58 protein-coding genes and 1 riboswitch (1 of these 59 only partly in view) are annotated in these 55,052 nt (G+C 73.8%); of the genes, 36 read left to right on the top strand and 22 right to left on the bottom strand.

All coding sequences use genetic code 11. From position 1 onward, the window contains the following. Positions 1–97 precede the first annotated feature (97 nt). The 5 genes from dnaG to K304_RS28505 all read right to left on the bottom strand — a co-directional run bounded on the left by dnaG (position 98) and on the right by K304_RS28505 (position 6,305). A complete protein-coding gene (dnaG, locus tag K304_RS0111255) occupies positions 98–2,017 on the bottom strand; it encodes a DNA primase (protein ID WP_027763829.1) in 1,920 nt (639 codons plus the stop codon). A 47-nt stretch (positions 2,018–2,064) separates the two neighbouring features. Then, a complete protein-coding gene (locus tag K304_RS0111250; RefSeq protein WP_037790004.1) occupies positions 2,065–2,544 on the bottom strand; it encodes a GNAT family N-acetyltransferase in 480 nt (159 codons plus the stop codon). 80 nt (positions 2,545–2,624) lie between these two features. After that, on the bottom strand, positions 2,625–3,902 hold the full coding sequence (locus tag K304_RS0111245; RefSeq protein ID WP_027763827.1) for an FAD-dependent oxidoreductase: 1,278 nt from the start codon (positions 3,900–3,902) through the stop codon (positions 2,625–2,627). 166 nt (positions 3,903–4,068) lie between these two features. After that, a complete protein-coding gene (locus K304_RS0111240; RefSeq protein ID WP_027763826.1) occupies positions 4,069–5,454 on the bottom strand; it encodes a deoxyguanosinetriphosphate triphosphohydrolase in 1,386 nt (461 codons plus the stop codon). Positions 5,455–5,507: 53 nt separating this feature from the next. After that, entirely contained in the window at positions 5,508–6,305 is a 798-nt protein-coding gene (locus tag K304_RS28505; protein ID WP_051308287.1) for a CbiX/SirB N-terminal domain-containing protein, read from the bottom strand. A 218-nt stretch (positions 6,306–6,523) separates the two neighbouring features. Between K304_RS28505 and K304_RS0111230 the strand changes: the two genes are divergently transcribed. Continuing rightward, entirely contained in the window at positions 6,524–8,671 is a 2,148-nt protein-coding gene (locus K304_RS0111230) for a molybdopterin oxidoreductase family protein (RefSeq protein ID WP_027763825.1), read from the top strand. On the opposite strand, the gene K304_RS0111225 is transcribed toward K304_RS0111230, so the two are convergent. Then, complete coding sequence (locus K304_RS0111225) at positions 8,619–9,758, bottom strand: sensor histidine kinase (RefSeq protein WP_027763824.1); 1,140 nt, start codon at positions 9,756–9,758, stop codon at positions 8,619–8,621. The two genes, K304_RS0111230 and K304_RS0111225, sit on opposite strands and share 53 nt — an antisense overlap. Further along, complete coding sequence (locus K304_RS0111220) at positions 9,751–10,524, bottom strand: response regulator transcription factor (RefSeq protein ID WP_027763823.1); 774 nt, start codon at positions 10,522–10,524, stop codon at positions 9,751–9,753. Before K304_RS0111220 ends, K304_RS0111225 begins: the two co-directional genes overlap by 8 nt. Positions 10,525–10,649: 125 nt before the next feature. On the opposite strand from K304_RS0111220, the gene K304_RS0111215 reads away from it, so the two are divergent. From K304_RS0111215 to K304_RS28500, 3 genes are read left to right on the top strand one after another with little or no spacing between them, the layout of a single operon-like run. Next, positions 10,650–11,327 (top strand): glycosyltransferase family 2 protein, encoded by a 678-nt coding sequence (locus tag K304_RS0111215; RefSeq protein WP_037790001.1) that lies wholly within the window; start codon positions 10,650–10,652, stop codon positions 11,325–11,327. Next, a complete protein-coding gene (locus tag K304_RS0111210; protein WP_027763821.1) occupies positions 11,324–11,992 on the top strand; it encodes a TIGR04282 family arsenosugar biosynthesis glycosyltransferase in 669 nt (222 codons plus the stop codon). The genes K304_RS0111215 and K304_RS0111210 overlap by 4 nt, the downstream gene beginning before the upstream one ends. Further along, positions 11,989–12,672 (top strand): class I SAM-dependent methyltransferase, encoded by a 684-nt coding sequence (locus K304_RS28500; RefSeq protein WP_051308285.1) that lies wholly within the window; start codon positions 11,989–11,991, stop codon positions 12,670–12,672. The genes K304_RS0111210 and K304_RS28500 overlap by 4 nt, the downstream gene beginning before the upstream one ends. 62 nt (positions 12,673–12,734) lie before the next feature. Here the strand turns inward: K304_RS28500 and K304_RS0111200 are convergent, their stop codons facing one another. After that, positions 12,735–14,147, bottom strand: coding sequence for a hypothetical protein (locus tag K304_RS0111200; RefSeq protein WP_078528920.1), 1,413 nt, complete (start codon positions 14,145–14,147; stop codon positions 12,735–12,737). A 666-nt stretch (positions 14,148–14,813) separates the two neighbouring features. Here K304_RS0111200 and K304_RS28495 point away from each other — a divergent pair. Together K304_RS28495 and K304_RS0111190 are read left to right on the top strand one after the other, a co-directional pair. After that, positions 14,814–16,130, top strand: coding sequence for a molybdopterin-dependent oxidoreductase (locus K304_RS28495; protein ID WP_051308310.1), 1,317 nt, complete (start codon positions 14,814–14,816; stop codon positions 16,128–16,130). Next, complete coding sequence (locus K304_RS0111190; protein WP_027763819.1) at positions 16,127–16,606, top strand: hypothetical protein; 480 nt, start codon at positions 16,127–16,129, stop codon at positions 16,604–16,606. Before K304_RS28495 ends, K304_RS0111190 begins: the two co-directional genes overlap by 4 nt. Before the next feature lie 8 nt (positions 16,607–16,614). Here K304_RS0111190 and K304_RS0111185 read toward each other — a convergent pair whose 3' ends face one another. Together K304_RS0111185 and cutA are read right to left on the bottom strand one after the other, a co-directional pair. Next, positions 16,615–17,646 carry an NAD-dependent epimerase/dehydratase family protein gene (locus tag K304_RS0111185; RefSeq protein ID WP_027763818.1) on the bottom strand — a complete coding sequence of 344 codons (1,032 nt, stop codon included), beginning with the start codon at positions 17,644–17,646 and terminating at the stop codon, positions 16,615–16,617. Between the two features lie 108 nt (positions 17,647–17,754). Next, a complete protein-coding gene (gene cutA, locus K304_RS0111180; RefSeq protein ID WP_037789999.1) occupies positions 17,755–18,108 on the bottom strand; it encodes a divalent-cation tolerance protein CutA in 354 nt (117 codons plus the stop codon). A gap of 87 nt (positions 18,109–18,195) precedes the next feature. Here cutA and K304_RS0111175 point away from each other — a divergent pair, with 87 nt between their 5' ends. Beyond that, complete coding sequence (locus K304_RS0111175) at positions 18,196–18,615, top strand: VOC family protein (RefSeq protein ID WP_027763816.1); 420 nt, start codon at positions 18,196–18,198, stop codon at positions 18,613–18,615. Here K304_RS0111175 and K304_RS0111170 read toward each other — a convergent pair. Beyond that, the gene (locus tag K304_RS0111170) at positions 18,590–19,270 is read right to left on the bottom strand and encodes a helix-turn-helix transcriptional regulator (RefSeq protein WP_027763815.1); all 681 of its coding nucleotides are present in this window, start codon (positions 19,268–19,270) and stop codon (positions 18,590–18,592) included. The genes K304_RS0111175 and K304_RS0111170 overlap by 26 nt on opposite strands. 162 nt (positions 19,271–19,432) lie before the next feature. On the opposite strand from K304_RS0111170, the gene K304_RS0111165 reads away from it, so the two are divergent. The 6 genes from K304_RS0111165 to K304_RS0111140 all read left to right on the top strand — a co-directional run bounded on the left by K304_RS0111165 (position 19,433) and on the right by K304_RS0111140 (position 27,575). Next, positions 19,433–20,782 (top strand): FAD-dependent oxidoreductase, encoded by a 1,350-nt coding sequence (locus tag K304_RS0111165; protein ID WP_027763814.1) that lies wholly within the window; start codon positions 19,433–19,435, stop codon positions 20,780–20,782. A gap of 3 nt (positions 20,783–20,785) precedes the next feature. After that, positions 20,786–23,428, top strand: a complete 2,643-nt coding sequence (nirB, locus tag K304_RS28490) for a nitrite reductase large subunit NirB (protein WP_037789997.1) — start codon at positions 20,786–20,788, stop codon at positions 23,426–23,428. Then, complete coding sequence (gene nirD / locus K304_RS28485; protein WP_078528916.1) at positions 23,425–23,871, top strand: nitrite reductase small subunit NirD; 447 nt, start codon at positions 23,425–23,427, stop codon at positions 23,869–23,871. Before nirB ends, nirD begins: the two co-directional genes overlap by 4 nt. A gap of 162 nt (positions 23,872–24,033) precedes the next feature. Next, positions 24,034–24,948, top strand: a complete 915-nt coding sequence (locus K304_RS0111150) for an oxidoreductase (protein ID WP_027763813.1) — start codon at positions 24,034–24,036, stop codon at positions 24,946–24,948. After that, positions 24,945–25,754: a response regulator gene (locus K304_RS0111145; RefSeq protein ID WP_051308284.1), complete on the top strand. Its 810-nt coding sequence runs from the start codon at positions 24,945–24,947 to the stop codon at positions 25,752–25,754. Before K304_RS0111150 ends, K304_RS0111145 begins: the two co-directional genes overlap by 4 nt. 387 nt (positions 25,755–26,141) lie before the next feature. Further along, positions 26,142–26,328: riboswitch (cyclic di-AMP (ydaO/yuaA leader) on the top strand. Positions 26,329–26,333: 5 nt separating this feature from the next. After that, on the top strand, positions 26,334–27,575 hold the full coding sequence (locus K304_RS0111140; protein WP_027763811.1) for a peptidoglycan DD-metalloendopeptidase family protein: 1,242 nt from the start codon (positions 26,334–26,336) through the stop codon (positions 27,573–27,575). 100 nt (positions 27,576–27,675) lie between these two features. Here K304_RS0111140 and K304_RS32865 read toward each other — a convergent pair whose 3' ends face one another. After that, entirely contained in the window at positions 27,676–28,533 is an 858-nt protein-coding gene (locus tag K304_RS32865) for a hypothetical protein (protein WP_027763810.1), read from the bottom strand. Between the two features lie 220 nt (positions 28,534–28,753). On the opposite strand from K304_RS32865, the gene K304_RS28480 reads away from it, so the two are divergent. Both K304_RS28480 and K304_RS28475 read left to right on the top strand, forming a co-directional pair. After that, entirely contained in the window at positions 28,754–30,478 is a 1,725-nt protein-coding gene (locus tag K304_RS28480; RefSeq protein WP_486591634.1) for an SPFH domain-containing protein, read from the top strand. Next, on the top strand, positions 30,475–31,809 hold the full coding sequence (locus K304_RS28475; protein WP_037789995.1) for an SPFH domain-containing protein: 1,335 nt from the start codon (positions 30,475–30,477) through the stop codon (positions 31,807–31,809). The genes K304_RS28480 and K304_RS28475 overlap by 4 nt, the downstream gene beginning before the upstream one ends. A 91-nt stretch (positions 31,810–31,900) precedes the next feature. Here K304_RS28475 and K304_RS0111120 read toward each other — a convergent pair whose 3' ends face one another. Both K304_RS0111120 and K304_RS33995 read right to left on the bottom strand, forming a co-directional pair. Continuing rightward, entirely contained in the window at positions 31,901–32,164 is a 264-nt protein-coding gene (locus tag K304_RS0111120) for a chaplin (RefSeq protein WP_027763809.1), read from the bottom strand. 259 nt (positions 32,165–32,423) lie between these two features. Then, positions 32,424–32,945: a hypothetical protein gene (locus K304_RS33995; RefSeq protein ID WP_486591633.1), complete on the bottom strand. Its 522-nt coding sequence runs from the start codon at positions 32,943–32,945 to the stop codon at positions 32,424–32,426. A gap of 155 nt (positions 32,946–33,100) precedes the next feature. On the opposite strand from K304_RS33995, the gene pnuC reads away from it, so the two are divergent. The 10 genes from pnuC (at position 33,101) to K304_RS0111065 (ending at position 41,302) form a co-directional block, all read left to right on the top strand. After that, positions 33,101–33,772: a nicotinamide riboside transporter PnuC gene (gene pnuC / locus K304_RS0111110; protein WP_027763807.1), complete on the top strand. Its 672-nt coding sequence runs from the start codon at positions 33,101–33,103 to the stop codon at positions 33,770–33,772. Further along, positions 33,769–34,869, top strand: coding sequence for an AAA family ATPase (locus tag K304_RS0111105; RefSeq protein WP_027763806.1), 1,101 nt, complete (start codon positions 33,769–33,771; stop codon positions 34,867–34,869). Before pnuC ends, K304_RS0111105 begins: the two co-directional genes overlap by 4 nt. 61 nt (positions 34,870–34,930) lie before the next feature. After that, on the top strand, positions 34,931–35,692 hold the full coding sequence (locus K304_RS0111100) for an alpha/beta hydrolase (RefSeq protein WP_027763805.1): 762 nt from the start codon (positions 34,931–34,933) through the stop codon (positions 35,690–35,692). A gap of 163 nt (positions 35,693–35,855) precedes the next feature. Continuing rightward, on the top strand, positions 35,856–36,866 hold the full coding sequence (locus tag K304_RS0111095; protein WP_027763804.1) for a LacI family DNA-binding transcriptional regulator: 1,011 nt from the start codon (positions 35,856–35,858) through the stop codon (positions 36,864–36,866). Then, complete coding sequence (locus tag K304_RS28470) at positions 36,866–37,819, top strand: PfkB family carbohydrate kinase (RefSeq protein WP_037789993.1); 954 nt, start codon at positions 36,866–36,868, stop codon at positions 37,817–37,819. Before K304_RS0111095 ends, K304_RS28470 begins: the two co-directional genes overlap by 1 nt. Further along, positions 37,820–38,326 carry an RpiB/LacA/LacB family sugar-phosphate isomerase gene (locus K304_RS28465; protein ID WP_051308276.1) on the top strand — a complete coding sequence of 169 codons (507 nt, stop codon included), beginning with the start codon at positions 37,820–37,822 and terminating at the stop codon, positions 38,324–38,326. It abuts the gene before it with no gap. Beyond that, positions 38,326–39,777, top strand: coding sequence for an Nramp family divalent metal transporter (locus K304_RS28460; RefSeq protein ID WP_051308274.1), 1,452 nt, complete (start codon positions 38,326–38,328; stop codon positions 39,775–39,777). The genes K304_RS28465 and K304_RS28460 overlap by 1 nt, the downstream gene beginning before the upstream one ends. 11 nt (positions 39,778–39,788) lie before the next feature. Continuing rightward, positions 39,789–40,178, top strand: coding sequence for a hypothetical protein (locus tag K304_RS0111075; RefSeq protein WP_027763803.1), 390 nt, complete (start codon positions 39,789–39,791; stop codon positions 40,176–40,178). Between the two features lies 1 nt (position 40,179). Further along, positions 40,180–41,025, top strand: coding sequence for an NAD(P)-dependent oxidoreductase (locus K304_RS0111070; protein WP_027763802.1), 846 nt, complete (start codon positions 40,180–40,182; stop codon positions 41,023–41,025). A gap of 55 nt (positions 41,026–41,080) precedes the next feature. After that, complete coding sequence (locus K304_RS0111065; protein ID WP_027763801.1) at positions 41,081–41,302, top strand: hypothetical protein; 222 nt, start codon at positions 41,081–41,083, stop codon at positions 41,300–41,302. Here the strand turns inward: K304_RS0111065 and K304_RS0111060 are convergent. Next, positions 41,271–41,741 carry a GNAT family N-acetyltransferase gene (locus K304_RS0111060; RefSeq protein ID WP_027763800.1) on the bottom strand — a complete coding sequence of 157 codons (471 nt, stop codon included), beginning with the start codon at positions 41,739–41,741 and terminating at the stop codon, positions 41,271–41,273. The two genes, K304_RS0111065 and K304_RS0111060, sit on opposite strands and share 32 nt — an antisense overlap. Positions 41,742–41,881: 140 nt before the next feature. Here K304_RS0111060 and K304_RS0111055 point away from each other — a divergent pair, with 140 nt between their 5' ends. From K304_RS0111055 to K304_RS0111045, 3 genes are read left to right on the top strand one after another with little or no spacing between them, the layout of a single operon-like run. After that, entirely contained in the window at positions 41,882–42,178 is a 297-nt protein-coding gene (locus K304_RS0111055; protein WP_037789990.1) for a hypothetical protein, read from the top strand. Continuing rightward, on the top strand, positions 42,175–42,579 hold the full coding sequence (locus K304_RS0111050; protein WP_486591632.1) for a hypothetical protein: 405 nt from the start codon (positions 42,175–42,177) through the stop codon (positions 42,577–42,579). Before K304_RS0111055 ends, K304_RS0111050 begins: the two co-directional genes overlap by 4 nt. A gap of 56 nt (positions 42,580–42,635) precedes the next feature. Beyond that, positions 42,636–42,845 carry a DUF397 domain-containing protein gene (locus K304_RS0111045; RefSeq protein WP_106965572.1) on the top strand — a complete coding sequence of 70 codons (210 nt, stop codon included), beginning with the start codon at positions 42,636–42,638 and terminating at the stop codon, positions 42,843–42,845. Between the two features lie 18 nt (positions 42,846–42,863). On the opposite strand, the gene K304_RS0111040 is transcribed toward K304_RS0111045, so the two are convergent. Then, positions 42,864–43,310 carry a PIN domain-containing protein gene (locus tag K304_RS0111040; protein WP_027763796.1) on the bottom strand — a complete coding sequence of 149 codons (447 nt, stop codon included), beginning with the start codon at positions 43,308–43,310 and terminating at the stop codon, positions 42,864–42,866. After that, complete coding sequence (locus K304_RS0111035; RefSeq protein WP_027763795.1) at positions 43,307–43,549, bottom strand: type II toxin-antitoxin system Phd/YefM family antitoxin; 243 nt, start codon at positions 43,547–43,549, stop codon at positions 43,307–43,309. Before K304_RS0111035 ends, K304_RS0111040 begins: the two co-directional genes overlap by 4 nt. Positions 43,550–43,757: 208 nt before the next feature. On the opposite strand from K304_RS0111035, the gene K304_RS0111030 reads away from it, so the two are divergent. Then, on the top strand, positions 43,758–47,135 hold the full coding sequence (locus tag K304_RS0111030) for a pyruvate carboxylase (protein WP_027763794.1): 3,378 nt from the start codon (positions 43,758–43,760) through the stop codon (positions 47,133–47,135). Positions 47,136–47,202: 67 nt separating this feature from the next. On the opposite strand, the gene K304_RS0111025 is transcribed toward K304_RS0111030, so the two are convergent. Together K304_RS0111025 and dacB are read right to left on the bottom strand one after the other, a co-directional pair. Beyond that, entirely contained in the window at positions 47,203–47,457 is a 255-nt protein-coding gene (locus K304_RS0111025; RefSeq protein ID WP_027763793.1) for a hypothetical protein, read from the bottom strand. 118 nt (positions 47,458–47,575) lie between these two features. Further along, positions 47,576–49,171 (bottom strand): D-alanyl-D-alanine carboxypeptidase/D-alanyl-D-alanine endopeptidase, encoded by a 1,596-nt coding sequence (dacB, locus tag K304_RS0111020; RefSeq protein WP_027763792.1) that lies wholly within the window; start codon positions 49,169–49,171, stop codon positions 47,576–47,578. Positions 49,172–49,398: 227 nt separating this feature from the next. On the opposite strand from dacB, the gene K304_RS28455 reads away from it, so the two are divergent. The 3 genes from K304_RS28455 (at position 49,399) to K304_RS0111005 (ending at position 51,614) form a co-directional block, all read left to right on the top strand. Continuing rightward, positions 49,399–50,199, top strand: a complete 801-nt coding sequence (locus K304_RS28455; RefSeq protein ID WP_051308272.1) for a hypothetical protein — start codon at positions 49,399–49,401, stop codon at positions 50,197–50,199. Between the two features lie 121 nt (positions 50,200–50,320). After that, a complete protein-coding gene (locus K304_RS0111010; protein WP_158687330.1) occupies positions 50,321–51,037 on the top strand; it encodes a hypothetical protein in 717 nt (238 codons plus the stop codon). Positions 51,038–51,209: 172 nt separating this feature from the next. After that, positions 51,210–51,614 carry a hypothetical protein gene (locus K304_RS0111005; RefSeq protein WP_158687329.1) on the top strand — a complete coding sequence of 135 codons (405 nt, stop codon included), beginning with the start codon at positions 51,210–51,212 and terminating at the stop codon, positions 51,612–51,614. Between the two features lie 182 nt (positions 51,615–51,796). Here the strand turns inward: K304_RS0111005 and K304_RS0111000 are convergent, their stop codons facing one another. Continuing rightward, a complete protein-coding gene (locus K304_RS0111000) occupies positions 51,797–52,192 on the bottom strand; it encodes an ATP-binding protein (protein ID WP_078528908.1) in 396 nt (131 codons plus the stop codon). A gap of 195 nt (positions 52,193–52,387) precedes the next feature. Between K304_RS0111000 and K304_RS0110995 the strand changes: the two genes are divergently transcribed. Together K304_RS0110995 and K304_RS0110990 are read left to right on the top strand one after the other, a co-directional pair. Next, the gene (locus K304_RS0110995) at positions 52,388–53,236 is read left to right on the top strand and encodes a Scr1 family TA system antitoxin-like transcriptional regulator (protein ID WP_037790034.1); all 849 of its coding nucleotides are present in this window, start codon (positions 52,388–52,390) and stop codon (positions 53,234–53,236) included. Further along, positions 53,233–53,451 carry a DUF397 domain-containing protein gene (locus K304_RS0110990; RefSeq protein WP_027763787.1) on the top strand — a complete coding sequence of 73 codons (219 nt, stop codon included), beginning with the start codon at positions 53,233–53,235 and terminating at the stop codon, positions 53,449–53,451. The genes K304_RS0110995 and K304_RS0110990 overlap by 4 nt, the downstream gene beginning before the upstream one ends. 15 nt (positions 53,452–53,466) lie before the next feature. On the opposite strand, the gene K304_RS0110985 is transcribed toward K304_RS0110990, so the two are convergent. After that, complete coding sequence (locus tag K304_RS0110985) at positions 53,467–53,907, bottom strand: VOC family protein (RefSeq protein WP_078528930.1); 441 nt, start codon at positions 53,905–53,907, stop codon at positions 53,467–53,469. 202 nt (positions 53,908–54,109) lie between these two features. On the opposite strand from K304_RS0110985, the gene K304_RS28450 reads away from it, so the two are divergent. Both K304_RS28450 and K304_RS28445 read left to right on the top strand, forming a co-directional pair. Next, complete coding sequence (locus K304_RS28450) at positions 54,110–54,397, top strand: hypothetical protein (protein ID WP_037789985.1); 288 nt, start codon at positions 54,110–54,112, stop codon at positions 54,395–54,397. 85 nt (positions 54,398–54,482) lie between these two features. Further along, positions 54,483–54,812, top strand: a complete 330-nt coding sequence (locus K304_RS28445; RefSeq protein ID WP_037789984.1) for a hypothetical protein — start codon at positions 54,483–54,485, stop codon at positions 54,810–54,812. A gap of 63 nt (positions 54,813–54,875) precedes the next feature. Here the strand turns inward: K304_RS28445 and K304_RS0110970 are convergent, their stop codons facing one another. Further along, a protein-coding gene (locus K304_RS0110970) for a restriction system modified-DNA reader domain-containing protein (RefSeq protein ID WP_158687328.1) crosses the window boundary here: on the bottom strand, positions 54,876–55,052 show its end. Its footprint extends 510 nt past the window's final position; 177 of the gene's 687 nt are visible here — the last part of the coding sequence; its start codon lies off the right edge, out of view — the gene reads right to left on this strand; the stop codon is at positions 54,876–54,878.

Here is a 55,052-nt window from a genome sequence, read left to right as displayed (position 1 = left end):
TCTTTGCCCGTCGGTAACCTCGGCACTCTTGACAACCCGCCGGGGCACGCCCCGACATGCCGACGGGCCGCGCGACGGCGGCGGGCCCGGTGGGGCGTCAGAGCGCGCCGGCGCCCCGGTCGCGGAGGGCGCGGGCGTACTGCTGGAGCACCCAGAGCTGTTCGCGCACCGGCGCCGCCGACTCGTGGTCGTGCTGCGCCTCCAGGCGCCGCGCGGAGCCCTCGAGTTCGGCGATCCGCGCGTGCACGGCGGCCAGCCGTACGGCGACCAGCTGCATCCCCGCGTAGATCTCGTCCGGCTCCCGGCCGCGCGCGGCGCGCAACGGTTCCACCGCGAGCTCGGTGACCAGGCTGCGCACCGTGTCGTCGGGGGCGGCGTCCCGTACGCGGGCGACGAACTCGCCGTCGGCGCCGCCGACTCCGCCTGCCGCCTCGACGGCCTTCCGCACCACCGCGTACGGCGGCGCGGTGAACTCGTCGGCGCCGTACGCGTCGAACGCGGGGGCGACCAGCTCGGGCCGCTGCAGCGCGAGCTTCAGCAGCTCGCGTTCGACCCGGTGGGCGGGGCTGCGCAGGTTCAGGGCCGGGCCTGCGGCCTGCGGCCGTGCGGGCGGCTCCCCCAGGGGCCCGCCGTGCTCCGGCTGCCGCGGACGGTGGTCGCCGCCGGGCCGCGCGGCGGACCGCTCCCGCGCCCACTTCGCGAGCTGCCCCACCCGTCGCACCACGAACTGCGTGTCGAGGATGCCCAGCAGACCGGCCAGCCGCACGGCGTACTCGTGCTGGATGGCGGCGTCCTTGATCCGGGCGACGATCGGCGCGGCCTCCTCCAGCGCCGCCGACCGCCCCTCCGCGGTGTCCAGGTTGTGCGCGGTGACGGCGGAGCGGAGGGCGAACTCGAAGAGCGGCGTGCGGCTCTCGACGAGGGTCTGCACCGCCGGGTCGCCCTCGGCGAGCCGGAGTTCGCAGGGGTCCATGCCGCCGGGGGTGATGGCGATCGAGGTGCGGGCGGCGAACTTCTGGTCGTCCTCGAAGGCGCGCAGCGCGGCCTTCTGCCCGGCGGCGTCGCCGTCGAAGGTGAAGACCACCTCGGAACGGGAGTTGTCCATCAGCACCCGTCGCAGGATCTTGACGTGGTCGCCGCCGAAGGCGGTGCCGCAGGTGGCGATGGCGTTGGTGACCCCGGCGAGGTGGCAGGCCATCACGTCGGTGTAGCCCTCGACGACGACGGCGCGGCCCGCCTTGCCGATCTCGCGCTTCGCCAGGTCGATGCCGTACAGCACGTGCGACTTGCGGTACAGCGCCGTTTCGGGGGTGTTGAGGTACTTGGGGCCGTTGTCGTCGTCGCGGAGCCGGCGCGCGCCGAAGCCGACGACCTCGCCGGTGATGTCGCGGATGGGCCACAGCAGCCGGCCGCGGAAGCGGTCGATGGGGCGGCCGGAGCGGCTGTCCTGGGCGAGGCCGGCGAGGGTCATCTCCTTGTCGGAGAAGCCCTTGCCGCGCAGGTGGCGCACCAGGTGGTCCCAGCCGGCCGGGGCGTAGCCGATGCCGAACCGCTCGGCGGCGTCCTTGTCGAAGCCGCGCTCGTCGAGGAAGCGCCGCCCGATCTCGGCCTCCGGCCCGTCGAGTTGCTCGCGGTAGTAGGCGGCGGCCGCGCGGTGGGCCTCGGCGAGCCGGGTGCGCTCGCCCGCCTGGCTGCCGCGGCCGTAGCCGCCCTCCTCGTAGCGGAGGGTGATGCCGGCCTGGGAGGCGAGCCGTTCCACGGCCTCGGAGAAGGACAGGTGGTCGACCTTCATCACGAAGTCGAGGGTGTCCCCGCCCTCCTGGCAGCCGAAGCAGTGGTAGAAGCCCTTGCTCGGGCTGACGTGGAAGGAGGGGGACTTCTCGTCGTGGAACGGGCAGAGACCCTTGAGCTGGCCGCCGCCGGCGTTGCGGAGCTGGAGATACTCGGAGACGACGGCGTCGATCGGAACCGCGTTCCGTACCGCCTTCACGTCGTCGTCGTTGATCCTTCCGGCCACGGGGAGAGTCTACGGCGCGCCGCCGACCGTGCCGTGCGGGAGGCGGGTCACGGGAGCGTGCGGACGAAGACGTGGTGCGGTCCGACGCCCTCGATGACGAACTCCTCGCCGGCCGCCTCGTAGCCGTGCCGCTCGTAGAAGCCGCGGGCCTCGGTGCGGCCGTTGCACCACATCAGCCGGGCGCCGCGGGCGGCGGCCGCGTCCTCGCCCGCGCGGAGGACGGCGGTGCCGTAGCCCCGGCCGCGGGCGGCCGGGGCGCTGGCCATGCCGCGGATGCGGTACGCGGCAGGGCCGGCTCCCCCTCCGCCCTCGCGCTCCTCGCCCGGGGCGCCGGGGTACGGCTCCGGGTAGAAGCTGCCGCAGCCGAGGACGGCGGCGCCCTCGCCGTCGTAGGCGGCGACGTGGAAGGCGCCGTCCAGGCCGTCCTCGGCGAAGACCGCCGACTCGCGCGGCAGCCCGGGCCGCAGCACCTCCCAGCGCAGCGGGAAGATCTCCGACACGGGCACGACTGCGGTACGGATCGCCATGGACGTCACCCTACGGCGGCCGCGGCACCCGTTCGGAGGACGGCGACGTCCCCGGCCCGGGCCGGCGCGCCGCCCGCCGCTCACCCCTCCCCGGTCTCCTCGGGGGCCAGCGACTCCAGCGGCGTGCCGGGGTCGGCGAGGGCCTGGCGGTCGACGGGCCGGCCGGAACGGATGAGCCGTTGGATCGGCCCGGTGACGTCCCACACGTTGGCGTTCATCCCCGCCAGCACCCGGCCCTCGCGCAGCCAGAAGGCGATGAACTCGCGTTTGCCCAGGTCACCGCGGACGAGCACCTCGTCGAAGGCGCCGGGCGGCGCCCAGCCCGAGTACTCCATGCCGAGGTCGTACTGGTCGGAGAAGAAGTACGGCACCCGGTCGTACGTCACCTCCTGCCCGAGCATGGCGCGGGCGGCGGCCGGGCCGGAGTTGAGGGCGTTGGCCCAGTGCTCGACGCGGAGCCGGGAGCCGAGGAGCGGGTGCTGCTCGGCGGCGACGTCGCCCGCGGCGTAGATGTGCGGGTCGGAGGTGCGCAGCGAGGCGTCGACGGCGACTCCTGCGACGGGCCGCTCCGCGAGGTCCAGCCCGGCGGCGCGGGCGAGGCCGACGCGGGGGGCGGCACCGATGGCGGCGAGCACCTCGTGCGCGGGGTGTTCCTCCCCGTCGTCGGTCTCCACGGCCTGCACCATGCCGTCCTGCCCGACGATCCGCGTCAGCCGGGCCCCGAAGTGGAAGCGGACGCCGTGGTCGCGGTGCAGGTCGGTGAAGAAGGAACCCATCTGGGGGCCGAGCACGGTGTGCAGCGGCGTCGGTTCGGGCTCGATGACCGTGACCTCCATGCCGTAGCCGCGGGCCGCGGCCGCGACCTCCAGGCCGATCCATCCGGCGCCGGCGATGACGAGGTGGCCGTTCTCCCTGCCGCGCGCGGCGAGAACGCCCCGCAGGCGTTCCGCGTGCGCCAGGCGGCGCAGGTGGTGGACGCCCGCCAGGTCGGTGCCGGGCACCTCGAGGCGGCGCGGCTCGGCGCCGGTGGCGAGGAGCAGGCGGTCGTAGTGGACCCGGGCGCCGTCGCCGAGGGTGACGGCCCGGGCCTCGGGGTCGATGCGGACGGCGGGCTGGCCGAGGTGCAGTTCCACCTCGGCCCCGGCGTACCAGGAGGGGGCGTGCACGAAGACGCTGTCGCGTTCGGCGTCGCCGGTCAGGTAGCCCTTGGACAGCGGGGGCCGTTCGTAGGGGTGGTCGCGTTCGTCGCCGATCAGGATGACGCGTCCGGTGAAACCCTCGTCTCTCAGGGTTTCCGCCGCTTTCGCGCCGGCCAGGCCACCGCCGATGATGACGAAGGTCTGATGTGCGTCGACCACGTGATGCCTCCTCGCTGAGACGATCCCCCCGGCCTGTGCGTCCCCTGGGCGGGAACTGCTCCCCGCACAGGATTCCCCGTTTTCGCGGGGTTTCCTCCACCGAGCGTCCCGTATCAGTCTCCGTGCGGGAAGGCGGCGGGGCGACCGGGTGAGGACCCGGGGCACACTACGCCCGTAGACCTCGTCCGGCGGTGAGGCGGGCGTGCAGCGAACGGGCGGAGGCGTCGGTGAGCGCGGCGATCTGGTCGACGACCACGCGCAGCCGGGCGGCGTCGTCCGGGGCCTCGGAGTACAGCGACCGGTACTGCGGGTCCATGCCCTCGGGCGCGCGGGCGACCAGCGCGTCGGCGAGTTCGCCGAGCACGACGCGCTGGTCGGCGCGGAGGCGCTCCTGGTCCTCGCGCTGCATGACGTAGCGGTCGGCGACGGCCTTGAGGACGGCGCATTCGAGCCGCGCTTCACGGGGCACGACCAGCTCCGCCGCGTACCGGGTGAGCCGTCCGGAGCCGTAGCGGTTGCGGGTGGCGCCTTCGGCGGCGAGGCAGAACCGTCCGATGAGCTGACTGGTGGCGTCCTTGAGCCGGGCCTGCGCGAGAGCCGTGCCGTCGTAGCCGTGCGGCCACCACTCCTGGTCCAGCAGCCGGTCGAGCGCCTCCGCCAGCTCCTCGGCGTCGGCGCCCGGTGCGTAGCGGCGGGCGGCGAGGGCGAAGACGTCCCGGCGTTCGGGCTCGGCGAGGAGGAGGTTGGGGTCGACGTGGCCGGCGTGCAGGCCGTCCTCGACGTCGTGCACGGAGTAGGCGACGTCGTCGGCCCAGTCCATGACCTGCGCCTCGAAGCAGCGGCGCCGGTCGGGGGCGCCCTCCCGGAACCAGGCGAACACGGGCAGGTCGTCCTCGTACACGCCGAATTTCGCCGAGGCGGGGTTTTCGGGGTGGGCGCCGCGGGGCCACGGGTACTTGGTGGCGGCGTCCAGCGCGGCGCGGGTGAGGTTCAGGCCTACGCTGATCTGGCCGCCCTCCGCGTCGTCGCGGGCCACGAAGCGCTTGGGCTCCAGCCGCGCCAGCAGCCGCAGCGACTGGGCGTTGCCCTCGAAGCCGCCGCAGGGTTCGGCGATGCCGCTCAGGACGCTTTCACCGTTGTGGCCGAACGGCGGATGCCCCAGGTCGTGCGCCAGGCAGGCGACCTCGACCAGGTCGGGGTCGCACCCGAGTGCGGCGCCGAGTTCGCGGCCGACCTGCGCGCACTCCAGGGAGTGCGTGAGCCGGGTGCGCGGGCTGGCGTCCCACACCCCGCCGGACGCCCCTGCGGCGGGGGCGTCGTCCGGCCCGCCGCCCCACACCGCGGCCGGGACCGCCGGCACCACCTGCGTCTTCCCCGCCAGCCGGCGCAGCGCCGCCGAATGCAGCACCCGGCCCCGGTCGCGCTGGAAGGCGGTACGGCCGGGGCGCTTGTCCGGTTCCGGGGCCCAGCGCTCGGTGTCGCAGGGGCGGTAGGGGCCGCCGGGCTGATTGCCGTCACCTGCGCGGGGGCCGGTGACGTGGGTGCCGTCCATGCGCCGACCGTACGTGCTGCGGGAGGCGCGCGGCCGGTGGGGGCACGCTTCGCTCAGGCCGCGAGGGGGTGCGGGTGCGGAGCCGCCCGCGGCACGGGCGTGCGGGCAGCGCGTACGGACGCCTCCTGGCCGGACGTCTCCCGGACACGCACGGCCTCGTCGTACCGCCGCAGCACCAGGCGGGCCAGCGCGGGGTGCGCGCCCAGCGGCGCTGCGGCCACGCAGCCGGCGCCGCCCGCGCGGTGCGCCGCCGCGGCGCACCGCGCGGCGAAGAGGCCCGGCGCGGTGAAGCAGGAGGCCAGCGCGAGGTGCCGGTACCCGTCCGCGCGCAGACCGGTCACGGCGTCCTCGACGGCGGGCGCGGCGGCGGGTACGACGGGTGTTCCGCCGAGGCGGTGGCTGAGCAGGCCGGCGGTGTGGGCGGTGTCGTGGGACGCGTCCGGGTCGCGGGAGCCGGCGGCGGCGAGCACCACGGCCCGGCGGGGGCCGGGGCGCCAGCCCGCCTCGCGCAGCCGGTCGGCGAGCGCCTCGGCGAGCAGTGGATGGGGGCCGAGCGGGGCGGCGACCGCCGTGGCGAGGTGCGTGGCTTCCGCGGCGGCGGCCGGGAGGTCGTGCTTGACGTGGTGGCCGCGGGCGAGGAGTAGCGGCACCAGCACGACCCGGCCGCCGTACGGGAGCGTGCCGAGGGTCGCCGGGAGCAGCGGCGCGTTCAGTTCGACGTGCCCGAGTTCGACGCGCAGGCCCGGCCGCTGCGCCCGTACGCGGTCGAGCAGCGCGGTGACGGTGCGGAGGGCCGCGGGGGCGCGGGAGCCGTGTGCCACGGCGACCAGGGTGGAACGGTCGTCTGCCATCCTCCGAGGGTGCCGTCCTCTCGTTGCCCCCGCGTTGCGCACACCTCACGGCGACGTCCGCCGTGCGGCTGCCGGGGGGCCGTACGCCGTGGCGGCCACGAGGCTGGTGCTCACCGGCCGGGGCTCACGGGCCGGGGGCGGGCGGCGTGAGGCCGTCGTGCCGGAGGCGTAACGCGGCAGGCGGGACGCGCGTAACGGCGCGGGGGCACGCTGGCCGTATGCCGACGACGACCCCCACGCACTGCCCCTACTGCGCCCTCCAGTGCGGAATGGGGCTGCGGCGCACCGGACCGCCGGTTCCCGACGGGGCGGGCGCGCCCGTCGAGGTGGTGGAGCGCCCGGACTTCCCGGTGAACAGGGGTGCGCTGTGCGGGAAGGGCCGCACGGCCCCCGAGGTGCTGGCGCGCGGTGCGCGGCTCACCGGGCCGCTGGTGCGCGCTCGCCGCGGCGGGCCGCTGGAAGCGGCGTCCTGGGACGAGGCCCTGGACCGCGTCGCACTAGGGCTGTCGCGGGTCCGGACCGCGCACGGCCCGGACGCCGTGGGCGTCTTCGGCGGTGGCGGGCTCACCAACGAGAAGGCCTACGCGCTGGGGAAGTTCGCCCGCGTCGTGCTGGGCACCTCGCAGATCGACTACAACGGCCGGTTCTGCATGTCGTCCGCCGCCGCCGCGAGCAGCCACGCGTTCGGCCTGGACCGCGGGCTGCCGTTCCCGCTGGCGGACGTGCCGCGTACCGGCTGCGTGATCCTGGTCGGCGCCAACCCCGCGGAGACCATGCCGCCGGCCCTGCGCTACTTCACCGAACTCCGCGACAACGGCGGCACGTTGGTCGTCGTGGATCCGCGCCGCACCCGCACGGCCGAGCTCGCGGACCTGCACCTGGCGCCGCGCCCCGGCACGGACCTCGCGCTCGCACTGGGCATGCTGCACCTGGTGGTCGCCGGGGGGCGTGTCGACCAGGCGTTCGTGGACGCCCGGACGACCGGCTGGGCGGAGGCCCGCGCGGCGGCGATGGCGCACTGGCCGGAACTGGTGGAGCGCATCACCGGCGTGCCGCTGCCCCGGATCCGCCGGGCGGTGGAGCTGTTCTGCGACGCGGAGGCGTCGATGGTGCTGACGGCGCGCGGCCCGGAGCAGCAGTCCAAGGGGACGGACACGGTCGGCGCGTGGATCAACCTGTGCCTGGCCACGGGCCGGGCGGGCCGCCCGCTGTCCGGGTACGGCGCGCTCACCGGCCAGGGCAACGGCCAGGGCGGCCGGGAACACGGCCAGAAGGCCGACCAGCTGCCGGGGTACCGCAAGCTCGACGACCCGTCCGCCCGTGCGCACGTCGCCGGGGTCTGGGGGGTGCCGCCCGAGTCGCTGCCGGGGCCCGGCCGCAGCGCCTACGAGCTGCTCGACGCGCTGGGCGGGGACGTGCGGGCGCTGCTGCTGATGGGCTCCAACCCGGTCGTGTCCGCGCCGCGCGCCGCCCATGTCGAGGAACGCGTACGGTCGCTGGACTTCCTGGCCGTCGCCGATGTCGTGCTGTCGGAGACGGCGCGGCTGGCGGACGTGGTGCTGCCGGTGACGCAGTGGGCGGAGGAGACGGGCACCACGACCAGCCTGGAGGGCCGGGTGCTGCTGCGCCGCCGCGCGGTGGACCCGCCGCCGGGGGTGTGTTCGGACCTGGCGGTGCTGAACGGGCTGGCCGCGCGGCTGGGCCGGGAGAAGGGGTTCCCGGCGGACGCGGAGGAGGTCTTCGAGGAGCTGCGGCGCGCCTCGGCGGGCGGGCCGGCGGACTACTCGGGCATCTCCTACCGACGGCTGGCCGAGGCTGAGGACGGGAGCGAGGACGCGGGCGTGTTCTGGCCCTGCCCGCAGCAGCCGGAGGGCGCGTCCGGCCCCCAGGGGCGCGGCACCCCGCGGCTGTTCCTCGACCGCTTCGCCACGCCGGACGGCCGGGCCCGGTTCGCGGCTGCGGAGCACCGCCCGTCGGCGGAGGAACCGGACGCCGCGTATCCGCTCCACCTGACCACGGGCCGCGTCCTGGCCCAGTACCAGTCCGGCGCGCAGACCCGCCGGGTCGGGGAGCTGAACGCCGCCGCGCCGGGCCCGTTCGTGGAACTGCACCCCCGGCTGGCGGCACGGCTCGGCGCGGCGGACGGCGACCCGGTCGCCGTCGTCTCCCGCCGCGGCCGCGCCGTCGCGCCCGCGCGGGTCACCCCGGACATCCGGCCGGACACGGTGTTCATGCCGTTCCACTGGCCCGGCCGGGGGCGGGCCAACACGGTCACCAACCCGGCGTTGGACCCGGTGTCGCGGATGCCGGAGTTCAAGGTGTGCGCGGTGCGCGTGGAACGGTCCGGCGAGCCAGCGGAAGAGTGACCTCGAACCGGCAGCCGCCGGGGATGTTGCGGACCGAGACCCGGCCTGCGTGGGCCTCGACGATGCCCCGGACGATGGCCAGCCCCAGTCCGGCACCGGCCGGTGGCGTGCGGGCGTGCTCGCCGCGCCAGCCGGTGTCGAAGACCCGGTGCAGTTCGTCCGCGGGGATGCCGCCGCAGCCGTCGGTGACGGCGAGCACCGCGGTGTCGCAGACCTCGCGGGCGGAGACCGCGACGGTGCCGTCCGCCGGTGTCCGGTGAATGGCGTTGACCAGAAGGTTGGCCAGCACGCGGGACATCTGGTTCCCGTCCACCCGCAGCGGCAGGGGCTGCACGCCGTCGCCGGTGAGCCGGACGCCGCGGCCGGCGGCCAGCGGGTGGACGCCGGCGATCGCGTCGCCGACCAGGTCGTAGGCGGATATCCGGGCGAGCGAGGGGGCCAGGGAGCCGGCCTGGATCCGGGAGAGCTCGAACAGGTCGTTCACCATCTCCGTCAGGCGTTCGACCTCGGTGCGCATCCGGCGGTGGTAGCGGGCGGGCTCGTCGGTCATGCCGTCCTCGAGGGCTTCGGCCATGGCGCGCAGGCCGGCGAGCGGGGAGCGGAGATCGTGCGAGATCCACGCGACCAGTTCCCGGCGGGAGGCCTCCAGCGCGGCCTCGCGCTCCCGGGAGGCCGTCAGCCGGGCGCTGGTGTCCGTCAGGCGGCGGGCCAGCGAGGCGAGTTCCGCGGGCATGGGGGCGTCCGGGGCCTGGAAGCCGCGCCCGTCGCCGAGGGCTCCCGCGGCGTCCTCGAGCCGCCGGTGGGCGCGGCTCACCCTGCGGCCGAGGAGCAGCGCGGTCGCCGTGGAGGTGGCGGCGGCCACCGCGCACACCATGGTGATGACGGCCAGGTCGTGGGAGGAGAGGAACATCGCCCAGGCCACCGAGAGGGTGCCGGCGAGCATCGCGCCGACCGCGACGACGGCGGGAACGGCGAGCGAGAGCGCGACGGAGCGGCGGCGTACTGCGCGCAGCGCGACCGCGCCGAGGACGCCGGCGACGGCGGAGCCGGCAGCCGCGTAGCAGGCGATGAGCAGCAGGTCACGCATGGCGGGCCGCCCTCTCCGGGCCGTCGCCGTCGTCGCCTTCGCTTACGTCGCCCTCGTCCCGCTCGTCCCCGGGGGCGCCGTCGAAGCGGTAGCCGACACCCCACACGGTGGTGATGAGGCGCGGCCGGGCCGGGTCGGCCTCGATCTTGTGGCGCAGCCGCCGCACGTGCACCGTCACCGTGGACAGGTCGCCGTAGTCCCATCCCCACACCGCCGACATCAGCTCCTCCCGCCCGAAGACCCGCCCGGGGTGGCGCAGGAAATGGGCCAGCAGGTCGAATTCGCGGAGCGTGAGGGAAACGGGGCCGCGGGCGTCGTGCACCGTCCGCGCGGCGGGGTCGAGGGTGACGCCGCCGCCGCTCAGCCCCGGCCCTCCGTAGGGCGCGGCGGCGGCGCGGCGCAGCACGGACTCCACCCGGAGCACCAGTTCCCGGGGGCTGAACGGCTTGGTCACGTAGTCGTCGGCGCCGACCTCCAGGCCGAGGATGCGTTCCTCCTCGTCACCTCGGGCGGTGAGCATGACGACCGGCAGCGGGCCGCGGGCGCGCAGCAGGCGGCACACCTCCAGGCCGTCCCGGCCGGGCAGCATCAGGTCGAGCACCACGAGGTCCGGGGGGCCCGCCTCGGCGCGGACCAGCGCGTCGTTCCCGTCGGCGGCGATGTCGACGGTGAAGCCGGCGCGCTCCAGGTACCGGCTGACCACTTCCGTGACGGTGGGGTCGTCGTCGACGACGAGGACACGCCGGGGGCTCGTGGGCTGCTGCATGCCTCGAGTCTCGCAGCGGGCGGGCGTTCCGCGGAGCGGTTGCGTCCGCCGTGCGGCGGACGTCCGTATTCCGTAAGGAGCCGGATGACGTCTTCGGCGCCTCCGCGTACCTAGGGTGAACGGTGATGAGCGATTCGGTGACATCTCCTCAGCCCCCGACCGGGGACGTCGTGCTGCCCTGCCTCAACGAGGCGGAGGCGCTGCCGTGGGTCCTCGCCCGCATCCCGGAGGGCTGGCGGGCGCTGGTCGTCGACAACGGTTCGACGGACGGTTCGGCGGACGTCGCCCGGGCGCACGGCGCCCGGGTGGTGCACGAGCCGCGGCGGGGTTTCGGCGCCGCCTGCCACGCCGGGCTGGAGGCCGCGGAAGCGGACCTGGTGGCCTTCTGCGACTGCGACGCGTCCCTCGACCCCGGCGCGCTGCCCGGCGTCGCCGCCCGCGTCCTGGACGGTACGGCCGACCTGGTCCTCGCGCGGCGGCGGCCGACCTCGTGGGGGTCCTGGCCGCTGCACGCCCGGGCCGGCAACCGGGCGCTGGCCGGCATGGTGCGCCGCCGTACCGGCCTGCGACTGCGCGACCTGGGACCGTTGCGGGTCGCGCGGCGGAGCCGGCTGCTCGAACTGGGGATCACCGACCGGCGCAGCGGCTATCCCCTGGAGATGGTGGTGCGGGCCGCCGACGCGGGCTGGCGCATCCACGAGACGGAGGTGGCGTACCGGCCTCGCACCGGGGAGTCGAAGGTCACCGGCACCTGGCGCGGCACCTGGCACGCGGTGCAGGACATGCGGGCGGTGCTCCGATGACGGCGGGGGGCACGGGTACGAGCCCGACGACGCTGCTGGTGATCGCGAAGGAGCCGGTGCCGGGCCGGGTGAAGACGCGGCTCACGCCGCCCTACTCCCCGGAGCAGGCCGCCCGGCTCGCGGAGGCGGCGCTGCACGACACCCTGGGGACGGTCGCGGCCCTTCCCGTCCGCCGACGGGTGCTGGTGCTGTCCGGGCAGCCGGGCGCGTGGCTTCCCGGGGACGCCGGTTTCGAGGTCGTGCCCCAGGTCGACGGCGGTCTCGACGAACGGATCTCCGCCGCGTTCGCGGGCTGCGACGGCCCGGCGCTGCTGGTCGGGATGGACACCCCGCAGCTGCACCCGGGGCTCCTGGCGCCGGTGCTGGCGCCGGACGGCTGGGACGGCTGTGACGCCTGGTTCGGTCCGGCCGCGGACGGCGGGTTCTGGGCGCTGGGCCTGGCCGACCCGGACCCGGAACTGGTGCGCGGCGTGCCGATGTCGACCGCGCGGACCGGAGCCGAGCAGCGCGACCGCCTGCTGCGCGCCGGGCTGACGGTGAGGGATCTGCCGGTGCTGCGCGACATGGACACCGCCGAGGACGCGGCGCAGATCGCGGCGGTGTGCGCACGGGGCCGGTTCACCGCGGCGTTCGCCGCCGCGCAGCGGGAGGTGTCCGCGCGATGACCGGTACCCCGGCACGTGCACGTGTCACGTCCGGCCCCGCGCAGGTTCCGGCCTGGTGCGCCGACCCGTACGCCGAGGCGCTGCGCGCCGGCCGGGGGCCGCTGTACCTGCGGCGGCCGGACGGCTGGCTGCTGCCGCTGGACGTGGAGCGGTGGTGCGCCCGGGCGGACGCGGCCGATCTGGCCGTCCTGGGGCGCTGCACGGGCCCGGTGCTCGACGTGGGCTGCGGACCGGGCCGCATGGTGGCGGCTCTGGCACGCAGCGGGCGGCCGGTGCTCGGCATCGACACGGCCCCGTTCGCGGTGGCCCGCGCCCGCGGGCTCGGCGGTACGGCTCTGCTGCGGTCCGTCTTCGATCCGCTGCCCGGCGAGGGACGGTGGGGCAGCGTGCTGCTGATGGACGGCAACATCGGTATCGGCGGGGACCCGGCCGTTCTCCTCGACCGCATCCGCGCCCTGCTGACGCCGGGTGGTCTGCTCCTGGCCGAGGCCGCCCGTGCGGACATCGAGGAACGGGTGGAGGTGTGCCTGGACGACGGCGGCGGGGGCCGCAGCGAAACGTTTCACTGGGCGCGGCTCGGGACGGCCGCGCTGCGCCGCCATGCGGAGTTCACGGGCTGGTCGGTCGTTGAGGAGTGGTCCGCGCAGGGGCGTCCCTTCCTTGCGCTGCGCCGCACCTGACCGCCCCGGCGCACGGTCTCGGGTGCGACCGCCGGGCGGCCGCGCCCGGCGGCCCGGGCAGGTCACCAGCCGGTGAAGAGCAGGTGGTTGACGGCCAGCGCGACGGCTGCCTGGGCGGCGAGCCACCACCGGTGCGTAGGCCGGGGAAGCAGGGCGGCGGCCGCGGTCAGCCAGAGGGTGAAGGGCAGCCAGATGCGTTCGGTCTCCGCTTTGCTCATCCCGGAGACGTCGGCCACCAGCACGGCGGCGCCGGCCCCCGCCACCAGCACGGCCAGGGCCGTCGGCCCGGTCGGCGGCGACCCGCGCAGCACCCGTACCGCACGCGGGAGTTCGGGGGCGGCCCGGCGCAGCCCGGCGACGGCCGCCAGGCCGACGGTCACCACGTTCGCGGCCAGATTGCCCCACACGAAGTAGCCGTACGGGCGGATGCGGGCCGTGCCCTGGTAGTAGCGCTCGACGAGGGTGAAGTAGCCGTCGAACCACCAGAAGCCGGCCGCCGTGAACGCGGCGAACCAGGGCAGCATGCCGAGCAGCACCAGCGGCACCGGCCGCCAGGTGCGGGCCGCCAGCAGCACCGCCAGGGCGATCAGCCCGACCAGCACCAGGCCGTAGGAGAGGTAGCACAGCAGCCCGAACAGCAGGCCCGACCCGACGGCGGCCGCCTTGGGCCACCGTGCGGTGCGGGTCGCGGCGAGCGCGAGCAGCGCCAGCGCCCAGGCGGCGACGGCCGCGAAGTAGCCGTCCGCGGAGACCGCGAACCACACCGCCGCCGGCGAGAGCACCGCGAACGGGGCGACGGCGCGGGCGGTGTCCGGGCCGCACAGCGCCCGCACCGCGACCAGCACCGCCGCCGCGGCGGAGGAGGCGACGGTGACGGTGAAGACGGCCGCCCAGGGACCGCCGCCGAGACCGATCCGGTCCAGCAGCACATACGTCAGCAGGGCACCCGGCGGGTGCCCCGCCACGTGCGGAACCCAGTTGTCGGGCGCGCCGAGCAGGATGTGGTCGGTGAAGACGCGCAGGGTAAGGCCGATGTCGTCGACCCGGTCGACCTCCTGGAGGTACTCGTAGCCGGTGGTGAGCCTGCGCGCGACGCCCCGGTCCCAGCCGTCGACCAGCGCCAGCGCCCAGCACCACGCCATCGACCCGCCCCAGGCCGCCCAGACCAGGGGACGCCAGGCCAGTCTCCGGGCGAGCGCCGGGCCCTGGAGGACGACGAGCGCCGCGACGGCCAGGGCGGCCGGGGTGCCGGGCCCGATGTGGGGCTCCCACTGGGCGTACAGCGGCGGCCAGCCGAGATGCAGGACGTCGTAGGTGACGTGCAGGTGGTGTCCGACGACGGCGGCGACGGCGAGGAGCAGCACTGCGAGCGCCGCCACGACGAGGTCGCGGGCCGTCCCGGCGGAGTGTCGCCCGGGGCGTGCGTCGCCGTCCTGTTCCTCCGGAGGCGTGGCCTCCCGCTGCGTTCCGCTCATCCGGTTCACCGTAGGCGGACCGGGGTGTGCGGCAGGGCTCCGCCGTGCGGGTGTCATCGGAATGTCAGAGATGCCGCCGGCCCTGGCCGCTGGCCCGTGACGTCACCGTTTCGTCATGGGCGACCTCCCGGGAAGGCGCGTCTGCGTGGCCTAGCGTCGGAAGCAGGCGCTCCGCACCGGCCTCCGAGGAGAGAGATCCCGCGCATGGACCACGACGACGGCGAACGGGACGAACGTCCCGAACGGGAGCCCGCGCACGAGCCGGAGGCCGACTCCGGGCCGTCCGCGCCGAGCGGCAGGACGGAGTCCGCAGCCGACGTTGAGCCCGGACGCACGCCGGAGCAGGACGGCACGGTCCCGGAACGCCCGACTCCGGAAGTCCGCCCGGACGAAGGCACGGAGACCGGACCGGAACCGGAACCGGAACCGGAGCCCGGAACGGAACCGGAACGGGCGACCCCGTCCGCTCCCGTGCCGCAACCGGACGCGGGGACCGAGCCGGAGCCCGAACCCCAGCCGGAACCCGAGCCGGAGCCGGAACCCGAACCGGAGCCTGGCCCGGAGGAGCCCACCGCGTCCCCCGGCCCGGCCGGCGGGAAGCCCTCCGCGCCCGAACCCGCCGAACCCGCCGAACCCGCCGAGCCCGCCGCCTCGCCGCTCGCGCGGCTGACCCACCGCGCCCCGCCGCTCGCCCGCCTCACCGCCCCGCCGCCCGGACCGTTCCGGCCCGGCTTCTGGCGCAGCCCGCTGCGCGGCCCGTGGCTGACGTCCGTCCTGGGCCTGGTGCTGCTCGGCGGCCTGCTCGTCGTGACCGTGACCGGTCTGCTGTCGTACGCCGCCTACAACCCGGGGCTCGGCGCGCCGAACGACCGCACGCCCGGGAAGGGCCTGCTGGGCTTCTACCTCTTCTCCTGGCCCACCAGCCCGTACTGGCTCTACCGGCTCACCCAGGGCCTGCACGTGACGGTGGGTCTGGCCCTCGTGCCCGTCCTGCTGGCGAAGCTGTGGTCGGTCATCCCCCGCCTCTTCACCTGGCCGCCGGTGCGTTCGGTCAACCACGCGCTGGAACGCGTCTCGCTGCTGCTGCTGGTCGGCAGCACCCTGTTCGAGTTCGCGACGGGCGTGCTCAACGTCCAGCTCGAGTACGTCTTCCCCGGCTCGTTCTATCCGCTGCACTTCTACGGCGCGTGGGTGTTCCTCGCCGCGCTGATCGTGCACGTCGCGCTGCGGGTGGGGCGGGTGCGCCGTGCGTTGCGCGGCCGGAGTCTGCGGGAGGAACTGCGCACGCCGACCCGCCGTACCCAGCCCGAGCCGCCGGACGAGACGGGGCTCGTCCCGACCGCCCCCGCCGCACCGACGATCTCCCGCCGGGGCGCGCTGGGGATGGTCGGGCTGGGCTCTCTGACCATGGTCGTGGTGACCGTCGGCCAGTCCACGGGCGGGCCGCTGCGGGACGTGGCGCTGCTGGCGCCGCGCGGTCAGGACCCCGGCCCGGGTCCGAACGGGTTCCAGGTCAACAAGACCGCGCGCTCCCGGGGCATCCGCACCGCCGACGTCGGCCCGGACTGGCGGCTGACGGTGCGCGGTCCGGGCGGGCGGAAGGAGGTGCTGGACCGGGCGGCGCTGCTGGAACTGCCGCAGCACACCGCGCTGCTGCCCATCGCCTGCGTCGAAGGCTGGTCGACCGGCGACCAGGAGTGGACGGGCGTCCGGCTGGCCGACCTGGCCGCCATGGTCGGCGAGGGCCCGGCGCCCGGGGTGTTCGTGGAGTCGTTGCAGCTCAGCGGCTCGTTCCGGGCGGCGTTGCTGCGGGAGAACCAGGTGCGCGACACCCGCTCGCTCCTGGCGCTGCGGGTGAACGGCGCCGACCTCTCCCTCGACCACGGCTTCCCGGCGCGGGTGATCGTCCCCAACAACCCGGGCGTGCACAACACCAAGTGGGTCACCCGGCTCACCTTCGGGAACCAGGAGGGTTCGGCATGACCGGAGCCCGCAGCGCCGCCGCGCCCCTGCGCACGCTGCTGATGCTGGCGTCGTTCGCCGTCACCGCCTACGCGGGGCTGCGCCTGCTGGAGGGCGGGCCGGTGGTCGGCATCCTGATCTGGTTCGTCGGCGCGGCGCTGCTGCACGACATGGTCCTGCTGCCGCTGTACGGCGTGGCGGACCGGGCGCTGCAGGGAGTGCTGGTCCGCCGTCGGCCCGGCGCCCCGCCGTCCCCGGTCGTCAACCACGTGCGGGTGCCGGCGTTCGTCTCCGGTGTGCTGCTGCTGGTGTGGTATCCGCTGATCCTCGGCCTGTCGGACAACTACCGGCGCTACAGCACCCTCGACCCGGACGTGTTCTGGGGACGCTGGCTGCTGCTGACGGCGGGGCTGTTCGCGGCGTCGGCGCTGCTGTACGCCGTGCGCACGCTGCTGGCGTCCCGGCCGCGGGAGGACCGGGACGCCGGCGCGGAGTGAACGGCCCGTCAGCCGGCCGGGCGCAGCGGGGCCGCGGCGAACGCCTTCATGCCCTCCGCGAACCCGACCTGGGCCCGCCAGCCCAGTTCGTCGCGGAGCCGGTCCGAGGAGGCCGTGATGTGCCGGACGTCGCCCAGCCGGTACTCGCCGGTGACGGCCGGTTCCGGGCCGCCGAACGCGCCGGCGAGCGCGGTGGCCATCTCCCCGACGGTGTGCGGGTGTCCGCTGCCGGTGTTGTAGGCCCGCAGCCCGCCCGGCGGCGCCTGGCCGGCGGCCAGCGCCTCCAGTGCGGTGACGTTGGCCGCGGCGATGTCCGTGACGTGGACGAAGTCCCGCCGCTGGCCGCCGTCCTCGTACACCTGCGGCGCCTCCCCGCGTTCCAGCGAGGAGCGGAAGAAGGAGGCGACGCCCGCGTACGGGGTGTCGCGCGGCATGCCGTCGCCGTAGACGTTGTGGTAGCGGAGGCTGATCGCGCCGCCGCCCGACGCGCGGGCCCAGACGGCGGCCAGGTGCTCCTGGGCCAGCTTCGTCGTGGCGTAGACGTTCCGCGGGTCGACGGGGGCGTCCTCGGTCACCGCGCCGGGCCGCAGCGGCTCACCGCAGTGCGGGCAGGGCGGCTCGAAACGGCCCTGCTCCAGGTCCTCGACGGAGCGCGGGCCCGGCCGCACCACGCCGTGCGCGGTGCAGACGTACCGGCCCTCCCCGTAGACCACCATCGACCCGGCGAGCACCAGTGTGCGGACACCGGCTCCGGCCATCTCCTCCAGCAGTACCGCGGTGCCCAGGTCGTTGACCCCCACGTAGGACGCGGCGTCGGTGAAGCCCTTGCCGAGCCCGACCATCGCAGCCTGGTGGCTGACCGCGTCGACGCCCGCGAGGGCGGCGGCCAGCGCCTCCCGGTCGCGGACGTCTCCGCGCACCGCGCCGGACGCGGGGTCGGCCGCGATGTCGAGGACGACCGGTTCGTGACCGGCCTTCTCCAGTGCCGTGACGACGTGTGAGCCGATGAATCCGGCGCCGCCGGTGACCAGTACGCGCATGGCCTCACCGTACGGCCCCGCGAGCCGTCCGGGCGGGTGGTGGCGCGCCCGGGCGGCGCGCCGTCAGCGATTCGTCACATCCGCCGGAGCCGCCGGCCGGACGACCGGTCAGACCTCGGCGGTCGCCTCCGGGTCGGTGCACTCCTCGACGACCCAGCGCAGGTAGTCGGCGCCGCCGCGCACCACCGGCGTGGCGATGATCTCCGGCACGTCGTAGTCGTGCGCCTCCCGGATGTACGCCTCGAGGGCGTCGTAGCGGGCGGTGGCCGTCTTGAAGAGCACCTGCCACTCCGGGTCGGTCTGCACCGTGCCCTCCCACCGGTAGACGGAGGTGACCGGCGCGCTGATCTGCGCGCAGGCGGCCACCCGCCGCTCGACGGCACCGCGCGCGAGGCTCTCCGCCTTCGCGGCGCCGTCCACGGTCGTGAGCACGGTCAGGGTCTCGGGAACGATCTCGGCCATGCCCCCCACGGTAACGGGGAGCCCGTACGGCGGGTGGTGGCCGTTTCGTTCAAGACCCGGGGCGGGCGGTGGCCGTACGTTCTCGGTATGGCACCTCGATTCGACCTCATCGGCATCGTCACGGCGGACATGGCCGCCTCGCTCGCCTTCTACCGGCGCCTCGGCCTGGACATCCCGGCCGGCGCGGACACCGAACCCCATGTGGAGGCGGTGCTGCCGGGCGGGCTGCGCATGGCCTGGGACTCCGACGACACCGTGGCCTCCTTCGATCCCGGCTGGTCCCGGCCGACCCGGGCGGAGGTGAACGGGCGCATCTCCCTCGCCTTCCTGTGCGACGGCCCGACCGAGGTGGACGAGGTCTACGCCGAGCTGACGGCCGCCGGGCATCCGGGGCACAAGGAGCCGTGGGACGCGTTCTGGGGCCAGCGGTACGCCGTGGTGGAGGACCCGGACGGCAACACCGTGGACCTGTTCGCGCCGCTCAGCGACGCTCCAGCAGGCGGCTGAGCGTCCAGCCGGTCAACGCCCGCACCTCGCGGGCGAGGTGGGCCTGGTCGGCGTAGCCCGCCGTGGCCGCCACCTCGGCGAACGGGGTCCCGGTCTCGGCGAGCCGCAGCGCGCGCCGCATCCGCAGCACCCGGGCCAGGGTCTTCGGGCCGTAGCCGAAGGCGTCCAGCGACCGGCGGCGGAGCTGCCGTTGGCTGAGCCCGGCCGCGTCGGCCGCCGCCGCGACGCCGAGGCCCTGCCGCAGCGCCGCGACCAGCGGTGCGCACAGCGGGTCGGGCCGCTCACGGCGCCAGGCCGCGGTCTCGAGCACCGCGCCCGGGTCCGGCGCGGCGGCGACGCGTTCGGCGAGCAGCCGCACCTCGCGCTCCGGCCACAGGGCGTCCAGCGGCACCCGCCGGTCGCGCAGTTCGTGGGCGGGCACGCCGAACACGGCGGGGCCGGTGCCGGGGGCGAAGCGGACGCCGGTCCAGCGGGTGCCGGGCGTCTCCTGCGTGGCGTGGCCGGTGGTGTCGGGGCCGGCGACGAGCAGGCCGTCGTTCCAGATCAGGTCCATGCAGCCGTCCGGCAGCACCAGCCCGGTGGTGGCCGTCCCGGGGACCGTGCGGCTCCAGACGACGGTGCCGCCGCCGAGCCAAGAGCCGCGCTCGCTGTACATGTCCCCAGCATGCCGGACGGTGCGGCCGGTGGCGGGCGATCCGGGGCGGGGGCCGGGGAGGGCGGGGCTCACAGCGACGCCGGGCGCGGGCTGAGGACGGCGTTGCGCGGGGGAAACAGCGGTGATCCGGTGGGGTAACGCCGCCGGCCCAGGCTGCTGTGCATGACTTCGGAGAAGCAGCGGGTGGTGGTGGTCGGCGGTGGCATGGCCGCCGCCCGCCTGGCCTTGCGCCTCGGCACCGCCCGCGCCGGGCTGCCGGGCGGCCCGGATGCGGACGGTGTCGGCCTGACCGTGCTCGGTGAGGAGCAGCACCCCGCGTACAACCGGGTGCTCCTCGCCGACGTCCTCGCCGGACGGTACGCGCCCGAGGTGATCGCGTTGCCGGAGGGCGCTCCGGCTCAGCGGCGGTCCGGGGTGCGGGTGACGGGCGTCGACCGCGCCGCGCGGCGGGTGCGGTGCGACGACGGGCGGGACGTGCCGTACGACGTGCTGGTGCTGGCCACCGGGTCCAATCCGGTGTTGCCGCCGCTGCGCGGCCTGTTCGACGACCGTCCGTCCGCGCCGGGCAGCGGTCCGCCCGGCGGGCGGGAACTCCCCGACGGCGTGCACGCCTTCCGGACGATGGACGACTGCCTGGCGCTGCGGCGGGCCGCCGCCCGGCCGGGTACCCGCTGCGTGGTGATCGGGGGCGGGCTGCTGGGCGTCTCCGCCGCGCGCGCCCTCGCGGAACGCGGCGTGCACGTCGTCCTCGCCCACCAGGGCGAGGACCTGATGGAGCGCCAGCTCGACCCGGAGGCGTCCGCGCTGCTCCGGCGGCACCTGGCGGACCTCGGCGTCGAGGTGCACACCGCGTGCCGGGCACGCGGTCTGCGCACCCGGCGCGACGGCTCCGGCCCCGGCCGCCGGCGGGTCGAGGCGGTGGAGCTGGCGGACGGCTACCGCCTGGGCTGCGAGGCCGTCGTGCTCGCCTGCGGCGTCCGGCCCCGGACCGGCCTGGCCCGCGCGGCCGGCCTGGAGGTCGCGCGCGGCGTGGTCGTCGACGACCGGCTGCGCAGCTCCGACCCGTACGTCCACGCGATCGGCGACTGCGCCGAGCACGCCGGCACGGTCTACGGGCTCGCCGGTGCGGCCCAGGACCAGGCCGACGTCCTGGCCGGGGTGCTGACCGGCGCACGGGACCCGGAGGGCCGCCTCCCCCGCTACGCCGGCACCCGGGCCCTGACCCGTCTCACGCTCCCCGCGCTCGGGCCGGCACGCGACGCGGCCGGCCGCGCGCTGGACCTGGCCGCCTTCGGCGAGCCCGTGCCGCGCGGTGACGACGACGTCGTCCGGCTCACCGACGCCACACGCGGCGTCTACCGCAAGGTCGTCGTCCGCGGGGACCGGCTCGTCGGCGGCATCCTGCTCGGCGACCTGGACGCCGTGGGCGCGCTCGCCCGTACCTGGGAGGGCGACGAAGCCCTGCCCGCCGCGCCGCTATTGCAGCTGCTGACCTCCGAGGGAGGCCACTGAGAGATGGCTACCGCCACCCAGAACACCGAGGCCCAGGCCCCGACCCCGGCCGCAGACGCCGCCGAGACGATCGTCCTGATCGGTCACGGCATGGTGGGCCAGCGCTTCCTGGAGGCGCTGGCGGACCGCGGGGTGACCGAGACCGCCCGGGTGGTCGTGCTGTGCGAGGAGCCGCGGCCCGCGTACGACCGGGTCCGGCTGACCGCCTACTTCTCCGAGGGGGCCGGCCCGGAGGACCTGTCCCTGACCGACGCGGAGTTCATGGACCGGCACGGCATCGAACTGCACCTCGGCGAACCGGCCACCGGCATCGACCGAGACACCCGTACGGTCACCACCCGCGGCGGACTGTCGTTCCGCTACGACACGCTGGTGCTGGCCACCGGCTCGTATCCGTTCGTGCCCCCCGTGCCGGGCCGGGACAGCGACGGCTGCTTCGTCTACCGCACCATCGAGGACCTGCTGGCCCTCGAGGCGTACGCGGAGAAGGCCCGGACGGGCGTCGTGGTCGGGGGCGGGCTGCTCGGGCTGGAGGCGGCGGGCGCGCTGCGCGGCCTGGGGATCGGCACCCGCGTGGTGGAGTTCCACCCGCGCCTGATGGCCCTGCAGGTCGACGACGGCGGCGGAGCCGTACTGCGACGCAAGATCGAGGCGATGGACATCGCCGTGCACACCGGGGTCGCCGGCGAGGAGATCCTGGCCGACGAGTCCGGCGCGGTGCGGGCGATGGCTCTCTCGGACGGCTCCGAGATCCCGGCCGACATGGTGGTGTTCTCCGCCGGGGTCCGCCCGCGCGACGAACTGGCCCGCGCCTGCGGGCTGGAGGTGGGCGAACGCGGGGGCGTGGCCGTGGACGCGTCGTGCCGGACGTCCGACCCGCGGGTCTTCGCGGTCGGCGAGTGCGCCGAGGCGGTGGACGGCGTGGTCTACGGCCTGGTCGCCCCCGGCTACGAGATGGCGGAGACGGCAGCCGACGCGCTCTCCCGCCGTTCCGGGAGGGATTTCACCGGTGCGGACACCTCCACCAGGCTGAAGCTGCTGGGCGTCGACGTCGCGTCGTTCGGCGACCCGCACGGCGCGGCCGAGGACAGCCTGGACGTGGTGTACTCCGACTCCCGGGCGGGGGTCTACCGGAAGCTGGTGATCGCCCCGGACGGGACGCTGCTCGGCGGCGTGCTGGTGGGCGACGCCGAGGCGTACGGCACGCTGCGCCCGCTGACCGGCAGCGTGCCGCCGGTGCCGCCCGAGGCGCTGGTGCTGCCCGCGGGGGCCGGCGCGGGGGCGCCCCCGCCGGGCCCCACCGCGCTGCCGGACGACGCGGTCGTCTGCAACTGCCACAACGTCGCCAAGGGCGCCGTCCGCGCCGCCGTCACCGACCACGGCTGCACGGACCTGCCGGCGGTGAAGAAGTGCACCCGGGCCGGCACCGGCTGCGGGAGCTGCGTGAAGGTGCTCGGGCAGCTCGTGGACGCGGAGCTGGAGGCATCGGGGGTCACCGTCGACAAGGGGCTCTGCGGCTGCTTCGCGCACACCCGCGCCGAGCTGTACGAGATCGTGCGCACGCTGCGGATCACCTCGTTCGCCGCGCTGCTGGACGGGCACGGCCGCGAGGCGGCGCGCAGCGGCGACGGCTGCGAGGTGTGCAAGCCGGCCGTGGCGTCGATCCTCGCCTCGCTCGCGCCCTCCATCGGCGCGGACGGCCACGTCCTGGACGGCGAACAGGCCGCTCTCCAGGACACCAACGACCACTTCCTCGCCAACCTCCAGCGCAACGGCTCCTACTCGATCGTCCCCCGGGTGCCGGGCGGGGAGATCACCCCGGAGAAGCTGATCGTCATCGGCGAGGTCGCCCGCGACTTCGGGCTCTACACCAAGATCACCGGTGGTCAGCGGATCGACCTGTTCGGCGCCCGCGTCGACCAGCTCCCGCAGGTCTGGACGCGGCTGGTGGAGGCCGGGTTCGAGTCCGGCCACGCCTACGGCAAGGCGCTGCGGACGGTGAAGTCCTGTGTCGGGCAGACCTGGTGCCGCTACGGCGTGCAGGACAGCGTGCGGATGGCCATCGACCTGGAGCTGCGCTACCGGGGGCTGCGCGCGCCGCACAAGCTGAAGTCGGCCGTCTCGGGCTGCGCGCGGGAGTGCGCGGAGGCGAGGGGCAAGGACTTCGGCGTGATCGCGACCGCGGAGGGCTGGAACCTGTACGTCGGCGGCAACGGCGGCGCGACCCCGCGGCACGCCGACCTGCTGGCGCAGGACCTGGACGACGCCGGGCTGATCCGGCTGATCGACCGGTTCCTGATGTTCTACATCCCCACCGCCGACCGGCTGGAACGCACCTCGACCTGGCTGGAGCGCATCGAGGGCGGCCTGGACCACGTGCGGGAGGTCGTGGTGGAGGACTCGCTCGGCCTCTGCGACGAACTGGAGGCACTGATGGCCGCGCACGTCGCCGGCTACCGCGACGAGTGGGCCGAGACGCTGAACGACCCCGAGCGGCTGCGGCGCTTCGTGTCGTTCGTCAACGCGCCCGGCGCGCCGGACCCGTCGGTCCGGTTCGTCGCGGAGCGCGAGCAGGTGAAACCGGACCTGACGCTGCTGTCCGGTCCCGACATCCCCGTCCGCACCCTCGAAGGGACTCCGGCATGACCACGACCCTCGCTCCCGAGCACCGCACGCACGCCCTCGCCACGGCCCCCGGCTCGGCCCCCGCTCCGGCACGCGCCGCGGAGCGGCTGGAGGTGGCGGCGGGCGGCGCGTGGCATCCGGTGTGCGGGCCCGGCGACCTGGTGCCCGGGCGCGGCGTGGCGGCGCTGCTGCCGGACGGCACGCAGGTCGCACTGTTCACCGACCGCGCGGGGAAGGCGTACGCGATCGGCAACCGGGACCCGTTCACCGGCGCCTACGTCCTCTCCCGGGGTCTGACCGGTTCGGACGCGGGGCGGCCGTTCGTGGCGTCGCCGCTGCTGAAGCAGCGCTTCGACCTGGCCACGGGCCGCTGCCTGGACGACGCGGACGCGTCGGTTCCGGTCCACCCGGTGCGCACGTCGCCCGCACCCGCCACGGCCTCCGCGGCGGCCCCCGCCGCCTGACGCCACGCCCGGCGCCGCCCTCGCCGTGGCCCACCGGCCGCTCTACCCTGGGCGGGTACGAAACAGCAGGTCGGCGCGGACGCACCGGGCCGGCACGCCGACGGCGGCGCGCAGCGGCACGCCGACGGCGGCAGGGCGACACGGCGAGGAGCGCGGCAGGCGATGGGCTGGACGGCACGCAGGATTCCCGACCAGAACGGCCGCACCGCGGTCGTGACCGGCGCGAACAGCGGTCTGGGCTATGTGACGGCCCGCGAACTGGCCCGGCGCGGCGCGCGCGTCGTGCTGGGCTGCCGGAACCGGTCGCGCGGCGAACGGGCGCTGGAGCGGCTGCTCGCGGAGGTCCCGGAGGCGGACGCGGAGCTGCGCCGGCTGGATCTGGCCGACCTGGGCAGCATCCGCGAGTTCGCGGCCGGAATGCCGGACAAGCCGCTGCACCTGCTGGTCAACAACGCGGGGCTGATGGCGATCCCGCACTCGCTGACCGCCGACGGCTTCGAGATGCAGTTCGGGGTCAACCACCTCGGGCACTTCGCGCTCACCGGTCTGCTCACGGAACGGCTTCTGGCGGCCGGCGACGCACGGGTCGTGAACGTCTCCAGCCTCGTGCACGTCGTCTCGGGCATCGATCCGGCGGACCTGAACAGCGAGCGCGGCTACCGGCGCTGGACGGCGTACGGGCGCTCGAAGACGGCGAACCTGCTCTTCACGCTGGAGCTGGCGCGCCGCACCCGGGAGCACGGCATGGTCGTGGCGGCCGCGCACCCCGGATACGCGTCGACCGAGCTGCAGACCAAGGGGCCCCGGCTGAGGGGCGACCGGACCGGCGAGCGGCTGATGCGGGCCGCGAACTCACTCGTCGGTTCGTCGGCCGAGCTGGGCGCGGCGGCCACGCTCTACGCCGCCACCTCCGCGGAGGTGGGCCCCGGAGCCTTCGTGGGGCCGCGGCTGCTGGGGCTGCGCGGCGCGCCGGGCGCAGCCTGGCGGGCGCCCTGGGCGCGGGACCCGGCGATGGCCCGGAGGCTGTGGGAGGCGTCCGAGGAGCTGACGGGCGTGCGCTACGAGGCCCTGGAATGACACACCACCATACATCGGGACACAACGGACCGGGCGAGAGGCCGACGGTGCGGGTGCTCGTCGTGGACGACGACTTCATGGTCGCCCGGCTGCACCGCGCGATGGTCGAGCAGACCCCCGGATTCGCCGTCGCCGGGGAGGCCCGGACCGGCGCCGAGGCGCTGACGGCGGTGCGCGCACTGCGCCCGGACCTGGTGCTGCTGGACATCTACCTGCCGGACATGTCGGGACTGGACGTCCTGCGCGCGCTGCGGGGCGGCCCCGGCGAGGAGACGGACACCGCGCCCGCCGCACCCGGGGTGGACGTCCTGGTGGTCACCGCCGCACGCGACGTGGAGACCGTGCGCGGAGCCCAGCTCGGCGGGGCCGTGCACTACATCGTCAAGCCGTTCGAGAGCAGGACCCTGCGGGAGCGGCTGCTCGCCTACGGGCAGCGGCGGCGCGAGCTGGCGGCACTCGCGGCGGCGGGCGAGGCCGGGCAGGCGGAGGTCGACCGGGTCTTCGGCTCCCCCGCCGGGGACGCGCGAGCCGCCGCGCCGCCGCGCGAGCGACCGGCCCTCCCCAAAGGGCTGACCGCGCAGACCGCGGCGCTCGTGCGGCGGGCACTGAAGGAGGCGCCGGGGGACCTCTCGGCGGCCGAGTGCGCGGAGCTGAGCGGACTCTCCCGGGTGAGCGCGCGGCGCTATCTGGAGCACTTCGCGGCCGGCGGCGAGGCCGAGGTGTCCCTGCGGTACGGCACCACGGGTCGCCCGGAGCGCCGGTACCGCCTCCCCGGCACCACGCCGCCCCGGACCGGACGGGACTGAGACCCGCACGAGATCGACGTATTACCGCAGAGAAGACCGTTACGTCCGATTTGGCGTTTCGGGACGGATATTGGCGCTCTGTTCCTCGCGGCGTGACGCGAATAACAGCACGGCCTCGGCGGGGCGCGCGGCGCGCCGGGGCGAAATTCGGGGCTCCCTCAACTTCCCGTCCATAGCGTCGAGTTGAGCACTCGGCACACGAAGATCGCGACAACTCAGCGAAAACGGACAGCAGCACACAGTCGTGTCGGAGTGGCGTGAAGCCCGCGTGAAGACCGTCCGTAAACCCGACTTTCTTGCCGCAATCCGAACCCCTGTGTTTTGGTTCCCTCCGCCGCCGCGCTCGTGCGGCGGCCCTGAGCCGGGACGCCGAGTCCTGCCGCCCGGACCAGGAGCCACCCGTGACCCACGAACGGCAGGAGTGGGGGACCCAAGGTAAGTGCCGCGCCGGTACGTCACGCACCGGACGGCTTGGGGTGAAGTCGCAGCGAGTGCCGCTCATGCGCTCGCACAGGCGACCGGGCAACTCCAGCCCGAACCCGACAGCTCACCTCGCAGGCGTAGGAGAGGACCACAGCCATGTCTGCACGCGGACGTCATCGTCGCTCCAAGACGCAGCGTTTCACCCGCCGCGCCACCGCTCTCGCCCTGACCGCGGGCGGCGCCGGCATCGCCCTTCCGCTCGTGACCGCCGGCGGCGCCCAGGCCGCCTCCGTGGACACCTGGGACAAGGTCGCCCAGTGCGAGTCCACCGGCAACTGGAGCATCAACACCGGTAACGGCTTCTACGGCGGCCTGCAGTTCACCCAGTCCAGCTGGGAGGCCGCCGGCGGCACCGAGTTCGCGGCCCGCGCCGACCTCGCCACCAAGGACCAGCAGATAGCCGCCGCCGAGAAGCTGCTCGCCCTCCAGGGCCCGGGCGCCTGGCCCAACTGCGGCCCGCAGGCCGGCCTGCAGCAGAACAGCGGCGACCCGCAGATCGACCCGAACGGCGGTGGCGAGGACGCCGCCGCCTCGAAGGCCGAGACCGCCGAGGCCCCGAAGCAGGCCGCCCCGAAGGCCGACACCGGTGCCCAGGACACGAAGGCCCCGAAGGACGCCAAGACCGAGAGCTACACCGTGGTCAGCGGCGACACCCTGTTCAAGATCGCCAACGCGCACGACGTGGACGGCGGCTGGAACACCGTCTACGACGGCAACCGCGAGGTCATCGGCGGCAACCCGGACCTGATCTACCCGGGCCAGGAGCTCAGCCTGAACGGCTCCGCCGCCGGCGCCACGCAGAGCGAGGCGCCGAAGAAGGACACCGCCGAGAAGCCCGAGAAGACCGAGAAGAAGGCTCCGGCGCCGAAGCAGGACTCCGGCAGCTCCGCCGCCGCGGAGTCCGCGGACACCTCCGAGGCCGAGAGCGCCGCCAGCGGCTTCTCCGCCCCGGTCGAGGCCGCCACGAGCACCCCGTACCACCAGACCGGCGCCAGCTGGTCCAGCGGCTACCACACCGGTGTGGACTTCGCCGCCTCCACCGGCACCACGGTGAAGTCCGTCGCCAACGGCACGGTCGTCTCCGCGGGCTGGGCCGGTTCGTACGGCAACCAGGTCGTCATCCAGCACGAGGACGGCCGGTACAGCCAGTACGGCCACCTGTCCTCGCTGTCCGTCTCGGCGGGCGAGAGCGTCAGCGCCGGCCAACAGATCGGGGCCGTCGGCTCCACCGGCAACAGCACCGGCCCGCACCTGCACTTCGAGGTGCGCACCGGTCCGGACTACGGCTCGGACATCGACCCGGTCCAGTACCTGCGGGCCAACGGCGTCTCCCTCTGAGACACCCCCACCCCGCACGCCGCCCGGCGCCGCCCCTCCCGGGGCGCGCCGGGCGGCGTCGTGTCAGGCCACGAGTCGTGCCAGACCCCGAATGCGCGGATCACCACCCGCCGCCGGGCCCCTGGCCCGGGTGGCCGCCCTGGCCCTGGCCCGGGTAGGGCCCGTGCCCCGGCTGCGGAGCCTGCGGCGGCGGCCCCCAGCCCGGCTGCTGCTGCGGGTGCGGCGGCTGCGCCGCCGGGGGCTGCTGCCCCCAACCCGGCCCGCCCTGGCCGCCGGGCGCCGGCGTCCACCCCGGCTGCTGCTGCGGGGGCTGATGCTGCGGATACGGAGCCTGCGGGTGCGGAGCCTGCGGGTGCTGCTGGGGCTGGCCGCCCCACCCCTGCGGCTGCCCTCCGGGCTGCTGCATCAGGCCGCGCTGGGCCGCCTGCGCCAGCCCGGCGTCCCTCTTCCGGCCCGCGCGCAGCGGCTTCACCCACACGAGGCTGGTGCCACCCGGCCGGCACACGACGGCGCCGCCCTCGGGGTGGGCGGCCCACCACAGCACCCCGGCGGGCCCGGGGTCCGCCCAGTCCATGGACCACAGGGCCGTGCGCGCCACGTAGACCCGCAGCTCCGCCGTGCCGGGGTCCTGGACCACCACCGTCGGGTTGTTGAGGCCCGAGCTGACCGTCGTCGCCCGGCAGGCCGCCCAGGGGCCGCGCTGCAGCGCCGTACGCATCTTCCGCGCGTACGAGAGCCACACGAGAGCGCCGACGGTCACGCCCACGCCGAAGGTGACGAGGTAGAAGCCGTAATCGCCGTCCATGGCCAGGAGCAGCACGCCCAGGGCCGCGAACAGCGGGGCGGCGGCGAGCACCGCCGTCCAGGCGCGGAGCGCCGTCTTCAACGACTGCGCGGTCGGCGGGAAGTCGGCCGCCGTCGCCCCGACTCCGCCCTGTTGCATGCCCGGGTCGCTCATGGCGCCGCCCCCCGTGTGAGTTCTCGCTGTGCCGTGTCCGCCGCCGTGCGCGGCAGCGGCGGCGTCCAACCAACCGAACGAAGGGCCGGGTGTCAACACGCATCCCGCGCAGGCCACCCGTACCGGTCGCGTCACGATCGGCGTGCCCGGCTTTCCGCAGGTCCGGAGCATGGTGTGGGATGGAGGGCCGAAGACGCAGACGTGAGACAGGGGGATGTTCGTGGCTTCACGTGGCCAGAACCTACGCAGAGCCGCCCAGGCGGTGGCGGGCGGAGCCGATCCGCGCTCCGTCGCGGAGGACGCGTTGCGGCAGCACGCGGGTGATGCGGCGGAGAGCGGGAGCGGAGCCGCCGGCAGGCTGAGCCGGGGCGCGTCCGGGAGCCGGGAGGAGCTGCTCCAGGAGGACAGCATCGACCCGGCCGACTTCCCGGCGGCGCGGGAGCAGGGCGGCGACATCGACACCGTGATGTCCGAGCAGACCGTGCCGCTGGACGAGGCGGGCGAGGCGCTCAACCGCAGCCGGCAGGAGCGCGACGGACGGCGGAAGGTGCACGCCATCTGCCCGATGGTGATCCCGCGCGGCCGGTCGTTCCTCAGCATGCTGCCCGTGTCGCTGCTGCTGGTCCTCGGCGTCATCGGCACGTCGATCGCGGCGGCCACGTCGGGCGCGACCGGCGTCGGCACGCTGACGCACCCGCTCTTCGGGCTGCACTACTGGGTCATGTCGGTGGCCGCGGTGGCGTTCGTCTGGTGGCGGCAGGGCATGGTGATGGTGCCGGACGGCAGCCAGGCGCTGATCACCCGCTTCGGCAAGCTGGAGAAGGTCGTCGGCCCGGGACGGGTCGTGCTGATCAGCCCGTTCAAGCGGGTGTCGTACATCGTCAACACGACCCGCGAGTACCCGTTCAACGCGCCGGTGCGGGAGGCTCCGACGCGGGGCGGCGTGAAGGCGTCGATCGACCTCTTCATCCAGTTCCGCATCCGGGACCCGCAGGAGTTCGTCTACACCCTGGGCGCCGTGCGCGGCTTCGAGGAGAAGCTGAACAACGCGGTCAGCGAGACCATCCGCAGCCTCATCTACGAGCAGGAGGCCGCGGGCATCTACGACATGGTCGGCGAGGACACCGGGCGGCTGCTGGAGCAGCTGAACAACCAGTTCCTGCCCGCCGTGGAGCTGACGAACGCCAACATCACGCACGCCGAACCGTCCGACCAGGGCTACCGGATGCACCTGGCCGCGCCGGAGATGGTGCGGATGGCCAAGGACGCCTACACCCACGAGTACGCGCTCCAGCTCCGCAAGGAGCAGGACGAGGGCGACCTGAGCAAGGAACTGGCCACCCGTCACGAGACGCTGTCCGGCATCCAGGCGGAGATCGCGCAGTACCAGGCGCAGATGGACACCGCCGTCGAGCGCGAGACCAACCGGGCCCAGGCGCTGGCCCGGCAGCGGTACGTGCAGGCCGAGTCGGAGGCGAAGGCGAACGCGGCGCTGCTGGAGGCGCAGGCGCTGGACATCCGCGCGGTGACCGCGTCGGAGGCGCCGGAGATCCTGGAGTACCGCTACCAGCAGCAGATCCTGGACACGCTGGAGGAGGTCGCCGACCACCTGCCGCGACTGGTCCGCATCGGCGGGCCGGGCGCCGGCACGGGTGACGGCGCGGCCGGGGTCGACTTCCTGGCGCTGGCCCGGGAGATGGTCGGCGAGCACGGCACGGAGCTGTTCTCCGAGGCGGACATGGCCGCCGTGCGGGCCCGGCTGGAGGAGGTCTCGGCGCGGATCGCCGAGCGCGAGCCGGAGATCCAGGCGCTGCGGGAGGCCGAGCGGCCCACCGTGCCGGGTGAGACGGACCCGACGGCCGCCGTCGCGGACGACACGCAGGACGTATCCGGTGTCCCGGCCGGCGGCACGGCCGAAGCGCGCACCGAGGAGGGGGCGGAATGAGCGCCACGCACAACCGCAGGTCGGTCATCACCGAAGAGGTCGCTCCCTGGAGCGACGTGCCGCGGCTCCTGCGCGGCGGCGAGGCCGGCACCATCGTGCCGGTCATCATCCCCCGTCACCTGCGTCGGGTGTGGTGGATGCTGCCCGTGTGGCTCGGCGTCTTCTCCCTGCTGGCGGGCGTCATGCTGAGCCTCCAGGACGCGGACAGCGGCGCCGGAGACGTCGCGTTCGGGGCGCTGGCCACCCTGGCGTACGTGCTCGGCGTCTTCTTCCTGCTCGCGGGCGGGCTGTGGTGGTGGCGCTCGTCGATCGTGGAGATCGAGCAGGGCACCAACGGCATCCTCACCCGCTACGGCGCCATCGTGAGCACGCTGGACCCGGGCCGCCACTACCTGTGGCACCCGTGGGAGCGGGTGGACTTCGTGGTGGACACCGCGACGGAGATCCCGTACTCGGCGCCGGTCGTCGCCTGCCCGACGCGGGAGAACGTGCCGCTGCGGTCCATCGAGTTCTTCCTGAAGTTCCGCATCACCGACGCGGTGCTGTTCGTGCGGAGCATCGGCGCCGGCAACTTCGACCTGGTGCTGTCCAGCGCGGTGCAGGACGCCATCCGGCAGCGCGGCCGCCAGGTGCAGACCGAGCGGGCGTACGACCTGCGCGGCTCGGACGTGGCTGACATGCAGGACCTGCTGAACCGTCAGCTGGACCGCTACGGCGTGCGCATCACCGGCAGCAACATCCCGGACGTGCAGCTCCCGACGCAGTATCAGCAGCACCTGTCGACCAAGGAGCGGGTCGCCAAGGAGCGGACGGCGTACGAGCAGGAGTGGGGCCTCACCCGCAAGCGCCGCATCGACGCGCTCGGCATGGACATCGAGCGGGCGAAGAAGGTGCGCGACGCGCGCATCGTCGAGGTCAAGGCCGCCCTCAACCAGGCGCGCGAGCAGGTGGCGCAGCTTCTGGAGGAGCAGGAGACGGAGGCGCAGAAGGTCCGCTTCGAGATCGAGACGCGCGGCCGCAGCGGGCTGATCTCGGCGGAGAACGAGGCCCGTGCGCAGCGCCGGCTGGCGCAGGCGTACCGGGACAACCGGGCGGTGCTCCAGTACGAACTGGCGCGGCGGCGGCTGGACGTCGGGGCGACGCTGGCCGGTTCGGCTCCGCAGCCGATCGTGGTCCGCACCGACGGGCCGGACGGCGGCGGCTCCGACTCCTCGGCGCTCACCACGCTGCTCACGGCCCAGCTCCTGCCCCGCCTGTCCGGGATGCCGGCGGCACGGGAGGCGCAGGGCGCGCTGCGCGACGGGATCGAGCAGCGCACCGCGCGGGACTGAGCCTCCGGCTCTCTCCCCCCAGCACGGCCCCGGGCGGGGCGCCGGTCGTCACCGGCGCCCCGCCCGGGTCGTTCGTCCCGCGAGGGGACGGTCAGTAGCTGCCGCCGTCGTCGTGGCCGCCGTTGACGCACACGTTGCCGAACGCGGGGTTCAGCAGGCCGATCACGCTGACGGTGTTGCCGCAGACGTTGACCGGGATGTGGATCGGGACCTGGACGACGTTGCCGGACAGCACACCGGGCGAGCCGACGGCCGCGCCCTGCGTGCCGCTGTCCGCGACGGCGCCTCCGGCGCCGGCGAGGATCACGGCGCCGGAGGCAACGGCGATGGAGGCGGCCTTCGCCAGACGTGTCATGCTGCACAGTCCTTTCGCAGAAATCGCTTGATGCGCGGGAACGCGCGCGGCGCCGGACTCCATCGGACGACGAAGTCCGTTGCCGTGAGGGCCGGTTGACCCCGGCCACCACGCATGCTTCGCGGCCCGGCCGCTCCCGGAGGGGCATCCGCCCTCACCGCCACTCTTTCGGGTGACGATCACCACCCGCGCGTGGAGTCGGACGAACATCTCTGCGGATCATCAGATGCTTCTACCCGGTCCTGCGCGGCGGGTGTGTTCAGTCGCAGCCGATCCCGTCGCCGTCCCGGTCCAGGTCGTGCGGGTCGCCGGGCCCGACCACGACGGGACCCGGCAGGTCCGAGCAGTCGACGTCCGGGCCGGGGCCGGGCGCCGCCGGAAGCCCGGCGCCGCCGTCGTCGGCGGGCGGGGCGACGGCCGCCTCCTCCCGGACCGTCTCGGTCACCTTCACCTCGACCTTCTTCGTCCGGGTCGCGGTGACGGTGGGCGCGGGTTCGGGCTCCGCGGTGACCGTCGCCGTGGCGGTGACCGTCGGTCCGGCCTCGACGGTCGCCGCCCCGGCGTCGCCTCCGCTCCCCTGCCCCTCCTCGCCGGCGGCCATCAGCAGCCCGGTGCAGGAGAAGGTGCCGAACCAGACGCCCGCGACCACGACCCAGAACTTCGCCCGGCGCCGCATCGGGCCGTTCGCGCCGGGCCGGCCGCCCGCCCGAACCGGCGGCGGCCCGAACGGCCCTCCCCGCCCACCCGTTCCGCCCGTTCCGCCCGCATAGGGATGTGTCATCTGCGACTCCCCGCACTCGGTGGCGACATTGTGTCGGCAGTGTGATGACGAGGTGACGGCCGAACACCCCGGGAGGTTGTGGCCGCTGCCGGAATCCCCTTGCCGCGCCCCCCGGACCCCGTTATCGTCACTGTGACATTTAAGGAGGTCGACGCGTGGACGTCGCGGACCTGCTCGCCCCGCTCCAGCAGCCCCTCTTCACTCTGCTGGACACCCCCGTCAGCTGGGTCGAGGTGCTCGGCTTCGGCAGCGGCGCGCTGTGCGTGTGGCTCGTCGCCCGGCAGCACATCGCCAACTGGCCGATCGGCATCGCCAACAACCTGTTCTTCATCCTGCTGTTCGCCGGAGCCGGCCTGTACGCCGACGCGGGACTCCAGGTCGTCTACATCGCCCTCGCCCTGTACGGCTGGTGGGCCTGGCTGCGGGGCGGGCCGGAGGCGGCGGCCGGACGGCTGCCGGTGAGCCGCACCGACGCCCGTACCTGGTGGGTGCTGGCACCCGCGACGCTCGCGGTCACCGCGCTGCTCACGCTGTGGCTGGCCCGTTCGACCGACTCCACCGTGCCGTTCTGGGACGCCCTGACCACCGCGCTCTCACTGGCCGCCACCTACGGGCAGTGCCGGAAGAAGCTGGAGTCCTGGTACCTGTGGATCGCGGCCGACGTCGTCTACGTCCCGCTCTACGCCTACAAGGGCCTCCACCTCACCGCGCTGCTGTACGTCGGCTTCATGATCCTGTGCGTCGTCGGCCTGCGCAGCTGGCGTGCCGAGTGGACCGCGGCCCGGACGGGCCCCGCCCCGGCCGCGCCGCTCGGGGCGGCGGCGTGACCCGGGGCGCCGCAGGGGAGTTCGCGCACGGGCTGGTGCTGGGCAAGTTCTACCCGCCGCACGCCGGCCACCACCACCTCGTGCGCACGGCCGCCGCGCGCTGCAGGCGGCTGACCGTGCTCGTGTGCGCGTCGTCCGTGGAGTCGGTCCCCCTGGCCCGCCGCGTGGCCTGGATGCGCGAGGTGCACCCCGATCCGCACGTGCGGATCGTCGGCGCGGTCGACGACGTGCCCGTCGACTACACCGACGACGCGGTCTGGGACGCGCACATGGCCGTCTTCCGAGCCGCCGTGCCCGAGCCGGTGGACGCGGTCTTCACCTCCGAGCCGTACGGCGCCGAGCTCGGCCGCCGCTTCGGCGCCGCGGCCGTGACCGTGGACCTCGACCGCACCACGCACCCCGTCTCGGGAACGGCCGTGCGCAAGGACCCGGTGGGCAACTGGCACCACCTCGCCGGGCCCGTCCGTGCGGCACTGGCCCGCCGCGTGGTCGTCGTCGGCGCCGAGTCCACCGGCACGACCACGCTGGCGCGCGCCCTCGCCGCGCACTTCCGGGCCCGGGGCGGCGTCTGGGCGGACACCCGGTGGGTTCCGGAGTACGGGCGCCGGTACAGCGAGGAGAAGTTCGCCCGCCTCCGCGCCGCCCGCCCCGGCGCCGGATTCGCCGACGTCCCGTGGCACTCGGACGAGTTCGTCGCCGTCGCCGAGCGCCAGCTCGCCGACGAGGAGAGCGCCGCGCGCACCGGCTCCCCCGTCCTCTTCTGCGACACCGACGCGCTGGCCACCACCGTCTGGCACGAGCGGTACCTCGGTCACCGCGATCCGCGGGTGGCCGCCGTCGCCGCCCGCAGCGACCACGACCTGTGGCTGCTCACCGACCACACGGGCGTGCCCTTCGAGGACGACGGCCTCCGCGACGGCGCGCATCTGCGCGCCTGGATGACTGCCCGCTTCCGCGCCGAACTGACCTCGCGCGACCTCCCGTACGTGCTCCTCGCCGGCCCGCACGAACGGCGGCTGTGCGCCGCCGTCGAAGCGGTGGACCGGCTCCTGGCCGGGCCGTGGCACTTCACCGACCCGCTGCCGGTGCACGGCTGACGGGGCACGCCCCGGGGCACCGCGACCCGAACCACCCGCGGACACTGGTAGCTTCGCCCGCATGAGTGCGACGGCAGAGGTGCGGCAGGGCGTCGTGTACGGACCGAGCGGGAAGGCGCTGGACGTTCACCGTCCGGTCCGGACGTCCTCGCCGGTGCCGGTGGTGCTGCTGTGGCACGGACGCGGACCGGACGAGCGGGACGTCCTCGCGCCGCTCGCGGGCGCGATCGCCGCGCACGGTCTGCTCGTCGCCGTGCCGGACTGGCGTCCGGACGCCCCCGACGGCGGCTGGGCCCACCTGTCGGAGTCGGTCCGCTTCACGCGGGAGCACGCGGAGACCTACGGCGGCGACGCGAACCGGATCGTGCTGGCCGGGTGGTCGCTGGGGGCGCTCGCCGGGGCCGGCGTGACGTTGCGGCCCGAGCGGGTCGGCGGGTGGCGGCCGACCGCGTTCGTCGGCATCGCCGGCCGGTACACCGTGGGCAAGCCGGAGTTGGGCATGCCCCGCTCCGCGGTGGCGGAGGTGTCGGCGGGTGCGGCGCTCCCCGCCGGCCCCGTCGAGCTCGTGCACGGCGCCGGCGACGTGACCGTGCCGCCGGAGGAGTCGCGCCGCTTCCGGGACGTGCTCGCGGCGCACGGCCACGAGGTCGCCCTGACCGAGCCGGACGCGGACCACGCGGGCGTGCTGGGCACGGCGTACGATCCGGCGCGCGACCGCTGCGTACCCGCCCACGACGAGGCCGCGGCCCGGGGCCTGCGGGCGAGCGCGGCCGCGGTGGCACGTGCGGCAGGCGTCGCGCCGGGTCCCCGGCCGGCTCGCTGACGGCAACCTCACGAGGCGGTAACCCCGCGGACGGAAGTCTTGACGGCGATGGGCGGGGACTCTAGCTTCTCCGCATGCAAACGTTTGACCAAGATCCCCGGACTTTCTGCGCAAACGATTGTCCAACCGCCGGGTTCCCCACGCCCCTCCCGGTGCACCGCACGTGGTGACCATCCGGGACGTCGCCGCCGAAGCCGGCGTCTCCATCACCACCGTCTCCCGGGCGCTCAACGAGAGCGGCCGGGTGGGACGCGCGACCCGCGAACGGGTGCTGAACGCCGCCCGCCGGCTGGGCTACGAGCCGAACGACCTGGCCCGCAGCCTGCACGGCAAGGCGACCGGCACGATCGCGGTGCTCGTCCCCGACATCACCAACCCCTTCTTCCCCGAACTCGTCAAGGGCGTGCAGGAGGTCGCCACCGCGCACCAGAAGCTGCTGCTGCTCTGCCAGACCTCCGAGGACAGCGAGATCGCCGTGCAGGAGCTGCTGCACCTGCGGCGCAAGCGGGTGGACGGGGTGGTCCTGGTCGGCGGGCTGGCCGCGAGCGAGCAGCTGGACGCGGCCCTCGCCGGGCTGCCGGTCGTCGCCGTGGACCGGGACACGACCGTCGACGGCTCCCGGGTGGTGCGCAGCGACCACCGGCGCGGCGGACGGCTGGCGACCGAACACCTCATAGAGCTGGGCCACGAGCGGATCGCGCACGTCCGCGGCCCCGCCCACCTCTCCGTCGCCCAGGACCGGCACGACGGCTACCGGGAGGCGCTGGAGGAGGCCGGGCTGCCGTACGACGCGTCCCTGGTCGTCGAGGGCGGCTTCCTGGAGGAGGGCGGCTACGACGGGCTGCGCGCGCTGCGCCGCCGCCGGCGCCCGTTCACGGCCGTGTTCTGCGGCAACGACCTGATGGCCATCGGGGCGCTGCGCGCCCTGGAGAACGTCGGCCTCGCCGTGCCTGACGAGGTGAGCGTCGTCGGCTTCGACGACATCCACCTGGCGTCGTACCTGCGGCCCGGTCTGACGACCGTTCACCAGCCGATCCAGACCCTCGGCCGCAGGGCGGCCGCCCTGCTCATCGGGAGCGCCATGAACGACGGACAGCCGGCGAGCGAGGTGCTCGACGTGCACATCGTGCGGCGGCAGACCACCGCACGCCACCGCCGTACGGAGGTGCGCTGATGGGCTCCGTGACCGTGCTCGGCAGCCTGAACGTCGACCTCGTCACGAGCGTGCCGCGGCTGCCCGGACGCGGCGAGACCGTCGCCGGCGGGCGGCTGCACCGGCTGCCGGGCGGAAAGGGCGCCAACCAGGCGGTGGCGTGCGCCCGCGCGGGCGCGACGGTCCGGATGGTCGGCGCCGTCGGCACCGACGAGGGCGGGGACCTGCTGCTGCGGGCGCTGGCCCGGGAGGGCGTGGACACCACCGCCGTCCGGCGGCGGGCGGACGTGCCCACCGGAACGGCCACGATCCTCGTCGAGGACGGCGGCGAGAACATGATCGCCGTCACGACCGGCGCCAACGGGCACCTCGGGGACGAGGACACGGCCGCCGCCTGCGACCGGCTCGGCCCCGGCGACGTGCTGCTGCTGCAGTGCGAGGTGCCGCTCGGCGTGGTGCGCCGGGCCGGACGGCTGGCGGCGGCCCGCGGTGCGACGGTGGTGCTCAACGCGGCGCCCGCGCCGCCGCCGGACGCACTCGGCCTGCCGCTGCCGGAACTCGACGTGCTGCTGGTCAACGAGCACGAGGCCCGCCTGCTGGCCTCCGCCGGGACCGGGACCGGGGGCGAGCCGGGGGCGGACTCCGCCGAGGGGGCGGCCCGCGCACTGGCCGCTCGCAACGGCTGCCTCGTCGTCGCCACTCTCGGCGCCCGCGGCGCCCTGGCCACGCGGGGCGGCGCGCCGGAGGTCTTTCCCGCACCACGGGTGGAGGCCACCGACACCGTGGGAGCCGGGGACGCCTTCGCCGGCTACCTCGCCGCCGACCTCGCCCGGGGAGCCGACCCGCACGCGGCGATCACCACGGCGGTCCTCGCGGCCTCCCTCGCCGTCACCCGCCCGGGGGCCCAGGAGGCCACGCCCCGGCACGACGAAGTCCGCAGCATCCGCAGCACCCCCTCGCCGGAAGGATCCTGAATGCGCATCACCCTGGGCAACGACCACTGCGGTCTCGGCCTCAAGGACCACGTCAAGGAGGTACTGGACCGGATGGGCGTCGAGGTGACCGACGTCGGCACGCACACCGCGGACCCGGTCGACTTCCCCGACATCACCCGCCTGGTGTGCGACCCGGTCCGGCGCGGGGAGGCGGACCGCGGCGTGCTGCTCTGCGGGACGGGCGTCGGCGCGTGCATCGCCGCCAACAAGATCCCCGGCATCCGCGCGGCCCTGTGCCACGACACTTTCTGCGCCCACCAGAGCGTCGAGCACGACGACGTCAACGTGCTCGCCATGGGCGCCTGGATCATCGGCCCGGTCACGGCCGAGGAGGTCCTGCGCAGCTATCTGAACGCCACCTTCAGCACCGAGGAGCACTTCCGCCGGCGCGTCGCCAAGCTCCACCGCATGGAGCTGGACGGCGCCCGGGAACTGACCACCGCCACCGCAGACCCGCACCGACCCGCACCACGGAGTGATGCCTGATGACGGACCAGCAGGCGACCGCCGCCGGCGAGACCCTCACCTATCCCGAACCGCCGCCACGACTGCGTAGACGCCTCACCCTGGTGGGAGCGGTCGGCGTCCTCGGCCCCGGCGCGATCATCGCCTCCGCCAACATCGGCAGCGGCGAGATGATCTTCGCCTCGCGCGGCGGCTCCATATTCGGCTACACGCTCATCTGGGCGTTCGTCGTCGCCGCCGTCACCAAGGCCGCGCTGGCGTACTCGATGAACCGCTACATGGTCGTGGCCGGCGAACACCCGATGACCCGCTGGGCGACGGTCTTCCCCGGCCCGCGCGGCTGGTTCCCCCTCGTCTTCGGCGCCACCTCGATCGCGGTGATCCCCTCCTGGGTCAGCGGCCTGGGCCTGGGCATCGGCGACCTGATCGCCGAGACCGGCGTCGGCACCGGGGCGCTGTGGGCGTCCCTGCTGATCGTCCTGTCCGCCGTCCTGTCGTGGGTGGGCGGCTACGCGAAGCTGGAGATGGCGCAGACCGTCATCGTCGGCTTCATGCTGCTCGCCGTCGCGATCAGCGTGGTGGTGCTGCAACCGGACTGGCTGGGCGCGCTGAAAGGTTTCTTCCCGAGCGTTCCCGAATACGCCGGCTGGCTCCAGGCCGACTACCCGGAGATCGCGGAGCGTTCGGTATGGCTGGAGATCGGTGCCTACCTCGGCGCGATCGGCGGCGGCACGTACGACTACATCGGCTACACCGGCATGCTCCGTGAGAAGAAGTGGGGCCTGCTCGCCCACCGTCAGGTGCACGCCTTCAGCGAGCGCTACGAGGACGCCGGGCGCGGCGGCAGGCAACTGCCGCTGTCCGCCGACCCGGAGGAGGCGCAGAAGGCCCGGGCCTGGTCCCGTGCGCCGATGGGCGACGCGCTCCTGTCCTTCTCCGCGATCACCGTCTTCGCCATCATGTTCATGATGAACGGCGCGTCGCTGCTGTCGGAGTCCCGCAAGGTGCCCGACGGGCAGCAGACCCTCACCCACCAGGCCGGGTTCCTCACCGCCGTCCACCCCATGTTCGAGTACCTGTACTTCGTCGCCGTCTTCTTCGCCTTCTTCGGCTCGCTGTACGCCTTCTGGGAGATGTACAGCTACACCGCCTACGAAAGCCTCGGCGCAGTGTCGGAGAAGGTGCGCCTGGCCGGGCAGCGTGCCGTCCGCCCGTACCTGTACGTCTACCTGCTCGCCGCCTCGCTGCTGCTGGTGTGGACGATCGGCGAGGTCGTCGTCATCGTCACCCCGGCGTCGGTCCTCGGCGGCCTGCTGATGAGCGGCGTGTTCTGCCTGGCCCTGGTGTGGACGGAGAAGAAGGTACTGCCCAAGCAGTACCGGCTCGGCACCGCGGCACGCTGGTGGGTGATCCTCTCGGGTCTCTTCCTGGCCTTCCTCGGCTGCGTCTCGACCTGGCAGCTCTTCGCGTAGGGAGAACGACGATGACGATCCGTCCCGGAAGTGCCGTCGCGGCCGCGTGCCTGGTGCTGCTGTCCGTCCTGCGCTTCAGCGAGCAGGCGTACGGCCTCGCGGCGCTCTTCGCCCTCCTCGCCCTGATCGCCCTGGCGTTCGGTGCCCGCGCGCCCCGCACCACGCCGCCTGCCTCGGCCGCGCCCCCGCCCACCGAGGCCGTGCGCGCGGCGGCGGCCGTGCACGACCGCAACCACCGCACCTGGCGCACCATCGCCGTCTTCGGCCTGGCGGTGAGCGTGGTCGGGGCGTTCACCTTCCCGCCCATGGCGCTGGTGGTGGCCGCACTGGCGGGGTACTCCGTCCTCCGGATGCGCCGGTCGCGGCGCTCCGCCCACCTCCTGGAAGGAACGATCAGCTGACATGAACGTCGGATTCGTCGGCCTCGGCAATCTGGGCCTGCCCCTCGTACGCACCCTGCTGCGCGGCGACTGGCCGGTGACGGTCTTCGACCCCGCCGCGGAGCGCGTCGCGGAGTGCGTCCGGGCCGGGGCCGCCGAAGCCGGCTCCCCCACCGGACTCGCCGACCGCGACCTGCTCGTGCTGGCCGTCCCCGACGACGCGGCGGTGAACGGTGTGCTGAGCGGGCGCGACGGCGTGCTGGCCCGCATGGCGCCCGGCTCCGTCGTCGTCCTGCACAGCACGGTGCTGCCGCGCACGGCCGTCACCCTCGCCGAGGAGGGCGCCCGGCACGGCGTCGGCGTGCTGGACGCGCCGGTGAGCGGCGGCCCCGAACGCGCCGGCACCGGCGACCTCACCGTCATGGTGGGCGGTGAGGAGGATCACGTCGCCCGGGCCCGGCCCCTGCTGGAGGCGGTCGGCTCGCACGTGCTGCACGTCGGGCCGTCCGGCGCCGGCTCGGCCGCCAAGCTCGCCAACCAGCTGATGATGTTCAGCGCCCTGGCCGGCGCGCACGAGGCCCTCGCCCTGGCCGCCGCCTGCGGAGTGCCGGAGGACGACGTGCTGGAGATCGCCAGCACCGGCCTCGGCGACTCCTGGGTGGCCCGCAACTGGGGCTTCTTCGACCGGATGGCCGCCGACTACGACCGCGTGGGCACGCCGGTGAGCGAACGTTCGTGGAGCAAGGACCTGTGGGACGTGGTCGCCGCCGCCCGGGACACCGGTCTGCGGCTTCCGGTGGCCGGCCTGCTCTCCCAGCACCTCTCCGACGTGGTCGAGGACCACGCCCGCCGGGAGGCGTCGTCCTAGCTCCCTGACACGCCCCTTCCCATGAGGCGGGGTGGAGGGCGCATACTGAGGGCCCATGACGAAGCCCACCGCGCCCCGGCGCCACCTCCCCACCAGTCCGTTCGCCCCCGCCGTCGTGGCGGCCGTCGAGGAGTACGCGGCCGGAGACCGCGTCTCGCACGACCGCTACGGCCTCGGCCGCGTCCTCAGCGTCGGCCACGACGACGCCCTGATCGTCGACTTCGGGTCGCATCAGGCCCGGATCGTCACCCCGTACAAGGGGATGGACAAGCTCTGACGGCGTCGAGCCTCCACTCGAAGCACCAGGAACCGTCCACCCCGGCGTACGCCCCGAAGTTCGGGATGCGCCGATAGCCGGAGCGCTCGTAGAACCGGACGGCGGCAGGCTGTCCGTCGCCGGTCTCCAGCCGCAGCGCGGACCAGCCCTGCCCCCGCGCCCCTTCCTCGAGCGCGGCGAGCACGCCGTCAGCCACGCCCGTTCCGCGCGCCTCCGGGACGACGTACCTGCGCTTCACCTCGCCGATCCCGTCGTCGAGGGCGCGCAGACCGCCGCAGCCGACCGGCCGCGCGTCGTCGTCCCACGCCACGAAGAACGCGGCGACGTCCGCCGCGGTCGGCGGCGTCCCGGGCTCGCTGTCCGGCCTGCCGTGGAGCGCCGCGCTCTCCGCCCGCTGTCCGGCCCGGAGCGCCCCCGCGTCCGGGTGCGCCCATGCCACCTGCCCGATCCTCTGCCCCCGCCTGTGCCCGGCGGTCGTTTCACCGGCGTGAACATCGCGTTCCGGCGGTTCACCCGTTCGCAGGAAATCCGCTGGTCGCAGGCATCCCGGGGGGCCTCTCATCCGGTATGGTCGACGGTATGGCAACCAAGAAGTACACCGTGACCCTCCCCGAGGAACTCGCCGAGGCCATCCGCGCCGAGGTCGGCACCGGCGGCTTCAGCCGCTACGTCACGCAGGCCATAGAGCGCCAGCACGAACGCGACCGGCTGAACGAGGCCGTGGACTGGTGGGAGTCCGAGTACGGCGAGGTCACCGAGGCGGAGATGCGCGAAGCCGAGGCCGAGCGTCGGGAGATCGAGCGCATGCACGCCGAGCGCGCCCGGGCCCGGCATGCCGACGACCACGCTCCCGTCGCACACGAGAAGGCGGCGTGACGGTGCGCGGAGAGGTGACGTACCTGCTCGACTGCGAAGGTCTCTCCCAGTGGGTTTCCGGCGACCGCCGCATGGGCCTGCGACTCAAGGACGCCGCCAAGGCGGACATTCGCGTACTGACCACGTCCATGACGCTGATCGAGGCGTACGACATGAAGACCTACCGTCCCGCCTGGCACTGGGCGCTCTCCCGCCTCCACGTCGAACCGGTCACCGAGGCCGTCGCCGAGGAAGCGGTCGCACTCCTCCGCGACGCAGGACTGCACGGCCACACGTACGCCATCGACGCCGCGCTGGCCGCCGTCGCCCTCCGCCAGCCCGGCCCCGTCACGGTCTTCACCTCCGACGAGGACGACATGCGCAAGCTCTGCGGCGAACGCGCCGTCGTCGTGAAGCTCTGACCGTGTACGCGCTGCGCGTACGAACCCGCCTCATCGGGCATCTGGCAGGAGAGGCATTGAGCAGCATCACCGTGGGGCCGAGCCACTTGCGCCGGGTGAAGAGCAGCCACAGCGGTTCGGACGGCGGCGACCGTGTCGAGGTCGCCGCCACGCCCGGCGCGGTCCACGTGCGCGACTCCAAGGACCATCACGGCCCCCGGCTCCGCTTCCCCGCCCACGGCTGGTCCGCCTTCCTCTCCTACGCGGGGCGGCACACGGCCGCCTGAGCCGGCCCTCGCCGCCGCTCACAGGTCCTCGGGCAGCAGGCGGAAGGAGCTGTGGCCGGTCAGCGGCCGCATCATCCGGAAGTGGCGGTCCGTCGTGAACACGGCGTCCGTACGGTAGGCGGCGGCCAGGGCCACGTTCATCGCGTCGGCGAGCCCGACGCCGCGGCCCTGGCCGGCGTCCCGGTAGCCCTGCATGACGGCGACGGCGGTTCCGACGTGCGGTGCCACGTCGGCGATCTCGAAGCGCTTCAACGCCGCGTAGCGTTCCACGAAGCGGAGTGCCGCCACGGCCTTGTCCGCCCCTGACCGCTGGGAGATCAGGTAGTCGAGCTCCCCCAGGACGAGAGGGGAGATGACGAGGTGGCCGATGGCGCCCAGCGCCTTGCGGTGGGCCTCATGGCCGCTCAGCTTCGGGTCGAGCATCCGGTACAGCGCGTTGGTGTCCGCGATGGCGAGTTCGGTCACGAACCCATCCCTCGGAGCGTGTCGTCGATCTCGTCGTCGGTGAGGTCCGGCAGGTCCAGGTCGGGAAGCTCGATGTCTCCCATCGGACCGACGGGATGAGGCGGGACGTCCTCGGTGACGTAGGGGCGGACGGTCGCCACCGGGCGCCCGTTCTTCGTCACGGTGATCGTCTCGCCCGCTTCGGCAGCGGCCAGTATGCGGGAGGAGTGCTGGTTGAACTCGCGCGCCGTGGCTTCCATGTACTACACGGTAGTACATGGAAAGGTGCCACGTGCTCCCCCGAGGACGCCGACCCCTGCCGCGGCACCACCAGGAGCGGATGCCCAGCAGGCCGGACCGTATGCGCGGGTCACGGCGTGATGAATGGCACCGAGTGCCACCTGTTCCGGGGAAGGGTGTCACCCTCTACGATCTCGGCATCCGGTCCGGAAGAGAGCAGGGAGCCGTATGTTGCGCAAGGTGCTCGTGGCCAACCGGGGCGAGATCGCCATCAGGGCGTTCCGCGCCGCCTATGAGCTGGGTGTCTCGACCGTCGCCGTCTATCCGTACGAAGACCGCAACTCCCTGCACCGTGCCAAGGCGGACGAGGCGTACCAGATCGGCGAGCCCGGGCACCCCGTTCGGGCGTACCTGTCGGTGGACGAGGTGGTGAAGGCGGCCCGGAAGGCCGGGGCCGACGCCGTCTACCCCGGTTACGGCTTCCAGTCGGAGAACCCGGAGCTGGCGCAGGCCTGCGAGGACGCGGGCATCAAGTTCGTCGGCCCGCCCGCCCACGTGCTCCAGCTGACCGGGAACAAGGCGCGCGCCGTGGCGGCGGCCCGCGAGGCGGGCGTGAGCGTGCTGCGATCGTCCGAGCCGTCCGCCGACGTGGACGCCCTCGTCGGGGCGGCCGACGACATCGGCTTCCCCGTCTTCGTGAAGGCCGTCGCCGGTGGCGGCGGGCGCGGCATGCGCCGCGTGGAGCAGCCGGAAAAGCTGCGCGAGTCCGTCGAGGCGGCGATGCGCGAGGCCGAGTCCGCCTTCGGCGACCCGACGGTCTTCCTCGAAGAGGCCGTGGTCAAGCCGCGCCACATCGAGGTGCAGATCCTCGCCGACGCCTCCGGCGACGTCGTCCATCTGTACGAGCGCGACTGCTCCGTGCAGCGCCGCCACCAGAAGGTCGTCGAGATCGCCCCCGCGCAGAACCTCGACCCCGAGGTGCGGCAGCGGATCTGCGGCGACGCCGTGGCGTTCGCCCGGCACATCGGCTACGTCAACGCCGGCACCGTCGAGTTCCTGCTGGACGAGCGCGGGCGGCACGTCTTCATCGAGATGAACCCGCGCATCCAGGTCGAGCACACCGTGACCGAGCAGGTCACCGGACGCGACCTGGTCATCGCCCAGCTGCGCGTCGCGGCCGGCGCCACGCTGAGCGAGCTGGGCTACACGCAGGACGCCATCCGCACGACCGGCGCCGCCCTGCAGTGCCGCATCACCACCGAGGACCCGGCGAACGGCTTCCGCCCCGACACCGGCTTCATCAGCGCCTACCGCTCCCCCGGCGGCCCGGGGGTGCGGCTGGACGGCGGCACCACCCACACCGGCGCCGAGACCAGCGCGCACTTCGACTCCATGCTGGTGAAGCTCACCTGCAACGGAGAGAGCTGGGAGACCGCCGTACGCCGTGCTCGGCGCGCCATCGCCGAGTTCCGCATCCGGGGCGTGGCCACGAACCTCCCGTTCCTCGCATCCGTGCTGGACCACCCCGACTTCTCCGAGAGCCGGGTCACCACCTCCTTCATCGACGAGCACCCGGAGCTGCTGGAGGCCCGCAAGCCCGCCGACCGCGGCACCCGGCTGCTGCACTACCTGGCCGACGTGACCGTGAACCGCCCGCACGGCCCCCGTCCGCAGGTCGCCGACCCGGCGCTCAAGCTGCCCGCCGTCGACCTGAACGCGCCCGCCCCGGACGGCTCCCGGCAGCTGCTGCGCGAGCTGGGCCCGGAGCGGTTCGCGGAGCGGCTGCGGCAGCAGAAGGCGGTGGCGGTCACCGACACCACCTTCCGCGACGCGCACCAGTCGCTGCTGGCCACCCGGGTGCGCACCCGCGACCTGCTGGCCGTCGCCCCGCACGTCGCGCGCATCGCGCCGCAGCTCCTCAGCCTGGAGTGCTGGGGCGGGGCGACGTACGACGTGGCGCTGCGCTTCCTCGCCGAGGACCCGTGGGAACGGCTCGCGGCGCTGCGCGAGGCCGCGCCCAACCTCTGCACCCAGATGCTGCTGCGCGGCCGCAACACCGTCGGCTACACGCCGTACCCCACGGAGGTCACCAGCGCCTTCGTCGCGGAGGCCGCGGCCACCGGCATGGACGTCTTCCGCATCTTCGACGCGCTCAACGACGTGTCGCAGATGCGCCCGGCGATCGACGCCGTGCGCGAGACCGGCACCTCGGTCGCGGAGGTCGCGCTCTGCTACACGGGGGATCTCTCCGACCCGTCCGAGCAGCTCTACACCCTCGACTACTACCTGCGGCTCGCCGAGGAGATCGTCGAGGCCGGGGCGCACGTGCTGGCCATCAAGGACATGGCCGGGCTGCTGCGCCCGCCGGCCGCGCGGAAGCTCGTCACCGCGCTGCGCGAACGGTTCGACCTGCCGGTGCACCTGCACACCCACGACACGGCGGGCGGCCAGCTCGCCACCCTCATCACCGCCATCGACGCGGGCGTGGACGCGGTGGACGCCGCGGTGGCCTCGATGGCCGGCACGACCAGCCAGCCGTCGCTGTCGGCGCTGGTCGCGGCGACCGACCACACCGAACGGGCCACCGGACTGGACCTGGCCGCCGTCGGCGACCTGGAGCCGTACTGGGAGGCCGTCCGCAAGATCTACGCCCCCTTCGAGGCCGCACTGCCCTCCCCCACCGGGCGCGTGTACCAGCACGAGATCCCCGGCGGGCAGCTCTCCAACCTGCGCCAGCAGGCCATCGCGCTCGGGCTGGGCGACCGTTTCGAGCTGATCGAGGACTGCTACGCCGCCGCCGACCGGATGCTGGGCCGGCTGGTCAAGGTCACCCCGTCCTCCAAGGTCGTCGGCGACCTGGCGCTGCACCTGGTCGGCGCGGGCGTCGAACCGAAGGACTTCGAGTCCGCCCCGGGGAAGTTCGACGTGCCGGACTCGGTGATCGGCTTCCTGCGCGGCGAGCTGGGCGACCCGCCCGGCGGCTGGCCCGAGCCGTTCCGCACGCGTGCTCTTCAGGGCCGCAAGCCGGGCGCCGAGTCCGTGCCGCTGTCCGGGGAGGACCGCGACGGGCTGCGCGACGACCGACCCGGCACGCTCAACCGGCTGCTCTTCCCCGGCCCGGACAAGGAGTTCCGCGAGCACCGCAGCTCCTACGGCGACACCTCGGTCCTCACCAGCAAGGACTTCTTCTTCGGCCTCGAACCGGACATCGAGCACACCGCCGAACTGGAGCCCGGCGTCACCCTGCTGATCCAGCTGGAGGCCATCTCCGAGCCGGACGAGACCGGTCACCGCACCGTCCTGACCACGCTCAACGGTCAGCTCCGCCCGGTGTCGGTCCGCGACCGGTCGGTGACCACGGACGTGAAGGTCGCGGAGAAGGCGGACACCTCCAACGACCGCCACATCGCCGCCCCGTTCGCGGGCGCGGTCACCCTCCAGGTCGGCGAGGGCGACGAGGTGACGGAGGGCGACACCGTCGCCACCATCGAGGCGATGAAGATGGAGGCCTCCATCACCGCCCAGCGCTCCGGCACCGTCTCCCGCCTCGCCATCGGCAAGGTCCAGCAGGTCGAGGGCGGCGACCTGCTGATCGAGCTGAACTGACCCGCACGGCCGGGGCACGGCGGACCACCCGCCGCGCCCCGGCCGTCCACGCGACGGCGAGACCTCGTCAGCGCGTGCAGTCGCGGCCGGGTTCGCACTGCCAGCCGGAGAAGCCGCCCTCCTGCGGATGCTCCAGGGCGTGGTCGAACTGGATGAGGCCCCAGGCCACCCAGGCGAGGAAGACGACGCAGAGGGCGAGTCCGGCCCACAGGGCGTACTGCTTGCCCCGGCTGCTGGGACGCGGTGTTTCGCGGTCCGCCGGCTCGTCCCCACCCCGCCTCTCGGTGGCGTCGGTCGCCGGCAGTTCGCCCAGCTCGCTCATGGTTCCTCCCCCTTGGCCGTCGGCTCCGTGCCGAACCTACCGGCCGACGGGCCACGACGAACCGGCCGGCCGCCGTATCCCGACGGCGGCCGGCCCGTTGGTGTGCGGGAGGGAGCGGTCAGCAGTGGCGGGGCTTGAGCCAGGAGCACTCCACGTGGGCCGGGGGTTCGCCGTTCCGCGCGGTGGGCGGTGTGATGCGGCGGGTGCCGTCCTCTCCATGCGAGGCGAGGGTGACCGCGATGGCGTCCTCGATGCCCTTCACCGAGGAGGCCAGGTAGTTGTTGAGCAGGATGCTGAAGACCAGCTCGCGGCCGTCGGCGTCGGTGACGTACCCGGAGAGGCCCGAAGCGCCGGTCAGCGAACCGGTCTTGGCGTGGACGTTGCCCGCGGCCGGGGTGTCGCACATGCGGGAGCGCAGCGTGCCGCCGACCATGCGGTCGGACTCGCAGGCGACGGGCAGCGAGGCGTACCACGCGTCGAACCAGGGCGCGTCGCGCACGGAGACCAGGAGCTGGGCGAACTCCGCGCTGGGAATGTTGTTCATGCGGGACAGCCCGGAGCCGTCGACCTGGCGGAGGGTGGAGGTGTCGACGCCCTCCTTGGCGAGGTAGTCCTCGATCGCGGAGAGGCCGGCGTCCCAGGTGCCCTCCCCCGCGACCTCGTGGCCGACGGCCTTGGTGAGCACCTCGGCGTGGTTGTTGTTGGACAGCTTCATGAAGGGGACCAGCAGGTCCTCCAGCTTCATGGAGTCGTGCGCGGCGAGGACGTCGGCGTCGTCGGGCGCGGCGCGGCCGAGGCGGGTGTCGCCGTGGACGCGGACGCCGTGGTCGGCGAGGGCGTCGGCGAAGACGGCCGCGGCGAGGCCGGTGGGCTCCCACACTGCCGTCCAGGAGCGGGTCGGGTTCGCCCCGACGGGGATGTCGCCGTCGATGACGAGCGTGTTGTTGCCGTGCTCGCGGTCGATGGAGAGGGTGTCGGTCTCGCCCTCGGCGACGGTGGTGCCGCGCACGTCGACCGTCACGTAGTCGTTGGGCGGGGTGACCGTGACCTTGGGTTCGTCGCCGGGTTCGTCGCCCGGTGCGGCCTCGACGTAGACGGTGCCGGCGTCGTAGTCGGTGTCGGGGGCGACGGTCAGCGGTGAGATCTGCGAGGAGTAGTACGCGGACTCGTCGTCGGCGGCCCAGGAACGGCCGAGACGCCGGTCGTCGAACCGGGTGTCGTCGGCGACCAGGTCGCCGAACACGTGCTTGATGCCGGAGTCGGCGACCTCCTCGGCGAGCTTGTCGTAGTCCTTCGCCAGGATCGTCGGATCGCCCGTACCGCGCAGGTAGAGGTCGCCGCGCAGCACGCGCCCGCGCTGCCGCCCGTCGGCGAGGACGTCGGTGCGGAAGCGGTGATCGGTCCCCAGCAGCGCGGTGGCGGCCACGGAGGTGGCCAGCTTCGTGTTGGAGGCGGGCATCAGCCGGTCGCCGGACTCGTGTGCGTACAGCACGTCGCCGCTCTCGGCGTCCTGCACGACCACGCTCGCCGCGCCACCGTCGAGGCGTTCGTCGGCGAGGATGCGGTCGATCGCGCCCGCAAGCGCGGTGCCCTGCGGCGTGTCGGTGTCGGCGCCCGCGGGCGGTCCTCCGCTCAGCGTCAGCGCCAGCCCGGCGGCGACCACCCACACTCCGGCACGTGTACGGGACTTCAGCTCGGAACCTGGTCTCGTCATAGCTCGCCAGCATCCCGGACGTCGGCGCCGCGCGACAGATGCGGGACGCACCCGGGTTACACCCGAGGCGGCCGGAGAGTGGGGGTCTCCTTCGATCCCGCCGCACGGGCGGGATCGCGCGGCCGGAGTCGGCTGTACCGTCCCGTCGCGCCTGGCGCCCCGGCTGCGCCCGGAACGCCGCCACGGCACGGAAGGCACTTCCCCTCAGCCATCCCTCAAGGAGAGACGTGAAACGTCATCTGCTGCGCGGCCTGCTCGCGTCCCTGCTCGTCCTCTTCACCGCGATGATGTCCGGTCCCGCGCAGGCCCAGGCGGCCGGAGACGGAGACGGCGACGGCCTCGACGACGCCCTGGAGGACACCCTCGCCGCCCGGCACTTCCCCTGGGTCTGGTTCGACAGCGGCGAGGACTCGGGCTGCACCGACCCGGCGACGAGCAGCAACCCGGGCACCGCGCTCGCCCGGGTCAGACCCCACCCCGCAGACCCGGGCAAGATCGCCATCATGTACACGATCCTGTACCGGCAGGACTGCGGCGACTGGTTCGGCGGCGGGCACTCCGGCGACGTCGAGCCGTTCGCCCTGACGCTCGCTCCCCGGGCCGACTGCCCGAACGGCTACGGCGCCTTCGCGCTGAAGACGACCGCCCACCAGGGCACCGCCTTCGAGCACACCGACGAACGCCTGCTGGGCAACGACTGCTCCTGGGGCCGGGACGCCGGCGGCTCCCCCTACGTCGCCCGGATCTACTCGGCCGAGAACAAGCACGGCAACTACGCCTCGCTCGGCTCGTGCGAGGACGGGGCGCTGGGCAACGACCACTGCTCGGAGAGCTTCACCCGGCAGTACGCGGTCCACAACGTGGGCGAGGACGGGGCCCGGCGCATCGACGAACTGTCCGGCCACCAGTTCCCCGGCGAGTACGCCTGGTCCCCGGTGCCGTTCAGCGGCAGCCTCGACCGGGGCAGTGACGCGGGCATGATCCGCACCAAGCTCCTCAGCGACGGCCTCCTGGCCCGGGGCTTCTGACCCGCCCGCTTCCCGTGAGGGTCCCGTCCCCCGACGGGACCCTCACGTCCGTCGTCCCGACGAAGCCTGCGGTCCTGGCCCCTGGACGCGAAGCGCGTGCCGAGCCTGCCGACTTGTGGCAATGACCAGCGGCGCCCTCCCGTGGAAGCCTGATCACGTCGGCGCCGGGGTGCGGGAACCCTCTTCTCCCCGGCCGGTCGGAACCACAGGGGGTGAGACGGTGAGGCGGGGCTTCCAGGTCGAGGCGGGCCTGTCACTGGGGCTTGGCGTGTTCGCCCTGCTGTCGTCGGCCCTCACCCTCCTCCCCGGAGAACCGCTGCTTCTCGGCGGGCCGGTGTCGGCGGTGCTGGTCCTGCCGCTGTTCCTTCTCGGGTTCCTCGCGATGGTGCGCTGGTGGGGGCTCTCGTCCACGGGAGTGCGTGGAGAAGGTGGGCTGAAGCGGCAGGCGTTCCGATGCCTTCCGGTCGCGGTGCAGGTCGGCCTCGCCGGGTGCTTCCTGACGGGCCTCGCCCTCCTGGCCGGCGGAATGCTGACCGGGAGCGGGCTTCACCCATCGGGGAGCGAGGACGGAAGGTACTACGCGCTCCGGTCCGACCACACCGGTCGCGAGCGGTTCGAGGTGTCCGAGGAGCAGTATGACGAACTCCGCAAGCAGAACGGGCGGGCGATACACGCCGCCATGGGCCTGTTCGGCATCGGAGCCGGCACCATGGCGCTGATCGTGGGACAGCTTCACCCGTCGAAGGACCGCCGAGCGCCCTCTTCCCGCTCCGGTGGAGTCCCGTCCGAGTCCGGCCCACGCACCTCTCGGAGGAGGCGCCGGAATGCCGGGACTTGAGAAGAGCGCCGACGGCGCCCGGACGTTTCTCACAGGCCGGCAGAGGCCACGAGCAAGCGTCATCCGTAGGCCGTTTTTCACCTGGTTCTGCCTGGCATGCGGCATCGTGGCGTACGGGTTCGTTCTCTGGATTCCTCTGTCACGTCCCCAGGAGCAGATTGCGGCACCGCTGATGCTTGCCTGGGCACCTCTGCTCTTCTGGCTCCTCGGCTGGAACTCGGCGATCCGCTACACGACGACCCACGTGTCGGTCACGAACGTGCTGGTGATCACCACCGTCGCGTGGCGCGACGTTGCCGAGGTGACATGCGACGAGGGGCTGGGCATTCGCGTGCGGGACGGGAGCGAGTTGAGTTCGATCGCCTTCGGCGGCTCGTTGACCGGCGCCTTCACCGGATACCCGACCTACCGCAAGGCGTACCTGCGGCTCCGGGACGCCCACCTGGAGGTCGTCAGGACGGGTATCGGGGAGAGCTCCGGACCCCAGCGCCGGTTCACCCTGGAGTGGCGTCGGCCTCTCGCCGCGGTCGCGGCCGTCTACGGCACTGTCCTGCTCGCCATCGCCGCGAGCCGGTGAACCGGGGCATGGCGCGGCCACGTCGGCGCCGGCCACGACGGTTTTCCGCCCGGCTGCGGCCATCTCCGTGTGTGGGGAAGGCAACGGCATTACCTTCCCCACACCCGGAAACGCCGTTCCTGCGCGTCTACGCCTCCCGCCGGGCCCGGGTGGAGACATGGCGCGCTTTCGCATGGGCCTCGCTATGGCGAGCGGAGATCCAGCTCGGCCCACACCGTCTTGCAAGGCGCTGGCCGGAGTTCGACGCCCCAGCGGTCGGCGAGGGCGCGGACGATGACGAGTCCGCGGCCGGTCTCCGCCAAAGCGTCAGCCCTGCGAGCCGGGCCGGGCGGCAGCCGGTCGAACCGCGCGTCGACCACCTCGACGCGAAGCCGTTCCGCGTCGTCGAGGGCCAGTCGCAACCGGAAGTCCCGTCCCGGCACGCGCCCGTGCTGGACGGCGTTCACGGCCAGCTCGGCCACGACGTGCGCGACGGCACCGGAGGCGGCGGAGTCGTAGCCCCAGCCCCACTCGGCGAGTTGCTGAACGGAGAGCCGACGTGCGAGCCGTGCGCCACGGCGGGTGGCGGACAACTGCACGGAGAACTGACGACCCGTTACGGGGGAACTTTGACGATTCACGTCACCCAGCGTGTCCGTCCACCTCTACGGTGAACAGTGATTCCGCCCGTACGCACGGTCACCGTCCGGCTGCCGTCCGGTTGTGTCCGGGCTGCACAGCGTGACGGCGTGCGGGCAGCGGTGGTTGAGCACAGCCGGGACATGGAGGTGGGCATGGAGGACGGGACCGAACACCCGCCCGGAGGCGCGGCGTGGGACGAGGACGACACGGCGGCCGTCGTCCGGACGGTCGGCAAGCTGGTGAAACTCTGCCGCGAGCGATCCGGGATGACGCAGGCGGACCTCGGTGCGGCAATCGGCTACAGCCTGGAGCAGGTCTCCTCCGTCGAACGCGGCCGACGGGTGCCGAAGCCGGAGTTCCTGAGCAAGGCGGACGAGGTGCTGCACGCGGACGGCTTGCTGACCGCGCTGCAGAAGGACGTGGCCGAGGCCCGGTACCCGAAGAAGGTGCGCGACCTGGCGAAGCTGGAGGCCGACGCGGTCGAACTCAACCTCTACGCGAATCACAACATGCACGGCCTGTTGCAGACCGAGGAGTACGCGCGTGCTCTGTACGAGATGCGTTGGCCTGCGTTCTCCGAGGAAGAGGTCGACCGGCATGTGGCGGCTCGCATGGCGCGTCAGGAGATCATCCATCAGGCCCGACCGCCCATGCTGACCTTCGTGCTGGAGGAGGTGACGCTGCGGCGCCCGATCGGCGGGAGGGACTGCCTGCGGCGTCAGTTGGCGCACTTGCTGACGATCGGCGGCCTTCGGCATGTCAACCTGCAGGTGATGCCGACCGACCGGGACGACCACGCCGGGCTCGGCGGCCCTATGGAACTGATCAAGCTGCAGGATGGCGGATCTGTCGGCCACACAGAAACCCAGCTCACCAACCGGATCATCTCGAGGCCGAAAGAGCTCCAGATCCTGGAGATGCGATATGGGATCATCCGATCACAGGCGCTCACGCCGCGTGAGTCCCTGGCCTACGTCGACAAAGTGCGGGGAGAGACATGACGCTCAAGACCAGCATCGGAGAGAGGTCGTTGCTGCTGTGGACGAAGAGCAGTTACAGCAGCAACGACGGACCCGAGTGCATCGAGGTCGCTGCCGCGACCGACGCCGTGCACGTGCGGGACTCCAAGGACGTCGCGCGTCCCGGCTTCACCGTCCCTCCCGCCGGCTGGACGGCGTTCACGGTCTACGCGGCGCGCCAGGAAGCCCGTTCTTGAAGACAGGGCCCCGGCTCAGCCGATCTGTTCGGCCAGGGCGACGATGATGCCTGCGGGGCCACGCAGGTAGCAGAGCCGGTACGTGTTCTCGTACTGCGCCACCTCGCCCAGGAGTTCGGCGCCGTGGGCCCGTAGGCGGGCGAGGGTGTCGTCGATGTCGTCGACGGCGAACATGACGCGGTGCAGGCCCAGCGTGTTCGGCGGAGGGTTCTCCGGCCCCGCGCCGGACAGCTCGGGGGCGAAGTACTTGGTCAACTCCAGCTTGCTGTGGCCGTCCGGGGTCCGCATCATCGCGATCTCGCTCCGGATGCCGTCGAGTCCGACGGTGCGGTCGGCGAACCGGCCCTCGATCTGTGCCCGGCCCTCCAGCTCCATGCCGAGTTCCGTGAAGAACTCGACGGCCGCGTCAAGGTCTTCGACGACGACGGCGACGTTGTCCATCCGCTGAATGCTCATGCGCCTGAGCATATGGACCGCCGCGAGGCTGCACGCTCACGCCACACGAGCGCGTGACGACAGAGAGAACGCTCGGGCACCGTCCCCGCTCCCCGATGTTTCTACACCTTGCCCGGCTGGCGCGTGGACTGTCGGCGGCCCGGTGTACGTTCCTATCGCCCTTCGCAGTTCACCATCTCTCGCACAGCAACCGAGGTATGTCATGACCAGATCCAGACTGTTCGCACTCGCCGCCCTCCTGGTCGTCATCGGCGTGGGACTCATGGTGTGGGAGCCCGAGGGGCCGGAGGCGGAGTGCGCCAAGGACCCCGGGGTGACGTCGGGCTTCGTCGACGAGGAGAAGGGCTGCCCGATATCCATCGAGAGCTACAACCGCATCCGCGAGGCGAAGTCCGGGCCGCAGTGGGACAACATCGGCGGACTGGTCCTGGTCGTGGGCGGTCTGACCGCCGGCGTCGTGGGCCTCGTACGGAAGCCGCGCAACGACTGAGGTCATCGGCGCGCCGGGGCCGAACCCGCTACCGGCGCGCCGGGCCGCACTCGCGTCGGAGTCATACGCGTATGACGATGTCTTCGTGGCAAAGACGCGCATCACCATCAGCTTGGATCACGGCCACGCCGAACGCCTCAGGCAGCACGCGGAGCGGGCCGGCATGGACGTCTCGGCATATGTCCTGCATACCGTGACACGTCAGATTGCGGAGAGTGACGCCATGGAGGAACGGTTCGCCGAGGTAGACGCGGTCATCGCCCAGGCACAGCACGCAGCGGCTGGGCTGCCCGCCGATTCTGCCCCTGGACCTGCCGCGGTACTGACCGAGCAGGAACGCCGCGAGGTCGAGGAGGCCCTCTGCCTCGTCCAGGGCCGGGACCGACACGGCCACTGTCCGGGGCACGCGACGTAAGCGCACGCGTGCCGGTGTACGACACCGGTATGTGCATCGCTCTCGCCGGCCGCAAGGCTGGTGTCAGGTCCGCTGCTGCGCTTTCAGCACCGCCGCCCAGCGTCGCCGCACCTCCAGGAGCGTGATGCGGTCGCCACTGTGGTGATCCTCGGTGTACCACCAGTTCCAGCCACGGTCGGTAGGCACCCCCTTCACGGCGCACGCCGCACTCGACACGCTGGAATACACGGTGCCGCGGTG

The sequence above is a fragment of the Streptomyces sp. CNS606 genome, assembly GCF_000426325.1.
Note: the sequence above shows the minus strand (reverse complement) of the source record. Positions and strands in the feature narration are given on the sequence as shown.

Bases quoted from the DNA above. Each gene is read 5' to 3' on its own strand.
- K304_RS0111225 (WP_027763824.1), bottom strand. From the start codon at position 9,758: ATGCGTGACCTGCTGCTCATCGCCTGCTACGCGGCTGCCGGCTCCGCC.
- K304_RS0111005 (WP_158687329.1), top strand. From the start codon at position 51,210: ATGCTTGCCTGGGCACCTCTGCTCTTCTGGCTCCTCGGCTGGAACTCG.
- K304_RS0111140 (WP_027763811.1), top strand. From the start codon at position 26,334: ATGTCTGCACGCGGACGTCATCGTCGCTCCAAGACGCAGCGTTTCACC.
- K304_RS0111025 (WP_027763793.1), bottom strand. From the start codon at position 47,457: ATGAGCGAGCTGGGCGAACTGCCGGCGACCGACGCCACCGAGAGGCGG.
- K304_RS33995 (WP_486591633.1), bottom strand. From the start codon at position 32,945: ATGACACATCCCTATGCGGGCGGAACGGGCGGAACGGGTGGGCGGGGA.
- K304_RS28500 (WP_051308285.1), top strand. From the start codon at position 11,989: ATGACCGGTACCCCGGCACGTGCACGTGTCACGTCCGGCCCCGCGCAG.
- K304_RS0111200 (WP_078528920.1), bottom strand. From the start codon at position 14,147: ATGAGCGGAACGCAGCGGGAGGCCACGCCTCCGGAGGAACAGGACGGC.
- K304_RS0111220 (WP_027763823.1), bottom strand. From the start codon at position 10,524: ATGCAGCAGCCCACGAGCCCCCGGCGTGTCCTCGTCGTCGACGACGAC.
- K304_RS28470 (WP_037789993.1), top strand. From the start codon at position 36,866: ATGGGCTCCGTGACCGTGCTCGGCAGCCTGAACGTCGACCTCGTCACG.
- K304_RS0111030 (WP_027763794.1), top strand. From the start codon at position 43,758: ATGTTGCGCAAGGTGCTCGTGGCCAACCGGGGCGAGATCGCCATCAGG.
- K304_RS0110985 (WP_078528930.1), bottom strand. From the start codon at position 53,907: ATGAGCATTCAGCGGATGGACAACGTCGCCGTCGTCGTCGAAGACCTT.
- nirD (WP_078528916.1), top strand. From the start codon at position 23,425: ATGACCACGACCCTCGCTCCCGAGCACCGCACGCACGCCCTCGCCACG.
- K304_RS0111145 (WP_051308284.1), top strand. From the start codon at position 24,945: ATGACACACCACCATACATCGGGACACAACGGACCGGGCGAGAGGCCG.
- K304_RS0110990 (WP_027763787.1), top strand. From the start codon at position 53,233: ATGACGCTCAAGACCAGCATCGGAGAGAGGTCGTTGCTGCTGTGGACG.
- K304_RS0111170 (WP_027763815.1), bottom strand. From the start codon at position 19,270: ATGTACAGCGAGCGCGGCTCTTGGCTCGGCGGCGGCACCGTCGTCTGG.
- K304_RS0111165 (WP_027763814.1), top strand. From the start codon at position 19,433: ATGACTTCGGAGAAGCAGCGGGTGGTGGTGGTCGGCGGTGGCATGGCC.
- K304_RS0111210 (WP_027763821.1), top strand. From the start codon at position 11,324: ATGACGGCGGGGGGCACGGGTACGAGCCCGACGACGCTGCTGGTGATC.
- K304_RS0111240 (WP_027763826.1), bottom strand. From the start codon at position 5,454: ATGGACGGCACCCACGTCACCGGCCCCCGCGCAGGTGACGGCAATCAG.
- K304_RS28475 (WP_037789995.1), top strand. From the start codon at position 30,475: ATGAGCGCCACGCACAACCGCAGGTCGGTCATCACCGAAGAGGTCGCT.
- K304_RS28450 (WP_037789985.1), top strand. From the start codon at position 54,110: ATGACCAGATCCAGACTGTTCGCACTCGCCGCCCTCCTGGTCGTCATC.
- dacB (WP_027763792.1), bottom strand. From the start codon at position 49,171: ATGACGAGACCAGGTTCCGAGCTGAAGTCCCGTACACGTGCCGGAGTG.
- K304_RS0111190 (WP_027763819.1), top strand. From the start codon at position 16,127: ATGACCGGAGCCCGCAGCGCCGCCGCGCCCCTGCGCACGCTGCTGATG.
- K304_RS0111075 (WP_027763803.1), top strand. From the start codon at position 39,789: ATGACGATCCGTCCCGGAAGTGCCGTCGCGGCCGCGTGCCTGGTGCTG.
- K304_RS0111230 (WP_027763825.1), top strand. From the start codon at position 6,524: ATGCCGACGACGACCCCCACGCACTGCCCCTACTGCGCCCTCCAGTGC.
- K304_RS28505 (WP_051308287.1), bottom strand. From the start codon at position 6,305: ATGGCAGACGACCGTTCCACCCTGGTCGCCGTGGCACACGGCTCCCGC.
- K304_RS0111100 (WP_027763805.1), top strand. From the start codon at position 34,931: ATGAGTGCGACGGCAGAGGTGCGGCAGGGCGTCGTGTACGGACCGAGC.
- K304_RS0111065 (WP_027763801.1), top strand. From the start codon at position 41,081: ATGACGAAGCCCACCGCGCCCCGGCGCCACCTCCCCACCAGTCCGTTC.
- cutA (WP_037789999.1), bottom strand. From the start codon at position 18,108: ATGGCCGAGATCGTTCCCGAGACCCTGACCGTGCTCACGACCGTGGAC.
- K304_RS0111055 (WP_037789990.1), top strand. From the start codon at position 41,882: ATGGCAACCAAGAAGTACACCGTGACCCTCCCCGAGGAACTCGCCGAG.
- K304_RS0110995 (WP_037790034.1), top strand. From the start codon at position 52,388: ATGGAGGACGGGACCGAACACCCGCCCGGAGGCGCGGCGTGGGACGAG.
- nirB (WP_037789997.1), top strand. From the start codon at position 20,786: ATGGCTACCGCCACCCAGAACACCGAGGCCCAGGCCCCGACCCCGGCC.
- K304_RS0111185 (WP_027763818.1), bottom strand. From the start codon at position 17,646: ATGCGCGTACTGGTCACCGGCGGCGCCGGATTCATCGGCTCACACGTC.
- K304_RS28460 (WP_051308274.1), top strand. From the start codon at position 38,326: ATGACGGACCAGCAGGCGACCGCCGCCGGCGAGACCCTCACCTATCCC.
- K304_RS0111070 (WP_027763802.1), top strand. From the start codon at position 40,180: ATGAACGTCGGATTCGTCGGCCTCGGCAATCTGGGCCTGCCCCTCGTA.
- K304_RS0111010 (WP_158687330.1), top strand. From the start codon at position 50,321: ATGACCAGCGGCGCCCTCCCGTGGAAGCCTGATCACGTCGGCGCCGGG.
- K304_RS0111250 (WP_037790004.1), bottom strand. From the start codon at position 2,544: ATGGCGATCCGTACCGCAGTCGTGCCCGTGTCGGAGATCTTCCCGCTG.
- K304_RS28465 (WP_051308276.1), top strand. From the start codon at position 37,820: ATGCGCATCACCCTGGGCAACGACCACTGCGGTCTCGGCCTCAAGGAC.
- K304_RS0111150 (WP_027763813.1), top strand. From the start codon at position 24,034: ATGGGCTGGACGGCACGCAGGATTCCCGACCAGAACGGCCGCACCGCG.
- K304_RS0111215 (WP_037790001.1), top strand. From the start codon at position 10,650: ATGAGCGATTCGGTGACATCTCCTCAGCCCCCGACCGGGGACGTCGTG.
- K304_RS0111175 (WP_027763816.1), top strand. From the start codon at position 18,196: ATGGCACCTCGATTCGACCTCATCGGCATCGTCACGGCGGACATGGCC.
- K304_RS32865 (WP_027763810.1), bottom strand. From the start codon at position 28,533: ATGAGCGACCCGGGCATGCAACAGGGCGGAGTCGGGGCGACGGCGGCC.
- K304_RS0111035 (WP_027763795.1), bottom strand. From the start codon at position 43,549: ATGGAAGCCACGGCGCGCGAGTTCAACCAGCACTCCTCCCGCATACTG.
- K304_RS0111120 (WP_027763809.1), bottom strand. From the start codon at position 32,164: ATGACACGTCTGGCGAAGGCCGCCTCCATCGCCGTTGCCTCCGGCGCC.